The 57,671-nt window shown below is 32.7% G+C and carries 46 protein-coding genes and 1 rRNA gene (2 of these 47 cut by a window edge); 18 read left to right on the top strand and 29 right to left on the bottom strand.

The genetic code is table 11. The annotated features are described in order from the left end of the window. Positions 1-551, top strand: partial view of an Ig-like domain-containing domain gene (locus CELLY_RS05510; protein WP_013620670.1) — the 3' end only. Its footprint begins 1,060 nt before the window's first position; the window shows 551 of its 1,611 coding nt (coding positions 1,061-1,611); the start codon falls outside the window, past its left edge; the stop codon is at positions 549-551. Here the strand turns inward: CELLY_RS05510 and CELLY_RS05505 are convergent. After that, positions 541-1,317, bottom strand: coding sequence for a nitrilase family protein (locus tag CELLY_RS05505; RefSeq protein WP_013620669.1), 777 nt, complete (start codon positions 1,315-1,317; stop codon positions 541-543). The genes CELLY_RS05510 and CELLY_RS05505 overlap by 11 nt on opposite strands. 142 nt (positions 1,318-1,459) lie before the next feature. Between CELLY_RS05505 and CELLY_RS05500 the strand changes: the two genes are divergently transcribed. From CELLY_RS05500 to CELLY_RS05490, 3 genes are all read left to right on the top strand, one after another. Beyond that, entirely contained in the window at positions 1,460-2,065 is a 606-nt protein-coding gene (locus CELLY_RS05500; protein WP_013620668.1) for a DinB family protein, read from the top strand. Positions 2,066-2,259: 194 nt separating this feature from the next. Next, entirely contained in the window at positions 2,260-4,458 is a 2,199-nt protein-coding gene (locus tag CELLY_RS16640; protein ID WP_013620667.1) for a PAS domain-containing sensor histidine kinase, read from the top strand. Between the two features lie 5 nt (positions 4,459-4,463). Further along, complete coding sequence (locus CELLY_RS05490) at positions 4,464-4,868, top strand: response regulator (RefSeq protein WP_013620666.1); 405 nt, start codon at positions 4,464-4,466, stop codon at positions 4,866-4,868. Here the strand turns inward: CELLY_RS05490 and CELLY_RS05485 are convergent. Then, a complete protein-coding gene (locus CELLY_RS05485; RefSeq protein WP_013620665.1) occupies positions 4,865-6,217 on the bottom strand; it encodes a DUF5689 domain-containing protein in 1,353 nt (450 codons plus the stop codon). The genes CELLY_RS05490 and CELLY_RS05485 overlap by 4 nt on opposite strands. Before the next feature lies 1 nt (position 6,218). Next, positions 6,219-8,951 carry a TonB-dependent receptor gene (locus CELLY_RS05480; RefSeq protein ID WP_013620664.1) on the bottom strand — a complete coding sequence of 911 codons (2,733 nt, stop codon included), beginning with the start codon at positions 8,949-8,951 and terminating at the stop codon, positions 6,219-6,221. Positions 8,952-9,016: 65 nt separating this feature from the next. On the opposite strand from CELLY_RS05480, the gene CELLY_RS05475 reads away from it, so the two are divergent. Next, positions 9,017-10,078: an endonuclease/exonuclease/phosphatase family protein gene (locus CELLY_RS05475; RefSeq protein ID WP_013620663.1), complete on the top strand. Its 1,062-nt coding sequence runs from the start codon at positions 9,017-9,019 to the stop codon at positions 10,076-10,078. A 78-nt stretch (positions 10,079-10,156) separates the two neighbouring features. On the opposite strand, the gene CELLY_RS05470 is transcribed toward CELLY_RS05475, so the two are convergent. From CELLY_RS05470 to uvrC, 11 genes are all read right to left on the bottom strand, one after another. Continuing rightward, the gene (locus CELLY_RS05470; protein WP_013620662.1) at positions 10,157-10,594 is read right to left on the bottom strand and encodes a hypothetical protein; all 438 of its coding nucleotides are present in this window, start codon (positions 10,592-10,594) and stop codon (positions 10,157-10,159) included. Between the two features lie 48 nt (positions 10,595-10,642). Next, on the bottom strand, positions 10,643-12,022 hold the full coding sequence (locus CELLY_RS05465; RefSeq protein ID WP_013620661.1) for an endonuclease: 1,380 nt from the start codon (positions 12,020-12,022) through the stop codon (positions 10,643-10,645). A 137-nt stretch (positions 12,023-12,159) separates the two neighbouring features. Continuing rightward, entirely contained in the window at positions 12,160-13,293 is a 1,134-nt protein-coding gene (locus CELLY_RS05460; RefSeq protein ID WP_013620660.1) for a hypothetical protein, read from the bottom strand. A 20-nt stretch (positions 13,294-13,313) separates the two neighbouring features. Beyond that, the gene (locus CELLY_RS05455; protein WP_013620659.1) at positions 13,314-15,845 is read right to left on the bottom strand and encodes a TonB-dependent receptor; all 2,532 of its coding nucleotides are present in this window, start codon (positions 15,843-15,845) and stop codon (positions 13,314-13,316) included. A gap of 174 nt (positions 15,846-16,019) precedes the next feature. Next, positions 16,020-17,666, bottom strand: a complete 1,647-nt coding sequence (gene pgi / locus CELLY_RS05450) for a glucose-6-phosphate isomerase (RefSeq protein WP_013620658.1) — start codon at positions 17,664-17,666, stop codon at positions 16,020-16,022. A 2-nt stretch (positions 17,667-17,668) separates the two neighbouring features. Then, positions 17,669-18,958, bottom strand: a complete 1,290-nt coding sequence (locus CELLY_RS05445) for a peptidoglycan DD-metalloendopeptidase family protein (protein WP_013620657.1) — start codon at positions 18,956-18,958, stop codon at positions 17,669-17,671. Then, on the bottom strand, positions 18,958-19,923 hold the full coding sequence (locus CELLY_RS05440; RefSeq protein ID WP_013620656.1) for a tryptophan 2,3-dioxygenase family protein: 966 nt from the start codon (positions 19,921-19,923) through the stop codon (positions 18,958-18,960). Before CELLY_RS05440 ends, CELLY_RS05445 begins: the two co-directional genes overlap by 1 nt. A gap of 6 nt (positions 19,924-19,929) precedes the next feature. Next, entirely contained in the window at positions 19,930-20,709 is a 780-nt protein-coding gene (locus CELLY_RS05435) for a DUF3108 domain-containing protein (protein WP_013620655.1), read from the bottom strand. 316 nt (positions 20,710-21,025) lie between these two features. Beyond that, entirely contained in the window at positions 21,026-22,168 is a 1,143-nt protein-coding gene (gene hppD / locus CELLY_RS05430; RefSeq protein ID WP_013620654.1) for a 4-hydroxyphenylpyruvate dioxygenase, read from the bottom strand. Between the two features lie 211 nt (positions 22,169-22,379). Further along, positions 22,380-24,641, bottom strand: coding sequence for a patatin-like phospholipase family protein (locus CELLY_RS05425; protein ID WP_013620653.1), 2,262 nt, complete (start codon positions 24,639-24,641; stop codon positions 22,380-22,382). Between the two features lie 8 nt (positions 24,642-24,649). Next, complete coding sequence (gene uvrC / locus CELLY_RS05420) at positions 24,650-26,440, bottom strand: excinuclease ABC subunit UvrC (protein ID WP_013620652.1); 1,791 nt, start codon at positions 26,438-26,440, stop codon at positions 24,650-24,652. A gap of 353 nt (positions 26,441-26,793) precedes the next feature. On the opposite strand from uvrC, the gene CELLY_RS05415 reads away from it, so the two are divergent. Continuing rightward, positions 26,794-27,354, top strand: a complete 561-nt coding sequence (locus CELLY_RS05415) for a 5-formyltetrahydrofolate cyclo-ligase (protein ID WP_038507302.1) — start codon at positions 26,794-26,796, stop codon at positions 27,352-27,354. Here the strand turns inward: CELLY_RS05415 and CELLY_RS05410 are convergent. The 4 genes from CELLY_RS05410 to ileS are packed head-to-tail and all read right to left on the bottom strand — an operon-like array spanning position 27,326 to position 32,446. Beyond that, a complete protein-coding gene (locus CELLY_RS05410; protein ID WP_013620650.1) occupies positions 27,326-27,964 on the bottom strand; it encodes a lipoprotein signal peptidase in 639 nt (212 codons plus the stop codon). The genes CELLY_RS05415 and CELLY_RS05410 overlap by 29 nt on opposite strands. Before the next feature lie 33 nt (positions 27,965-27,997). Next, positions 27,998-28,618: a DUF4097 family beta strand repeat-containing protein gene (locus tag CELLY_RS05405; RefSeq protein WP_013620649.1), complete on the bottom strand. Its 621-nt coding sequence runs from the start codon at positions 28,616-28,618 to the stop codon at positions 27,998-28,000. A gap of 37 nt (positions 28,619-28,655) precedes the next feature. Next, positions 28,656-29,039: a TraR/DksA family transcriptional regulator gene (locus CELLY_RS05400; protein WP_013620648.1), complete on the bottom strand. Its 384-nt coding sequence runs from the start codon at positions 29,037-29,039 to the stop codon at positions 28,656-28,658. Positions 29,040-29,044: 5 nt separating this feature from the next. Further along, positions 29,045-32,446 carry an isoleucine--tRNA ligase gene (gene ileS / locus CELLY_RS05395; RefSeq protein ID WP_013620647.1) on the bottom strand — a complete coding sequence of 1,134 codons (3,402 nt, stop codon included), beginning with the start codon at positions 32,444-32,446 and terminating at the stop codon, positions 29,045-29,047. A gap of 343 nt (positions 32,447-32,789) precedes the next feature. Between ileS and CELLY_RS05390 the strand changes: the two genes are divergently transcribed. Then, a complete protein-coding gene (locus CELLY_RS05390) occupies positions 32,790-33,245 on the top strand; it encodes a hypothetical protein (RefSeq protein WP_013620646.1) in 456 nt (151 codons plus the stop codon). 70 nt (positions 33,246-33,315) lie between these two features. On the opposite strand, the gene CELLY_RS05385 is transcribed toward CELLY_RS05390, so the two are convergent. The 4 genes from CELLY_RS05385 to CELLY_RS05370 form a co-directional block, all read right to left on the bottom strand. Beyond that, complete coding sequence (locus CELLY_RS05385) at positions 33,316-35,745, bottom strand: TonB-dependent receptor (RefSeq protein WP_042256688.1); 2,430 nt, start codon at positions 35,743-35,745, stop codon at positions 33,316-33,318. Further along, on the bottom strand, positions 35,729-36,448 hold the full coding sequence (gene recO / locus CELLY_RS05380; RefSeq protein WP_013620644.1) for a DNA repair protein RecO: 720 nt from the start codon (positions 36,446-36,448) through the stop codon (positions 35,729-35,731). Before recO ends, CELLY_RS05385 begins: the two co-directional genes overlap by 17 nt. A gap of 115 nt (positions 36,449-36,563) precedes the next feature. Further along, a complete protein-coding gene (gdhA, locus tag CELLY_RS05375; RefSeq protein ID WP_013620643.1) occupies positions 36,564-37,907 on the bottom strand; it encodes an NADP-specific glutamate dehydrogenase in 1,344 nt (447 codons plus the stop codon). 105 nt (positions 37,908-38,012) lie between these two features. Then, positions 38,013-39,167, bottom strand: coding sequence for a cystathionine gamma-synthase (locus tag CELLY_RS05370; protein ID WP_013620642.1), 1,155 nt, complete (start codon positions 39,165-39,167; stop codon positions 38,013-38,015). A 73-nt stretch (positions 39,168-39,240) separates the two neighbouring features. Between CELLY_RS05370 and CELLY_RS05365 the strand changes: the two genes are divergently transcribed. Beyond that, positions 39,241-39,990, top strand: coding sequence for a DUF3298 and DUF4163 domain-containing protein (locus CELLY_RS05365; protein WP_013620641.1), 750 nt, complete (start codon positions 39,241-39,243; stop codon positions 39,988-39,990). Between the two features lie 28 nt (positions 39,991-40,018). On the opposite strand, the gene CELLY_RS05360 is transcribed toward CELLY_RS05365, so the two are convergent. Beyond that, positions 40,019-40,480 (bottom strand): DinB family protein, encoded by a 462-nt coding sequence (locus tag CELLY_RS05360; protein ID WP_013620640.1) that lies wholly within the window; start codon positions 40,478-40,480, stop codon positions 40,019-40,021. A 99-nt stretch (positions 40,481-40,579) separates the two neighbouring features. Here CELLY_RS05360 and CELLY_RS05355 point away from each other — a divergent pair, with 99 nt between their 5' ends. Next, on the top strand, positions 40,580-40,933 hold the full coding sequence (locus CELLY_RS05355; RefSeq protein WP_013620639.1) for an arsenate reductase family protein: 354 nt from the start codon (positions 40,580-40,582) through the stop codon (positions 40,931-40,933). Beyond that, complete coding sequence (locus CELLY_RS05350) at positions 40,930-41,829, top strand: DMT family transporter (RefSeq protein WP_013620638.1); 900 nt, start codon at positions 40,930-40,932, stop codon at positions 41,827-41,829. The genes CELLY_RS05355 and CELLY_RS05350 overlap by 4 nt, the downstream gene beginning before the upstream one ends. On the opposite strand, the gene CELLY_RS05345 is transcribed toward CELLY_RS05350, so the two are convergent. Beyond that, positions 41,826-42,305 carry an acyl-CoA thioesterase gene (locus CELLY_RS05345; RefSeq protein ID WP_013620637.1) on the bottom strand — a complete coding sequence of 160 codons (480 nt, stop codon included), beginning with the start codon at positions 42,303-42,305 and terminating at the stop codon, positions 41,826-41,828. The two genes, CELLY_RS05350 and CELLY_RS05345, sit on opposite strands and share 4 nt — an antisense overlap. Positions 42,306-42,437: 132 nt before the next feature. Here CELLY_RS05345 and CELLY_RS05340 point away from each other — a divergent pair, with 132 nt between their 5' ends. The 4 genes from CELLY_RS05340 to CELLY_RS05325 all read left to right on the top strand — a co-directional run bounded on the left by CELLY_RS05340 (position 42,438) and on the right by CELLY_RS05325 (position 46,109). Continuing rightward, positions 42,438-43,412: an NAD(P)H-dependent flavin oxidoreductase gene (locus CELLY_RS05340; RefSeq protein ID WP_013620636.1), complete on the top strand. Its 975-nt coding sequence runs from the start codon at positions 42,438-42,440 to the stop codon at positions 43,410-43,412. Between the two features lie 4 nt (positions 43,413-43,416). Further along, positions 43,417-44,379, top strand: a complete 963-nt coding sequence (locus CELLY_RS05335) for a YheT family hydrolase (RefSeq protein ID WP_013620635.1) — start codon at positions 43,417-43,419, stop codon at positions 44,377-44,379. 41 nt (positions 44,380-44,420) lie between these two features. Further along, positions 44,421-44,903, top strand: coding sequence for a c-type cytochrome (locus tag CELLY_RS05330; protein ID WP_013620634.1), 483 nt, complete (start codon positions 44,421-44,423; stop codon positions 44,901-44,903). A gap of 165 nt (positions 44,904-45,068) precedes the next feature. Further along, entirely contained in the window at positions 45,069-46,109 is a 1,041-nt protein-coding gene (locus CELLY_RS05325) for an aldo/keto reductase (RefSeq protein WP_038507299.1), read from the top strand. A gap of 70 nt (positions 46,110-46,179) precedes the next feature. Here the strand turns inward: CELLY_RS05325 and radA are convergent, their stop codons facing one another. The 5 genes from radA to panC form a co-directional block, all read right to left on the bottom strand. Further along, the gene (gene radA, locus CELLY_RS05320; RefSeq protein WP_013620632.1) at positions 46,180-47,541 is read right to left on the bottom strand and encodes a DNA repair protein RadA; all 1,362 of its coding nucleotides are present in this window, start codon (positions 47,539-47,541) and stop codon (positions 46,180-46,182) included. A gap of 89 nt (positions 47,542-47,630) precedes the next feature. Continuing rightward, positions 47,631-48,764, bottom strand: coding sequence for an alpha/beta hydrolase (locus CELLY_RS05315; protein WP_013620631.1), 1,134 nt, complete (start codon positions 48,762-48,764; stop codon positions 47,631-47,633). Between the two features lie 28 nt (positions 48,765-48,792). Beyond that, positions 48,793-49,758 carry a lysylphosphatidylglycerol synthase transmembrane domain-containing protein gene (locus CELLY_RS05310; protein ID WP_013620630.1) on the bottom strand — a complete coding sequence of 322 codons (966 nt, stop codon included), beginning with the start codon at positions 49,756-49,758 and terminating at the stop codon, positions 48,793-48,795. 5 nt (positions 49,759-49,763) lie between these two features. Then, entirely contained in the window at positions 49,764-50,114 is a 351-nt protein-coding gene (gene panD / locus CELLY_RS05305) for an aspartate 1-decarboxylase (protein WP_013620629.1), read from the bottom strand. Positions 50,115-50,127: 13 nt separating this feature from the next. Next, positions 50,128-50,973: a pantoate--beta-alanine ligase gene (panC, locus tag CELLY_RS05300; RefSeq protein ID WP_013620628.1), complete on the bottom strand. Its 846-nt coding sequence runs from the start codon at positions 50,971-50,973 to the stop codon at positions 50,128-50,130. Between the two features lie 105 nt (positions 50,974-51,078). Here panC and CELLY_RS05295 point away from each other — a divergent pair, with 105 nt between their 5' ends. The 4 genes from CELLY_RS05295 to CELLY_RS05280 form a co-directional block, all read left to right on the top strand. Next, entirely contained in the window at positions 51,079-51,888 is an 810-nt protein-coding gene (locus CELLY_RS05295) for a glycogen/starch synthase (RefSeq protein WP_013620627.1), read from the top strand. 5 nt (positions 51,889-51,893) lie between these two features. Further along, positions 51,894-53,762, top strand: coding sequence for a DUF4270 domain-containing protein (locus CELLY_RS05290; RefSeq protein WP_013620626.1), 1,869 nt, complete (start codon positions 51,894-51,896; stop codon positions 53,760-53,762). Positions 53,763-53,889: 127 nt separating this feature from the next. Continuing rightward, entirely contained in the window at positions 53,890-55,737 is a 1,848-nt protein-coding gene (glmS, locus tag CELLY_RS05285) for a glutamine--fructose-6-phosphate transaminase (isomerizing) (protein WP_013620625.1), read from the top strand. Between the two features lie 771 nt (positions 55,738-56,508). Then, positions 56,509-57,671, top strand: a 16S ribosomal RNA gene (locus CELLY_RS05280) (it continues 357 nt past the right edge of the window).

The raw sequence follows: 57,671 nt of genomic DNA, 5'->3' as shown, positions 1-57,671 counted from the left end.
AATTTTGGGTTGCAGCCAATACACCAATTAAGTCTATAGACACATCAAAAATAAAAATAGTAGATAAAGATACATTACCTGTTTTTGTGCCAATTAGTTTAGATACTATAAAAAATAGGTTAGATTTTGATATGGTTGTGCCATTAGAAAACGAGTACAGTATTACAGTATTACCAGAGGCAATTACAGACTTTTTTAATGCTGTAAATGATACCATACAATACCGAGTTTCTTTTGTAGATCCCACAGAAAATAGCTTACTAACTGTAAACTTGGCTGGTGAGGTAACTTACCCAGTAATTGTACAATTAATAGATGGCTCTGGTAAGCTTGTAAGAGAGCAATTTGCTACAGAGCCAAAACCTTTTGTGTATAAAAATGTTAAGCCAGGAGAATACCAGGTTAGAGTAGTAGAAGATACCAACGGAAACCAAAAGTGGGATACAGGTAATTATTTACAAAAAACATTTCCAGAAAGAGTTAGTTATTCACCTGCATTAAACTTAAGAGCTAACTGGGAAGAAACACTTACGTTTCAAATTACAAGGTAAAAGTATCTCTGTCATCTAAAAACTTTAATTTGTTACGCATATCAATTATGTGTTGTTTGTTAATTGTAGTGTGTAGAATTTCATCATCATTAGAAAAACAAATTTGGTTGCCAAGTACGTCGTAAGCAGCAGAATGTCCAGTGTACTCATATCCAGAGTTGTCTGTACCTACTCTGTTTACACCAATGCAATAGCTCATATTTTCTATAGCTCTAGCTTTAAGCAATGTGTCCCAAGCTGTAACACGCTGTTTTGGCCAATTTGCAACATAAAGTAATATGTCATAATCTTCTGTGTTACGTGCCCATACAGGAAACCTTAAGTCGTAGCAAATTAAGGGGCAAATTTTAAATCCTTTATAATCTACAATTAGCTTTTTGGTACCTGCTTTATACACCTTGTCTTCACCAGCCAGTGTAAAAGTGTGTTTTTTATTGTAGGTTTCATAAGTTCCGTTAGGGTAAACAAAAAATAATCTGTTGTAAAACGTGTTGTTTTCATAAAATAGAATACTACCTGTAATTGCTATTTGTTTGCTTTTTGCAATAGTTTGCATCCAGTTTCTTGTTTTTTCTCCCTCACTTTTAGCAATTTTAGATGGGTTCATTGTAAAACCAGTGGTAAACATTTCGGGTAAAATAACTAGATCTGTTGCAGTGGTTATTGCATTTATTTTGTTTGATAACACATTTCTGTTTTCTTCTGGGTTTTCCCAAACAATAGGTGTTTGTACTAGTGTAATATGCAAAGAGTTGTAAGAGCTCATTATATTATTTTTTTAAACTGATGATGTACTAGCATAAAAGTACTACTTTTAATACAGAAAGTGCATTGGTTTTTGTGCCTATACAGGTAATTTAATCAGACCAAAAACAGCAAACAATGCAGAACTTAAAACAATCAAAAAAATGAAGAAATTAGTTTACGGATTATTGGCATTACTATTATTAGGTTTTGTTCCATCAAAACAAGGGTTAAATAATGCAGATAAAGAGTTAGTAGTAACAGAAATGACTAGGACAAGTAAAAAGTTGTTAAAAACTATTAAAGGATTAAGTAGTGAGCAGTTAAACTTTAAAGCAAGTCCAGAGTCTTGGTCTGTAGCAGAGTGCGTAGAGCATATAGCAATATCAGAGAGCTCTATTTTTAGTGTGGTAGAAAAGGCAGTGCAAGTGCCAGCAGACGCATCTAAAAGAAAAGAAGTTAAATTTACTGATGATGAGGTGATTGGTGTAATGTTAAATAGAAAAAATAAAGCTAAAGCGCCATCTGCAATTGAGCCTAGCGGTAAGTTTGGCAGCCATAAAGAAACTATTAAAGCTTTTGTTGCAAAAAGAAAACAAAATATTAAATATGCTAAAAAAACAAAAGATAACTTAAGAAATCATTACGGAGAAATGTCTTTTGGTACATTAGATGGTGTACAATTAATGGTATTTATTTCTGCTCATTCTGAGAGACATACACTACAGATAAAAGAAATAATGAATAATGAAAATTTCCCTAAAAATTAGTGAATAGTTATAATGTTTTACTGTAAAAGGCTGTGTTTTTAACAAAAGCACAGCCTTTTTTTCTTTTAATTGATTGATATTTACGGTATTTGCAATATTTTTTATCATTTTTGCACTAAAAAATATTTTTTAAATAAAGTTATTTCTTACTTGGTTAGAAATATGCTATATTTAAATTAAAGAGAGGCTAAGCTTTGCAGAAAACACATACAAATATATTTATTGATGACGCACCTATAGAGATAGGTGTTCTAGATGTTAATATGCATTTTGTAAAATGCTCTAAATTTTGGTTGCGTAAAATAGGAAAGACAGAAAAAGAAATTATTGGTAAGTCTTATTATGAAGTTTTTCCTGACACAACAGATGATATAAAAAAAATACACGAGTATTGTTTAAAAGGCAGCTATATTAGTTTTGAAGGAGAAAAGGTTGTAGATAAAACCGGAAAAGTACAATGGTTTAATTACAAAATTAACTCTTGGGAAAATGAGAAAGACAAAGTAGGAGGGCTAATTATAGTAAGAGAAGATATTTCTCATAAGCGAAACGAAGATGAATACCGTTTAAAAGCACAAGAAGTAGCAAACGTAGGTGGTTGGGAGGTAAACCTAATAAGTAATGAGGTGTACTGGACCAGCATTACAAAAAAAATACACGGTTTAGATGATGATTATGTGCCTAATTTAGAAACCGGAATTAACTTTTATAAAGAAGGATACCATAGAGAAAAAATAGTTTCTTTAATAAGCGAGGCTATTAGTAACGGAACTCCTTGGGATGAAGAGTTGATAATAATTACGGTTAACGGAGAAGAAAAATGGGTTAGGGCTATTGGTAGAGCAGAGTATATAAATGGCAAAGCTGTAAAATTAACCGGATCTTTTCAAGATATAGATGAAAGAAAGAGAGCAGAATTAGTGCACTCTGAAGTTCAAAAAAGATTAAATATTGCCACTAAAACAGCAAATATTGGTGTTTGGGACTATGATTTAGCTAAGCAAGAACTTAGTTGCGATAATGAAACTTTAATTTTATACGGAGCGGAAACATCTACACAAAAAAATTTACACAAGGCCTGGAAAAGTATACTTGTAGAAGAAGATAGAGATAGGGTAATAAATGAAATGCATTATGCCATACAGAATAAAGATGAGTTTAATACCGAGTTTAGAATAAAACAGAGAAACGGGAGTATAAAGTACATAAAATCTATTGGGCAATTACACAAAGACCAAAATACTGGTGCTGTAAAAATGATAGGGGCTAATTGGGATATTACAGAATACAGACATGCAGTTTTAAAATTAGACAAAAGAAAAGAGTCTTTTGCTGGAGTTTTTAACAACTCTTCTGTAGGTATGGCTTTAATTGGCTTAGATGGTAAATGGCTAAAAATAAATAAAAGTCTTTGTAATAGTTTGGGGTATACTAAAGCAGAGTTAATGAATTTAACTTTTCAAGATGTCACCCATCCAGATGATTATTTAAAAGATCTAAATTTTTTAGATCAATTAATTGCAGGGGAAATTGATAATTACCAAATAGAAAAAAGATATTTTCATAAAAAAGGACATACCGTTTATGTAATTTTATCGGTAACAAAGGTAACAAAAATAGATGGAAGCTTATCTCACTTTATATCACAGGTGGTAGATATTACATCTCGTAAGGAAGCAGAAAACAAAGTAAAATCAGTATTAAAAATTACTGCAGACCAAAACGAGAGTTTAACTAACTTTGCACATATAGTATCTCATAATTTAAGGTCTCATTCTACAAACCTATCAATGCTTACGGGATTTTTAATTAATGAGACAGACCCAGAAGAAAGGGCTAATTTAATTAATATGTTAAATGAGTCTTCTGATAGTTTAGATGAGACTATTACGCATTTAAACGAGGTGGTTAGTGTTAAATTAAATGTGCTTGGTAAGTTAGAGGGTGTAAGTATTTTAGAAACTTTTGATTCTGTTAGGAAAAGTATAATAGCCCACCTAAAAGAAAATGATGTTATCTTAAACATACAAATACCTAAAGAGTTTGTAGTTAGTGCTGTGCCTGCATACTTAGAGAGTATTTTATTAAATTTACTTACAAATAGTATTAAATATAGTTCCCCAAAACGCAGATTGGTAATAGATGTAAAAACCAAAAGGGAAAGAGATAAAGTTGTACTTACTTTCTCTGATAATGGTTTAGGCATTGATATGAAAAGGCATAGGCACAAAATTTTTGGAATGTATAAAACATTTCATAAGCATAAAAACTCCAAAGGTATTGGGCTTTTTATTACCAAGAGTCAAATAGAGGCTATGAACGGAAAGATAGAAGTTGAAAGCTCTGTAGACATAGGTACAACATTTACACTATATTTTAATTGTTTTAAATAATTTGTATGAATAAAATTTTTAGCGCTTGCATAATAGATGATGATCCAATCTTTGTTTATGGCACTAAACGTATAATGAAAGAAGTAGGTTTTTCTGAGGAAATTGAAGTTTTTGAAAACGGTTTGGATGCTATTGAAGAATTAACTCAAAAATCTATAGTTGAAAAAAAATTACCAAGATTAATATTTTTAGATCTTAATATGCCAATAATGAATGGCTGGGAGTTTTTAGATGATTTTGTAAAAATACCAGAGGCTATTAGAAAAGATGTTGTTATTTACATAGTTAGTTCATCTATAGACCCAAGAGATATAGAGAGGGTTAAGACCTATGATATTGTTACAGATTATATTTTAAAGCCAGTTACGCCAAAAGATTTAAAAAATATGTTAGATGATTTGAGTGCCTAACGCACTTTAGGAGAAAAATCATCTGGTGCATTTTGCGGTGTATTTGTAGTGTTACTGCTACCGGTGTCATTAAAAATTAACCACTGGTTAAACATATATGTGCTAGAGCCCATACTTATAGTTTCTTTACGTTGGGCTTTGCCATCTTCAAACTCATGATTGGTATTAGTACCATCTTCGCCAATAACACCAAAAATATCTATAGTAGTGCCAAATGGATCTTTTAGCACTAAGTTATCATCACCATTAGAGTCTGCAACACTATTTTTTCCTATGCTTATGTCTGGTTCAAAGCCATAAACAGTAATAAATTCATCCTTATTAGGAGAAATTACAAGCGTGCTTTTTGCATTAATACTATAGCCAGTTAGGTCTAAGCTAGAGCTAATATCTGTACTTGCGTTGGTGTACCTATTAATTTTCCAATTGTTTAAGTCTAAAGATTCGTTGCTAGAGTTGTATAACTCTATAAACCTTGCGCCAGTGTTATTGTTAGGGTCTGCTATTTCTGAGAAAAAAATAGCAGTAGAGGTAAATTCGGTTACAATAGGAGGACATCTGTTGTTGTTAAAGCTTAAATCTGCAATTGTTCTAATTTTTAGTTTTAATTCGTTTTTATCTTCAATTAAAACAGCTGTAATATTTCCGTTTTTATTAGGCAGTACATTAGTTGCAAAATCTGCATAACCACTGTTAACAAGTTTTATTTGGTTTCCTAGGCAATCTTTAAGTACTCGTTCTGTTTCTTCTTTTTCGTTTGCAAACGTTTTACTTAGTTCTTCCTCAATAAACTCCAAGTTATCTAGTTCTACCACAGTATTAATCATACTAAAAGATAAATCTTCTATAGTGGTTTTTGTAGCTTTAGCAGTTTGGTTGGTGCATATTGCATACATATGTTCTTGCACTTGTAAACTTGGTAGCCGGCCAACAGACTGGTTCCCAAAAGAAGTAAAAACACCACCAATTACAAAAGCATTATTTTTTTTAGCTATGTATAGCCCTTTTAGTTTTATAGCTACTTTTTCTCCTAGTTTATATTGTAAATAATAATCTCTTAAATCTACTAGGAAAGAAATAGCGATTGTAGGTTCTATGGCTTTGTCTTGAATATGTATTGTTCCAAAAAAATTATTTTCTATGTCTGATGATACAATGTAGCCTTCTATAATTATGTCTTCTTGCACTTGTGTAATATCTCCCTCAGTAATAGTGTTTAAGTTAATTAAGCTTAAGTTGTATACCAGCTCTGAACATTTGGTTTTTGAAATGTCAAAATCCTTGTCCTTAACACAGCTTATTATTAAAAAAAATGAGATACTTATTGTTAGGTGTTTTTTTAAAATCATATTAAAAGCTAATTGCTAAATTTAAAAAGTATGTACGCCCATAGCCATACCAGTATTTAGTGCCAAATGATGGGGAGGTGCTTAAATTGTCTTGTTTCATTTGCCCATAGTTTCCGTTTCTACTCTGTTCATAACCACCAGTTTTAAAAACGGTATCAAAAACATTATTAACACTAGCAAATACACTAACATATTTGCCATTTATAATCCAAGATTTTCCGCCAACAATGTTTAGTAAGTAAAAATCTTTCATTTTATTTTGAGCAAGTAATTTGTTTACGTTCTCTGGGGTAGCGTCTGTAAAGGGTTCATTGGTGTCTGGGTTTAAGTAAAAACTACGGGTTCTGGTAATGGTAGATATATTAGCGTAGTTATTACCTAAAAAGTTAGCAGAGCCACTTATCCACCAGTATTTAGGGTCTCTATACTCTAAGCCTATTGCAATTGCTTTTTGTGGCCCTTGAGCAAGCTTGTAATTTTTAATGTTGCTTTCTCCTAAGTTGCTATACCCTTCTAAGTTTATTGCATTTTCATCATTGTTAGTGGTGTCAAAATTTATAGCAACATTAGGGTTGTTATTGTAGGTGTAGTCTGCTATTGCTGCTACGCCTGTAACTTTAACGGCAGAAGATAGCTCATATTCCAAGCCAATTTCAATACCCTTGTGTTTTTTGTCTATTCCTGTAACTACCTCCTGTACAAAGTCAGACCCAATTCCAGATTCTACAAAAAAGAAATTAACATCAGTTTTGTCATTAAACAGAGAGTAAAATGCAGAAACACGACCAGTTAGTTTTGGCAAGCGTATAAAGTAATTTACATCTCCTGTTCTAATTGTTTGGTTTTTAATATTGTTAACAACTGCATTGTTTTCTCTTGGGTTAATAAAGGTATTTTGTATTGTTGGAGGTTTTTTTATGAGTGCAAATTTGCCATTAACCCAATGTCTCCCGTTTATTTTATAGGTAAAAGATCCTTTAAAATTTAGTGCATTAAAATTTACTTTATTGCTTTTTCCTATTGATGTTTCTGGGTAGCGTTCATTTTTAAATAAACCATTTCTTTGGTAACTAATTGTATTTGTGTTTATAGCTAATGATGCATACCACTTTTTATACGTAGCTTTTATTTGTGCAAATGCATTTAAATTACTTGCGGTTAAGTTGTAGTTATAGCTAAAAATTTGATTGTTTGTTTTGTTGTTATTTCCATTAACATCATTGCTAGTATTAGAGAATGTGTCAATATCCAAATGGTATTCTGCTCCTAATAAATCATCAATAATAGCATAATTTTTAGCGCTGAGGTTTTTGTATAATATGCCAGAATCTATAGTGAAATGCTTGTTAAGTGTAATATTTGCCGTAGAGTTAAAAGTTATAGTTTTATCATCTACAACATCATTATATAAAACATAAGATGCCTTAGCATCTTCATAAGTGTTATTTGCGTTATAAATATTACCCCAGTTTATTTGAGAGTTTTTAATAAACGATTGTCTTGCTGTTTCTGCACTTTCAAAATTAGCGCCAATTGGACTATTTATATAAAAACTAGGAAGATAACGGTAGTATGTAGCATCTGGGTTTGGAGCATTGTAGTAGCCTAGCCTACTTTTTTTATGTGGGCCAAATTTGTAACTAACCCCTGTATTTATAGTGGTGTTTGTAGTTGTGTAAATATGATTAAACATTAAAATAGGTTGTGTAATTTTACGTTCTCTAGAATTTCTAATTTTGTTGTTTTGTAGTCCCCAATACGGATTATATTTTCTTCCTTTTAGTAAAAAGACTTCTTCTGTTACTGCAGAAGACCGGCCTCTACGGTTAGTTGCAGCTATTGCTGTTGCTAATAATGTGTTTTTTGAATTTAACTTGTATTCTAAGGCGCCAAATACTGAATAAGCATCATATAATGTTCCATTTAAATATCCCTGTTTTGCCCATCTTCTAGAGGCAGATATGCTGTAGGTTATCCCTTTTTTGTTTGTTGATGATGTGTGGGTAGTCATTACGCGTCCTGTATAAGTTCTGTTTGCTGCAGAAAATGAAACTCTTGTTCCAGGTCTCATTTTAGACGGTTGTGTATTAATATTTGTTGTTCCTAAAATACCGCCAAAACTATACTTTGCAGGTTGTAGTCCATAAGTAAATTCTTGGTTTCTTGTGACATCATTTAATCCTCCCCAGTTATTCCATTGAGGTCTTCCATCGCTAATATTATTCATAGCAATACCATTTATTAATACTTTGCTATATTTAGAATCGTATCCTCTAACTCTAAAAAAAGCCTGTCCAAAATCAAAGGCAGCTCTTGATAAAAACACGTCTCTGGTTGCTTGTAATAAGCCCGATGTAATTGTACTGGTTTCTTCTTCAGATAGGGCCGCATCTGTTAAGGTTATTAAGTTGTCTACTTTCTCAACGGTAATATCTTTCTGTAAATAAATAGTACCCAAATCTATATTGTCGTTTGTAATTGTTATTGGTAGCTTTACTGTGCTGTAATCTTTAACCGTAATTTTTATTATGTAGTTGCCTTTGTTAACAGGGATTTTAAAAGCATTATTTATAATACTTGTGGTAGAGTTTGTATTTTGTATGTCTACTGTGCCAGCTAATTGTAATGATTTTTTTTGTGGGTCTTCTACTGTTGCTTTAATGGTATATTTACCTTGAGCAGCTACTGTATTTACTGCAAATAATAAAGATAAAATATTGATAAACAATCGCATAACTCTGTGAAAATAGAGTTTTTTAAGGAAATTTCTTTATTTTTATGTGAAAAATTGTTAATCAAATGAATATCACTAGTAAATGTATAGGTTTTTTCTTGATAATTTATTTATGTACTAAAATAACTTTAATAGCTCAGTCTAAGCAACGTTATCAAATTAGAACTATTGCTTTTTACAATTTGGAAAATTTATTTGACACAATTAACAATCCTAATACTTTTGATGATGATCGTACACCATTAGGAAAAGATAAGTGGACTAGCGATAAGTATATGGCAAAACTTAAAAATATGTCTACTACATTGGCTAAAATTGGTAGTAGTGTTACTAATTCTTCACCAGATATAATTGGTGTTTGTGAGGTGGAAAATGATACAGTTTTAACAGATTTAATTCAGCAACCAGCATTAATAAATAAGGGGTATGGGGTTATACATTATAACTCTCCTGATGAAAGAGGTATAGACGTTGCCTTATTATATAAAAAACAAGCATTTATACCAACATCTTTTAAAAGTCATAGACTACTTTTATTTAAAGATAGTAATTATAGAGATTACACTAGAGACCAATTAATTGTTGGTGGATTATTAGATAATGAGGAGATTTACTTTATTGTAAATCACTGGCCATCTAGAAGTGGAGGTGAGGCGCGGAGCAGACCTAATAGAATAGCAGCTGCTATTCTTAATAAAAGAATTATAGACTCTGTTAAGCGGGTGAATATAAATGCTAAAATTATTAGTATGGGCGACTTTAATGATGACCCAACTAACAAGAGTTTTAAAAAGGTGCTACAAACTGAAGGTAGATTAAAAAAGGTTTCAGATAGTATATTGTTTAATCCTATGGATGAACTATATAGAAAAGGCGAGGGTTCTTTAGCCTATAGGGATAAGTGGAATGTTTTTGATCAAATATTTTTTACAGGAAATTTGGTAAATAAACAAAAGGATAGCTACTCTTTCTGGAAAGCGTGTATATATAATGCCCCATATTTAATAACTAGTAAGGGTAGGTACAAAGGTTACCCTAAAAGAACATATTCTGGAGGTAGTTATACTGGAGGTTACAGTGATCATTTTCCGGTGTACATTTATTTAATTAGAAAAGAGGATAATTAATTTGTCTGCTTTTAGGTATAAAAAAACCAAGTGAATTGTATCACTTGGTTTTTTAGTATTTTGTTTTTTGTATCTATTTTAGAACCATTGTCCCCAAGGAATTCTACTTAAAAGGCATAGTAATCCTAAGCCATAAAAAATGGCTATTAATTTAAATTTTTTAGCACTCTCCATTACTTTTTTATGTTTAGACCAGCCAATTGTAATAAACACTATTGCAATTATGTTTATAAATGGATGCTCTACGGCTAATAAACGAGCCGCAGAACTTAATCCGCCCATTCCGTTAGTTGTAATTGCTTCTAGTCCGTTAGGAGAAACAAAAAATAGAATTAGGCCAATAAGTAACTGTAAATGCGATAATATTAGTGCAAATAATGACACTCTAAAGTCTTTACTTAAGTTAAAATCTCTTTTAGATGTTAACCCAGAAATAGCATTTATAACAGCTAAAATTAAGATAGCTAAAACTATAAAAGCAAAGTAAGAATGTAAGTTTAAAATTGTAGTATACATAGTAAATTGTTTAACTATAAAAGTAATAAAAAATAAGGTTTTTTGGGCTTATTCCCATTTATTTTCTGCTTCGTTACCACCCCAAACTATTGTTGCTAAATAAGGGTTGTCTATAAATGGATTTCTGTTGCCCTGTGCTTCTTCAATTACGTTGTTACGTTGTATTTCAAAACTAGATACGGGGTCAGCTGCATTCCATTCTAAAAATAAATCCATTGTTCCTACTTGCGTAATATCTTCATTGTACCTAATATTTAGGTAAAGTACCATACGTGCAACATCTCCTCTCCAGTCGTCTCCAGGATACCATTTGTTGCTATCTATTAATTTGTACTCGCCAGATCCATTTGTATACGCAAAATTACTTCTGTCTTCATTTACTATAGCATCACAAGAACGTAAATGGTGTAAATCTGAAACGGCGATATTAGAACCTAATTTAGACTGAGGGAAAATATGTTCTGTATTAAATGTTTGTGGTGAATGACTATTAGAGCCAGACTGATATTCTCTGTGGTCTCTACTTTCACCGGAATACATTAAAATTACGTTGTCTGCTATAGTTTCATCTTCGTCTGCATTATACAAATAATTGTGTCTTTGCCCGTAAGATAAAATAGTTGTGTGTTTGTTAGTTGTGTGCTCTTTTAAAGCGTTTAAAGTAACTTCTGCATTGTTAGAAAAAGCAACGTTAGAATAATATTCTTGTAATTCTGCTGGTATATTAAAACTTAGTTTTTCGGCAATTGTAATAGTAATTGTTGCTGTTGAGCAAGTAGCATCAGGCTTATCATTATCACAAATGGTATATGTAAAAGAATCATTACTAGTAAAGTTGCTTTGTGGTGTATAAACAATTTCTCCGTTGCTGTTAAGCTCTACAGTTCCACTAGATCCACTACCATCTACAGATGTTAATATGGCATCATCAATAATAGTGTCATTATCTAAAGCAGTTGTAATTGTGGTAGCTGTATTTTCTACAGTTGCGTAGGCATCATCTATAGCTACAGGGTCTCCTTCATCTACAATAGAAACGGTTACTGTAGCTGTAGAACAGTTGGGAGTTTCTTCAGTATCACATATTGTGTATGTAAATGTATCTACGCCTATAAAATCTGCTTTAGGGGTATAAGTATATGTGCCATCTCTATTTTCAATAATTGTGGCGCCACCGGTGCTGGTAGCGTCAAAGGAAGTTATTGTGGCTCCAATTCTAGAATCATTTTCTAAAAGTGAACTTATAATTAACTCTTCATTTTCTATACCTGTTACTTCATCATCTACTGCAATTGGTTTGTTTACAGGAGTTGGTTCTGGGTCTGGTTGTTCTGTGCCTCCATCAGAGCTACTGCATCCTAATGTAATTGCAGATAAAAGTATAGTGTAAGTGTATTTTTTTATGTTTAAAATAGATTTCGTCATCATCTTGTCTTTACTAAAAATTGATACTTTAAAAGTATGCAGCTAATTTAAGCCTTTGTTTTTTTGCGTTAAACTTTTTCTATAAAAAAACCTCTATCTAAATGTATAGATAGAGGTAAATTTTTTAAAATGTTAGCCTATTATTGTAGAACGTATGCTCCACCTTCTAAAATAACATTCATAATCCAAACTTCGTTAGATCCAGAGTATACACTGTAAGTTACAGAGAATTTTTGACCTTCTTCAGAATTAGGGAAATTAGCAAGCAAAATTGTATTTATTTTAGCTAATCTAGATTCAACTGTAGCTTCAGCTTTACCTTCTCTAACATCAAAGTTATTGTATTGCCCATTACCTACTGAGGCATAATCTGCAGCAGTTAAAGTGTACTTAATTGTATTGTCAGGAACCCAAGTAATACCGTTGTGTGCAAACTGAATAGTTTCTGTAGCAACATTATTGTATTTAGACCAGTTAGCACCATCAAATATAAAATTGCTAGTGTAAGTAACAGTTCCTCTAATGTCGTTACCATTTGCATCTTCTCCTACTTTAGTGTAAAGCTCATAAGTTGCAACTACAATATCACCAGCTTCTTTAGCATCAAATTTAAAACGCTCAGGTAAAGTAACAGGTATTTTTAAAGCAGCTTCATCATGGCTAGAAAAATTAGGGTAGCTTTCTCCCATTTCATTATATTCTGCAGGTGTAAAACCAGCATATCTAGTCCAAGCTCCGTTTTCAAATAAGAAACCATCTGTAAGCTCAGTAGTAGTGCCTGCGTAGTACTCATAACGTAAAGAAACAAAATCACCTTCTTCAGCAGCAGGGTATTCAGCAGCTAAGAAATCAAATACATGATCTTCATCAGAAAAATTACCGTAAGTTTCTCCTGTTATAGCATTATGCTCTTCTGCAGTTAAAACTCTAATTTCTGCTTCATAAGTTGGTATTCTATTGTACCAATCAAAAGTTATTAAAGCAGAAGAAACTTCTTCAACTTCTTTATCGTTGTTATAGGTAACTCCTAAAAATGGGTAAGTTTCTGTTAAGTAATTAGGAATTAATGCTTTTGCATCATCTACAGAACTAAAGTTAGCAAAGTCAAACTCAAAGAAATCTTTGTAATCGTCCTCGGTAAATGTATATTCAAGGTTTCCTATCTCAGAATCTATAGCATTTAAAACATCTAACTCTTTGTTAATGTCTTCCATTGGGTCGCAAGAGGTTAAGAATAACCCAATTGCGATAAGTGAATATATAATTTTTTTCATCTTAAAATATGCTTTTTTAATTAAAATCTAATTTTTGTGCTTATGCTAAAAGTTCTTCCAAAACCATAGAAAACACTAGCAGTTAATGCATCGTGGTCACCACCATCTTGTGCATCTGCAATGTATCTTGTGTCAAATACGTTGTTCATTCTTAATGTAACAGTAGTATCAAACTCACCTAATTTAAATCCGTGTCTTAAACCAGCATCAAATAAACCGTAATCAGGCACTTTCCAAGCTTCTGGAGTAGACGCATCTCCACGGTCACTAGGATCGTAGTTAGCATATAAGTTATCATAGTAGTTGTAATCTACAATAAGGTTGGTTTTTGGCATAACTTCATAGTTAAGTCCTAAAGCCATTGTAGTTTGTGCAGCATCACCAACACGTAAATCTTTAATGTAGATATCTACTGTGTTAACTAAGTTTTGATCTTCATCAAAAATTTCTACATCTGTAACATTGTTTTGCCATCTCCAGTCACCAAAAGAAGCCATACCTGTTATAGTTAACTCGTCTGTAGCTCTATATGTAAAATCTAATTCTATACCTTGGTGTAGTGCATTTACTCCTAAAATGTTAGCAGTACCTAATGTTCCATCAGGGTTGTTAAATGTAGCTGTTTCTGTTCTATCATTCCAAGTAGTTCTGTAAATGTTAAGGTTTGCAGCTAATTTTTCACTACGGTAACCGTATCCTATTTCAGCACTAAATATTTTTTGGTTTTCTGCATCTGGGTTTTGGTTTTCGTTGTCAAATCCAACAAATACACCACCAAAGTTTGCAGCTTTTTCAAAGTAACCAATGTTAGCAAAAACATTATGGTTGTCATCTATATTGTAGTTAGCACCACCTTTTACACTATAACCTAAAAAGTTATATCTATCAGTTTTTTGATCAGGATCAGAATCTAAATAGTTAAAGTAATCTATTCTTTGGTATGATGTATTAGATATTGCAGTAGATAAAAATGCAGAAAGTTTGTCTTGAGAGTACTCTGCTTGTGCAAAGAAACCTTGCCAACCTACATTACCAACATTATGATACTGACGCTTGTCACCTACTTGTAACCTAGCATTAGGGTTGTTTTCATTGTCATTATCTAAAGCATAGCTACCACCTAATAAATCTGTAACTTCAGAATAGTGATCACCAGTGTAATCTCTTAAATCAATACCTACTAATAAATCTAAGTTTTCAGTTAAAGAGTTTTTGTAAGTAGATAAGAATCCAAACCACTCGTGGTTGTTTATAGAAGCTCTTAAATAAGCATCAGAACCAAAACCTTGACGGCCATTTTCACGGTTAATTTCTACGATGTTGTCTAAGTCTACTGGTTGATCAAAACCACCTAATCTAGTGTTAAATAAGTCTGTGTTACCAGCAGTACCACCACCACCACCTTTACCCCAAGAGGCGTATAAAGCAGAAGATAAGATTGATTTGTCATTAATATTCCAATAGTGGTTTAATGAAGTTTGAGATTTGTGGTAGAAGTTGTCTTCTATATGAGTAACTTGACCGTTTTTGTAACCCCAATCTGGGTTAAATCTAATACCACTTTCAGCATTTCTGTAAGTGTCAATAGAACTTCTGTTTTGACGTTGACCATGTGTTTGTGGAGCACCAAAAGAAGTTAAAGATAATTTGTGGTTATCATTAATCTGCTTTGAGATGTTTACAAAATAGTTAAAACCATTAAATTGCGTACCGTCTACATAACCTTCACCAGTTGTTTTAGATGCAGATACTGTAGCAGCAAATCCGTTATCCATTAAACCAGTAGATAAAGTAGCACCGTATTTTTGATATCCATCATTACCAACACCACCAATAATACTTCCACCTTTTTCTACGTCTGTAGTTTTAGATAAGATGTTTATTGTACCACCAATAGAAGGTACAGCTACTTTAGAAGCACCTAAACCTCTTTGTACTTGCATAGAAGAAGTAACATCTGATAAACCAGCCCAGTTACTCCAGTATACTCTACCGTTTTCCATATCATTAACAGGTACACCGTTAATCATTACAGCAACGTTTTCAGAGTCAAAACCTCTAAGGTTAATTCTACCATCACCAAAACCACCACCAGACTTAGTAGCGTATACACCAGGTGTAGATTTTAATACTTCAGGAAATTCTTGTGTTCCTAATTTTAGTTCAATGTCAGCAGCTTTAATTGTAGAAACAGCAACCGGAGTTTTTCTGTCTACAGCTACAGAAGCTACAATAACAACTTCTTCTAAAGCCTCTGCATCTGGCATTAATGTAATGTTACCTACATTTCCAACTGCATTAAAGCTTACTTCTTTAGTGATGTATCCAATATAAGATACCACTAATACACCAGAGTTGCTAGGTGCTTCAATGCTAAAGTTACCGTCAAAATCGGCAGCCATACCATTTGTAGTTCCTTTTACAACTACACTTGCTCCTGGTAGAGGTCCTCCTAAATCACCATCCAATATTTTACCAGTGATGGTTCCTTGAGAAAATGCGAATGCCGTACATAATAACATAGCGACAAAAACGAAGTACTTTTTTTTCATTTTTCTTTTGTTCTTTAGTTTTTTATTAACGGCACAAAAGTGTATAATTTCTACTACTTGTACGTTAACAGAATGTTAAATCAGTTAACGCAAAAATAACATAAATTTAAGTTAAAATGGCGTTGATAAACAAGAAGTTATCAACGCCATTTTAATAATTTTAGTAGGTAGTTTCTATTTTTTGTAACCCTCTAGAATTTGTAGTGTAGATGGGTCATGAGTTTCATTTTTGTCAGAATTTATATCTTTTAAAACTGTACTGGCTAATTGTTTTCCTAATTCTACACCCCATTGGTCATAGCTAAAAATATTCCAAATAATGCCTTGAACAAATATTTTATGTTCATAAAGAGCTATTAATTTTCCTAAGCTTTTTGGCGTTAATTTGTTTATTAGTAATGTAGTTGTTGGCTTATTGCCTTCAAAAACCTTAAAAGGGAGTAGGTCTTCTATTTCTTTATCAGAAAGTCCTTTTTCTTGTAATTCTGCAAGTACTTCTTCTTTTGTTTTTCCGTTTAAAAGAGCTTCGGTTTGTGCTATAAAATTAGCCATTAGTTTGTCTTGATGATCTTGATCTCCAAACAAAGACTCTTTAAAGCCTATAAACTCTGCAGGAATAACTTTAGTTCCTTGATGAATTAATTGAAAAAATGCGTGCTGAGAGTTGGTTCCTGGTTCTCCCCAAATAATAGTTCCTGTTTGGTATGTTACAGGGTCTCCATTGCGGTCTACACTTTTTCCGTTGCTTTCCATTATTCCTTGTTGTAAATAAGCAGAAAATCTACTTAGGTACTGCGAGTAAGGAATTATAGCTTCGGTTTCTGCATTGTAAAAATTGTTATACCATATAGTTAGTAGGGCAGATACAACCGGTATGTTTTCTGAAAAATCTGTATTTCTAAAGTGCTCATCCATTTCGTTAGCACCCATTAATAGGTTGTTAAAATTGGTAAAACCTACAGATAAAGCAATGCTTAAACCTACGGCGCTCCATAAAGAAAAACGTCCGCCAACCCAATCCCACATAGGAAATACATTGTTTGCATCTATGCCAAATTCTGCTATTTTAGTTGCATTGGTAGATACGGCAGCAAAATGTAGTGCAATATCACTTTCTTTGGTTTTAAATTCAGGGTTTAAAAACCATTTTTTTATAGTGGTAGCGTTACTAAGTGTTTCTTGTGTTGTAAAAGTTTTAGAAACTACCACAAATAATGTAGTTTCTGGGTTTAGTTCTTTTAGTATTTGGTGTACGTGGTCACCATCTACATTGCTTACAAAATGCATTTTTAAATGATTTTTGTAAAACTTTAAAGATTCTACAACCATTGCTGGTCCTAGATCAGACCCTCCAATACCAATATTTACTACATCTGTAAAAGCTTTACCTGTGTAGCCTTTGCTTTTACCAGATATTATACTTTCTGTGTAATTTTTAATTTTTTCTTTAACAGCATAAATTTCAGGTATTACGTTTTTACCATCAACTAAAACTGTGTCAGATTCTTTTGCTCGTAAGGCAGTGTGTAAAACAGCTCTTCCTTCGGTTTGGTTTATAGGTTCTCCTTTAAAGTAGTTTTCTATGGCTCCTTTAAGGTCTACCTGGTTTGCTAATTCTAATAAATGCTTTACAGTATCTTCTGTAATTCTGTTTTTAGAATAGTCAAACAAAAAATCGTTATCTTTTATGGTTAGTTTTTTAGCACGATTTTCATCATCCTTAAACAAATCTTTAACCTTAAGATTTTTAGTGTTAGTATAGTTTTCTTGTAATTTTTGCCAAGCGGCAGTTTTAGTAGGGTTGGTGTTCTGTAATGCCATTATTATGGATTAATTATGTTTTCTTCTTTATCTTCTTCTTGAGTAATTATTTTTTTAGGAAAAACAATTTTATCTAACTGAGACATTTTTGGTTTAATATATTCCAAATAACCAGTTTTTAAACTGTCGGCAATTGCTTCTGCAGTTGGTAGTTTTTCTCTTAAAGGATCTACTTGTCTTCCATTTTTCCAGAACCTATAACAAACGTGAGGACCACCAGTATTACCTGTCATACCTACCCAACCAATTACATCTCCTTGTAAAACGTAGTCTCCTTTTCTAACGTTTTGGTTTTTCATATGTAAATACTGCGTGCTATATGTACCGTTGTGTTTAATTTTTACAAATTTACCATTGCCACCACGTCTTGTAGATTCTACTACAGTACCATTTGCAGTAGCAATAATTGGTGTTCCTATTGCTGCAGCATAATCTGTACCTTTATGTGGCCTTACCTTGTAGCCATAATATTTAATTCTTCTTTTTAAATTGTAACGAGAAGATATTCTGTAATTAAACTTAATAGGAGCTTTTAAAAATGCTCTTCTTAAGTTGTTTGCTTCTTGGTCATAGTAATCTGCTATTTGTTTTAGAGAGTCTGTTACGTACTCAAAAGCATAAAAAGGTTTGCCATTATGCTCAAAGTAGGCAGCTTCTATTGGTTCAGATCCGGCATAAATACTATCATTAATATAACGTTCTTTATATATAACCTTAAACTTGTCTCCTTTTTGTAGTCTAAAGAAATCTATAGACCAAGCATATATTTCAGATAAATTATTAGTTATATTGTAATCTATGCCTTGTTCTAAAATAGCCTCAGATAAAGATGTGTTTATAATACCAGATGCCTCGCGCTCTACGTAGGTAACTTTTTTCTTTTTCTTATAAACGTTTACAGAGTCTCTTAGGTCTACAACCGTGTAATTAATACGGTCGTTTTCATAAATAAAATATTGTGCAGTTTGTGTAGTGTCTTTAGATTTTAAAATAACATAAGGTTTGCCAACTCTAATACGGCGTACATCAAAACTATCTTTGTATTCTTCAGATATTTTATAAATTTTTGGATAATCTACTTTATTGTTAGTCATTAACTCTCCAAAACTATCGCCGCTTCTAATTGTGTCTTGTAAAACAGTAAAGTTATCTAGGTTAAAACCATACTCCATTGCTACTACAGGTTTTTCTATAGTTTCTACTTCTGGGATGTTGTTATTAGGCTTTACCTTGCTATCCTTGCAAGAGATAAAAATAGAAATTGTTAAAAGTGTAAGAAGAAATTTTTGCATTATTTAGATTTTTCGGGGTTAAAGATATGGTCTATCCATTCTTTTCCCCAATTATTTAACTCTTCTTTTGTATATAAATAAGGGAAAAACACTACTTTTTGAAAACTTGGAGGTAAATATTGTTTCCAATTGGTTCCTCCGGTAGCATCTATAGCTTCTTTATCTTTAGCTAAATATTTGTAAGCAGAGCCCATATGCATTAGTGGCCAATTTACATTTGCATTTATATCTAATGCTTTTAATGCGCTTATTAACTCCTTGTTTTCTTGACTTTTTTTAGGCAAGGCAAGGTATTTGTGATAAATTGTATTGTCTTTTACTTGGTTGGCAATACGTATTAAACGCGGTGTGTACCTGTACTCAAATTGTTTAAGTGTTAGTGTTTTTTCTCCGGTATCTTTGTCTGTAGCTCCGTTTTTCCAGTAAATTTCTTCATAAAGTTCTTCAATACTGTTTTCTGATGAGTACTGTTCTCTTTTTGTTTTATGAACTAAGTTCTCTAAAGGAGCAGCATAAAGTTCTATCATTCTGTATTGTGCAGACTGAAAACCACTAGCTGGCAATAGCGCCATTCTGTATTTTAAAAATTGCTCTCTATCCATACCATTAATCATAATACTAAATGAAGATATAAGAACTTTAAAATAGCTGTTTATTCTATTGGCCTTTTCTATAAAAAAATCAACATCTTGAGATTTGTCATCTACAATTTGCTTTTGCTCATGTAAAATTAACTTAAAGTACAATTCCGTTATTTGATGATACATTATAAAAATTTCCTCATCCGGAAAATGTGTTCTTGGTATTTGTAAACTTAAAAGCGTGTCTAAATGAATATAATCCCAATAGGTAAGGTATTTTTCATAAAGTAACCCATCTAGGTATGAGCTTAAATCTTGTCCAGATCCTTTGTATTTTTCTTCTAATTTTAAAATTTGAGACGCTATCTTTTCTTTATTGTCCATTAAATGTTAGTCCATTATTATTTTAAACTGATGCTTTAATCCGGCATAACCATCTAGGTCTGCCTTTATAGAGCCAACAGCTAGGTCTGCTTTTATTCTAATAGGAATTCTATTGTCATCATTAGAAACCCATAGTGATAAGCTTTCTTGTTCTTTAAAAACACGACCAGACTCTACGTAGGGTCTAAATTTATGACATTCTACTTTACCGTATTTAGTTTTTAAAGTTTCTTTTCCTAAATATTTAAGTTTAAACTTAAAAATACCATCATCATCATAAAGTAAATTTAAAACAACAAATTCCCCTTTTTTTAAATCTTCTGGTTTATAGTTGTTTCTAAGATAGTAAAAAGCAGATATTAAGTCTTGTATTTTATGATCTATAGAAAAGTCTAACTTTCTATCTTTTTTATGATCGTTTAGAGTAGCTTTTTTGTTTTTATAATCAAAATCTATATCTAAATCTAAGGTGTAGCTACCTTCACTTACTTTTCTAACAAATTTATAGGGTTTGCCATTATTTTTGTCAAAATAGCTCTCGTAAGTATCATCTACTTTAAAAAATACACGTGCTAAACCTGTGGTTCTTCCTTTGCCAACAACGTGGTAAACAGATTTGTTGTCTATTTTGTCATTTTTAACTTGTAGTGTGGCGTAACTAGCATTAAAAATTCCGTAATGAATTCTAAAGCGTAGCCATTCTCCTGCTTTAAACGCACTGTGCGTATTTTGGGAGTTAGCAGAAAAAGTTGCTAGTAATAAAAGGGTTATGTATACTTTTTTCATATCGTTATGATGTAAAATTACTAAAATTGAAAATACAATTAAATGTCTTTACAATTATTTAAACAATTTTTGTTCCAAAGTATTGCATAAAAAAAAGCCCAGTCTTAAAACTGGGCTTTTCCTAAATAACCAACCAAACTTTAAATTATGAAAAACCAATACTTAAAGTTAATAAGGGAACCACCCCTTATGCCGTCAAAAGTACTACATTAATTCAGAGTAATAATTGGTTTTAACTTACTTTAACTAAAGTGTTAACACTACTTTAGCTTTTAAATGCAAAAATTACTGCATTCATAATAATATAGCGGTTTTGTTAAAGGGTTCCTCTAGATTCTTGCTCTCTTTCTATGGCTTCAAATAGCGCTTTAAAGTTTCCTTTACCAAAAGACTTTGCGCCTTTTCTTTGTATAATTTCTATAAACATTGTTGGTCTGTCTAAAATAGGCTTCGTAAATATTTGTAATAAGTAGCCTTCATCATCTTTATCTATTAAAATGCCTAGTTCTTTTAAAGGTGCTAAGTCCTCATCAATTTCACCAACTCTGTCTAAAACATCTTCGTAATAAGAGCTAGGAACAGTTAAAAATTCTACGCCACGATCTCTTAATGCAGTTACAGTTTCTATAATGTTATCTGTAGCTAATGCCATATGTTGTACACCTGCTCCGTTATAAAAATCTATGTACTCTTCAATCTGAGATTTTTTTCTTCCTTCCGCAGGTTCGTTAATTGGAAATTTAATACGGCCATTACCGTTACTCATAACCTTACTCATTAGAGCAGTGTATTCTGTAGATATGTCTTTATCATCAAAAGAAACAAGCTGTGCAAACCCCATTACTTTAGCATAAAACTCACACCATTTGTTCATCTCATTCCACCCTACATTACCTACCATATGATCTATGTATTTTAAGCCGGTATCTGCAGGCTTATAATGTGGGTTCCAAGCTTTATAACCTGGTAAAAATATACCTTTGTAATTGCTTCTTTCTACAAAAACGTGTACAGTTTCACCATAAGTATGTATTCCAGAGAAAACAACTTCTCCGTTTTCATCTTCTTCTTTTTTTGGTTCAAAATAACTTTCTGCACCTCTGCTAGTTGTTTCTTTATAACTTTTTGTAGCATCATCTACCCAAAGGGCAACTGTTTTTACGCCATCTCCATGAGCGTCAATATGCCTGTTTATATCTCCTCCAGAATTTAAAGGAGAGGTTAGTACTAACCTAATTTTACCTTGTTCTATTACGTAAGATACACGGTCTTTTAAACCAGTTTCTAGGCCAGCGTATGCTAGTGGCTGAAAACCCCATGCAGACATATAATAATGTGCTGCTTGTTTTGCATTACCTACATAAAGTTCTACATAGTCTGTTCCTAATAATGGTAAAAAGTCTTCTGCTTCTAAATTTTCTTTTGGTAATTTAAGCGATGTATTGTCTAATGTTGACATAATATTTTGTTTTAAAGTTTATATAATTTGATATGATAAAATTTTCATCTTTTAGCAGAAAGATGAAATACAGGTTTAAAACATTTGCTTCACCACATTGCCCTAAGATGGGCGGTAATATCAATTCTAAATAATAACATAAAACAGTTTTGTTCTTACAAATATCGTAAAAATAGATGAACCTTAGGTTTGCTTATAGTTAATTGGTAAATTAAAACCAGTAACCTATGCTAAAAAATAGTCTTCCTTTGTTTTTTTCTGGAGACCAAGAGTATATTGTTTGTATTGGTCCTAAAAAGGATTCAAATCCGTAACCAACACCATAACCAGTATAATCTGGCAGTTTAAACCACTCTGCGGTTCTAAAAATATCATCATCTATGTTGGCAAAATTTGCGGCTAATAATAAATGATTTTTGGGGCTAAACTCATAATCTAACCTAGTAAGTCCTTTTATATAACTATTACCAGTTAAACTAATAAAATCATACCCTAAAAAGGAAACGTAGCCGTCTCCTAAATTGTTTCCGTAACCACCCATAATAAAGTCTAAAGATCTAACATTAGAATTTCCTAGTTTAAATCCACCACCAGCTTCTATGTTTAAAGATAAATTATTGGCAATAGGAAAAGCGGTACCAACAGTGCCTTGTGCAATAGAAAACTCTTTAAAGTTATTGTTGTAGTCTGATGAAAACATGTAAAAATGTAAGTCGCCATTAAAATATACTCCCTTGCTTGGGAAATATTTATCATTGTAGGTGTCTAGTTTTAACTTGGCAAATGTGCTATAGTAGTTACTTTTTTCAAAAATGGTTCTAAAGTCTTCGTTGTTTTCAGTATCATCTTGCTGTAGCGTTCGCGAAGTGTATTTTAAAAACCTATGTTCTGCACCTAAACTAAAGGCAAATTCTTCGTTCCAAACGGTTTGTATATACGCCTGGTTTGTGAGGTTAGTAGCGTTTATGTTAATGTTGTTAATACCCGTGTCTGGAACAACAAAATTAGATTTGATAATGTTGTAATCTATTTCGTAATTGTAGTCATTAAAAGTAGAATTTAGTCCAAAACTCCAGTAAAAACCTTTATCTAGGTAGTATTGCATTTTGTACCTAATATTATCTCCTAGAATAAAATCAAAAGAGCCAACATCATCTTGTAAAAAAATATTTTTTTTAGTGAGGTTTATAATGGCTGCACTTTTATAAATATCATCATAATGAGCACCCATTTTAATAAACATTTTATTTTTATTTTCTTTTATTTTTAATTTTAAAACAAGTTCATCTTCCTCTGAGTCTAAAGATGGTCTGGTGTCTAATGTATAGCGTATTGTTTTAAAATTATTAGTGGCAGCTAAGTTGTTAATGCCTTGCTGTAGTTTGTTAAAAGATATTTGTTTGTCTAAATCTAACCTTAGTTTACCTTTAATGTAAGCTCTTGTGTAGTCTTCATTGCCAGAAATAATTAGTCTGTTTATGGTAATAGAGTCGTGTGGTTTTATACACTGTTTTTGTTCTGTTACAATACCACGTTGTTTGGCAATGTTTTTAAGATCATTTATTTTTTTTTGGGCAGCAGCTTCTCCAGATGCTATAATTTCTGATCCAAGGTCAAAATCTATAACAGAATATTTTTCTATTGATGGTTTTATAAGCACATCTGTTAATTTAGCTTTACTTTTCATATCATTAACAGTTCTGTAATTGTTAATTTGTAGTAAAACCTCTGTGCCAGAGCTAAGCTTCTCTCGGTCTGCTAAACCATCTTGTACGTCTATACCAATAACAATATTTGCGCCTAATTTTTTTAATTTTTTAATAGGATAATTGTTTACTACTCCACCATCTATTAATATTTTATTGTCTATTTCAGCAGGCTCAAATAAAGAGGGGAAGGTGCCACTTGCCATAATAGCTTCAGGTAAATATCCTTTGTTTAATAAAATTTCTTGCCCAGTTTCTACATCTGTTGCTATGCAAAAAAAAGGAATTGGCAGCTGGTTAAAATCTTTAGTGTCTTTAACGTGGTACAGTAGCTTAACAAGTAAGTTGTAAATGTTTTGTCCGCTAGATATTGCGGAAGGAAACGAAACTTTAAAATTGTTAAAAGGCAAACTTAAAGCGTAGCGTTCTGCGTCTTCTTTATCATAAAAAGTTTTTGCTCCTCTTGGCAGGTTATCTTGTATAAGTAAAGATACATCTACACTTTTAAAAATAGAATCTAGTTCATTTGCAGAATAACCAGATGCGTACAAGGCGCCAATAATAGCACCCATACTTGTTCCTCCAATGTAGTCTATTTTAACACCAGCTTCTTCAATAACTTTTAGGGCGCCAATATGTGCCAACCCCTTAGCGCCACCACCACTAAGTACTAAGCCAACTTTTACACTGTCTTTAGGTGCTTTTATTTGAGCTAAAGCTGTGCAGCTAATTAAAAGTAGCGTTACAATAACTATTGTTTTCTTCATTTTTTTATTTAATGAAAGGTGTTATATATTTTTTGAGCTTTAGACATCCCTACAACTTCGGCAAGTTTCTCTATACTGGCTTCTTTAATTCTTTTTACAGATTTAAACGATTTTAAAAGATCTGTAGCGGTTTTTTCTCCAACGCCTTCAATTCCTTCTAACTCAGAATTTATAGCAGCATTACTGCGTTTTTTTCTGTGAAAAGTGATGCCAAATCTATGTGCTTCATTACGTAGTTGTTGTACTATTTTTAAGCTTTCAGATTTTTTATCTAAATATAACGGAATTGAATCTCCTGGGAAATAAATTTCTTCTAATCTTTTTGCAATGCCTATAATTGCTATTTTTCCTCTTAATTCTAAGGCATCTAAACTTTTAAGAGCAGAAGATAGTTGTCCTTTACCGCCATCAATAACAATTAGTTGTGGTAAAGGCTGTTCTTCCTCTAATAATCTTTTATAACGTCTAAAAACAACCTCTTCCATAGAGGCAAAATCATCTGGCCCTACAACAGTTTTTATGTTGTAATGGCGATACTCTTTTTTTGCAGGTTTACCATTTTTAAATACAACACAGGCTGCAACCGGGTTTGTGCCTTGTATGTTGGAGTTGTCAAAACACTCTATGTGTCTTGGTTCTTCAGACAAACGTAAATCTTTTTTCATTTGCGCCATTATACGGTTTGTGTGCCTGTCCGGATCTGTAACTTTTAATTGTTTAAAACGCTCCATTCTAAAATACTTTGCGTTTCTTTCAGACAACTCTAGAATTCTTTTTTTATCGCCAAGTTTGGGTATTGTAACTTTTAAATTGCGGTCTACAGTTACAGGAAAAGGCAGGTATAATTCTCTAGAGTGCGACTTAAAACGTTGTCTAATTTCTATAATTCCTAATTGAAGAAGTTCTTCATCAGTTTCATTCAGCTTTTTCTTTAGTTCTAGTGTGTGAGATCTAATAATTGCTCCGTGAGACAATTGTAAAAAATTAATGTAAGCGTAGCTCTCATCAGATATAATTGAAAAAACATCTACATTATTAATCTTAGGATTTACAATAGTAGTTTTTGCTTGATAGTTTTCTAAAACCTCAATTTTCTCTTTAAAATCTTGTGCTTCTTCAAATCTCATTTCCGAAGCTAAAAATTTCATTTGAGTTTTAAAATAATGTAAAGACGATTTAAAGTTGCCTTTTAAAATGTCTTTAATTTCTACAATTTGTCTTTGGTATTCTTCTGTAGTTTGGTAACCTTCACAAGGGCCTTTGCAATTACCTAAATGATACTCTAGGCAAACTTTGTATTTGTGTGCGTTAATTTTTTCTGCAGACAAATCATAATTGCAAGTGCGTAACGGGTATACACTTTTAATTAAGTCCAGTAAAACCCTAACGGTTTTCATATTTGTGTAAGGTCCAAAATATTCAGACCCATCTTTAATTAAGTTTCTTGTGTAAAATACACGCGGAAAACGCTCATTTTTTATGCAAATCCAAGGGTATGTTTTATCATCTTTTAGTAAAACGTTATACCTAGGTTTGTACTTTTTTATTAAGTTGTTTTCTAGTAATAGCGCATCAGACTCTGTGTCTACTACAATATGTTTAATATATACTATTTTTTTTACAAGAACCTTAGTTTTGCCATTATCATGTGTTTTGTTAAAGTAAGAGCTTACTCTTTTTTTTAAGTTTTTAGCCTTACCTACATATAATATTTTCTCTTCTTTATCGTAAAATTGATACACTCCTGGACTATTAGGTAATGTACTTAATTGTAATTTTATGGATATTTCTTGCGGCATAGAGTAAAAATAATCTCTTTTTTTGATTGTGCTGGTTTTAGCTTAGTCTTTTTACTTGTACTAACGCTTTTTTAACAATTAAATATAGATTTTACTGTATGTTGTAAAAGTTTTATATATTGAGGTACTTCTCCTGTAAAAAGTAGTATTATCTTTATTAACTATACTTTTAATCGATAAAAATGCACTCTTAATCGATTTTTGTAAAAAAAAATGATTACATTGTAATCCTAAAATTTTGAAAAGCATGGAGTTATACGTTGTAGCTATGGGTGCTTATTTATTAATGATGATTTTTTTGGTAATTTACGAAGCTATATCATCTAATGAATAAAAACGCTATTAAAGAACCAATGGTAAAAAAAGAATTACGCGCAAAGTACGTTTTACTTAGGGAAAAAATGAGTGCTGATGCCGCAGACAATTACAGCGTAGAAATTGCAAACCAACTGCTAAAAATGCCTATTTGGGATTTTAATTATTATCACATTTTTTTATCTATAGAAGAAAAAAAGGAAATAGATACAAGTACTATTTTAACAATATTACAAGGTAAAGATAAACACGTTATTTTACCTAAAATGAATGCAGATAATACACTTACCAATTTTTTGCTTACAGATAATACGGTTATAAAAAAGAATAATTTTAATGTACCTGAACCTGTAGATGGTATAGAAATATTACCTAATAAAATTGATGTTGTTTTTGTACCTCTCTTAGCTTTTGATAAAAAAGGAAATAGAATAGGGTATGGTAAGGGTTTTTATGATGCCTTTTTAAAAGATTGTAAGCCTAACGTATTAAAAATTGGACTGTCTTTTTTTGAAGCAGAAGAGCAAATAACAGATGTGTATGAAAGTGATATACCGTTAAATTATTGTGTTACTCCTCAGCAGATTTATCAGTTTTAGAGCCAAATGCTTTTTTGTTAAAAACCAATAATATACCAACGCCAGTACTAATTGCTGTATCTGCTACATTAAATACGGGTTCAAAAAAGCTAAACGTATTGCCGCCAATTACAGGTATCCAAGATGGTAAAACAGCATTTTGTACAATTGGAAAATAAAGCATATCTACAACTTTACCATGAAAAAGACTGCTATATGGATCGTCTGAAAATAAAGTAGCTACTTTGCCATAGCTTTCGTCAAAAATAGCGCCATAAAAAACAGAGTCTATAATATTACCAAGTGCACCAGCAAATATTAATGATACTGCAAAAATTAAAACTTTTGGTGCGTGCTTTTTTATAGTGTCAAAAAGCCAATAGCCAATACCTGCAACAGCAAATAGTCTAAAAACGGTTAGTATTAATTTTCCTGTGCTGTCTGCAATAGGGAAAATATCACTTAATTTGGCACCCCAAGCAGCGCCTTCATTTTCTATAAATAGAATTTTAAACCAACTAAATACTTCTACAGATTGCTGGTACGTAAAAGTAGTTTTTACGTATATTTTACTTATTTGGTCTACTAATAAAATTAGTATTACTATTAATGCAGATTTTTTTAAACTCATTCTTTACAAGATAGATTTTGCAAAAATAGACAATTATTTGGTTTTACTGATGTGTATATCTCCAGTAATAGAAGATAAGTTAAAATTTGTGTTGCCTTTAGCAAGTTTGTCTTGGTGTATTTTACCATATTTTGTTGCTGCTTTTACAACTGCATTATTGCTTTTAACTAATATATTGCCGCTCTGTGTAGTAGCGGTTATAGTTTCTGTTATATTTTGCAATGCACAATAACCATCTAATAAGGTAATGTTTAAATTTTTGTAATTACCAGATGCTATAATGTTTGAGCTTTTACCATACAATTTTACATTTTTGTACTGTGGTACAATAATGTGTAGTGATATAGATATCACTTTGTGTGCGCTAAGTTTGTCATTAGGGTTGCTAAATGTAGGGCTAAAACCAGTAGTAATAAAAATGCTAGCGGCTTCCTCTTTAATTTCTAAAACTAAGTCTTTTTTATATTCTCCTTCTATATTGGCAGACACAATAACATCTTCATTTTTACCTGTTTCTAAAGTAACTTGGTAGCAATTTTCAGTATCAATATTAATTAAAGAGATATGATCATTTAAAACTGTTTTTTCTACAACTTTTTGAGCATTTAAAAAACCGAAAGAAATTAGTAATAAAATGTATAAAGTAGTTTTCATATAATGTATTAAAAAACGCCCTAAAAGGGCGTTTTTTTTATTTTTGCATATTTTTAGCTTCAATGCTAAGTGTAGCGTGTGGTACTAATTTTAATCGTTCTTTATTAATTAGTTTTCCGGTTACTCTGCATACACCGTATGTTTTGTTTTCAATACGTAACAAGGCGTTTTTTAAATCGCGAATAAATTTTTCTTGACGAATTGCTAATTGCGTATTTGCTTCTTTGCTCATTGTTTGTGAGCCTTCTTCAAATGCTTTAAATGTTGGCGATGTATCATCTGTACCATTGTTGCCATCATTCATATAAGAACTTTTTAAAAGCTCTAAGTGCTCTTTAGCTTTATTTATTTTTTCAGTAATTAAAACTCTAAATTCTTCTAAGTCTTTGTCACCGTATCTCACGTTTAAATCTTGCGCCATAGTTTTTAATGTTTTTGGATAAACAATTTTGTATTTACTTCATCAAAAGCAATTGTTGTGCCATTGTCCAGTTTTTCCTCAAAATTAAGTTCCGCTGTTAATGTTTCAGTTTTAATATATGTTATGTTGTCTGCAACAGCATTTTCTACATAACCATCTTTTAATATTTTAATATCAATTTTGTCAGTTACTTCAAAACCAGATTCTTTTCTTAAATTCTGAATTCTATTTACTAGTTCTCTAGCAATACCTTCTTTTCTAAGATCTTCACTAATTGTAACATCTAAAGCAACAGTTAAACTGCCTGAACTAGCAACTAACCAGCCTTCTATGTCTTGAGACAAAATCTCTACATCTTGTAACTGTAAATTAATACTTTTATTCTCAATAACAATAATTATTTCGCCATTTTGCTCAATTTTTTGGATGTCATCTTGATCTAAATCACCTACTGCTTTGGCAATCAGCTTCATATCTTTTCCGTACTTAGGACCTAAAACTTTAAAATTTGGTTTTATTTGCTTTACCAATATGCCAGAAGCATCATCTAAAAGTTCAATTTCCTTTACGTTTACCTCAGATTTTATCAAATCGGCAACAGCTTCTATCTCGTGTTTTTGTTTTTCGTCTAGTATAGGAACCATTATTCTTTGTAATGGTTGACGTACTTTTATTTTTTCTTTTTGACGAATAGACAATACTAATGATGATATGGTCTGCGCTTTTTCCATTTTACTTTCTAGCTCTTTATTTACAAGGGCTTGATTGTATTTTGGAAAGTCTGCCAAATGTACACTTTCAGCTTTTTCTTTAGTGGTTGCTTGGGTTAAATCTTTGTAAAGTCTGTCCATAAAGAACGGAGCTATAGGTGATGCTAGTCTAGCAACAGTTTCTAAACAAGTGTATAATGTTTGGTATGCAGATATTTTGTCTTGTTGGTAATCTCCTTTCCAAAAACGTCTTCTACATAAACGAACATACCAGTTACTTAGGTTTTCTTGCACAAAGTTAGATATTAGCCTTGCTGCTTTGGTAGGCTCATAATCTGCATAGGCTTGGTCTACCTTATTTATTAAGGTATGTAACTCTGATAAAATCCATTGGTCTATTTCTGGACGCTCGTTTAAAGCAACATCTTTTTCAGAGTAACTAAACTTATCTATGTTAGCATACAAAGCAAAGAAAGAGTAGGTATTGTATAATGTACCAAAGAATTTTCTTTTTACTTCTGCTATACCTTCTAAATCAAACTTTAAGTTGTCCCAAGGGTTTGCGTTAGAAATCATATACCAACGTGTGGCATCTGGTCCAAACTGGTTCATAGTTTCAAACGGATCTACAGCATTGCCTAAACGTTTAGACATTTTTTTACCGTCTTTATCTAAAACCAAACCGTTAGATACTACATTTTTATATGCAACAGAATCAAAAACCATTGTAGATATTGCGTGCAGTGTATAAAACCAACCACGTGTTTGGTCTACACCTTCTGCAATAAAATCTGCAGGATATGCTTTGTTTTCATCTATTAGTTCTTTGTTTTCAAAAGGGTAGTGCCATTGTGCGTAAGGCATAGAGCCACTGTCAAACCAAACGTCAATTAGGTCACTTTCTCTTTTCATTGGCTTTCCGCTAGCAGAAACCAATGTTATTTGGTCTACAATGTTTTTATGAAGATCTATTTTGTCATAGTTTTCTTCAGACATATCACCAACAACAAAGTCTTCAAAAATATCTTTTTCTAGAACGCCAGCAGCAACCGCTTTTGCCATTTCTTCTTTTAGTTCCTGTACAGAACCAATTATTATTTCTTCTTTACCATCTTCTGTTCTCCAAATTGGTAATGGAATACCCCAGTAACGAGATCTAGATAGGTTCCAATCATTTGCATTAGCCAACCAGTTGCCAAAACGGCCTTCTCCAGTAGATTTCGGTTTCCAGTTTATAGTTTCATTAAGGCTAAACATTTTTTCTTTAACGTCTGTAACCTTTATAAACCAAGAGTCTAATGGGTAGTATAATATAGGTTTATCTGTACGCCAACAGTTAGGGTAACTGTGCACGTATTTTTCAACTTTAAAAGCTCTGTTTTCTTCTTTTAATTTTATAGCAATTTCTACATCTATAGAACGTTCAGGAGCTTCGCCATCTGCGTAATATTCATTTTTAACATATTTGCCTCCAAATTCTTTTAGTTCTTTTCTAAACTTACCTTGTAAATCTACTAAAGGAACAGGGTTGTCATTTTCATCTAATACCAACATTGGTGGTATTTCTGGAGTTGCTTGTTTAGCAACCATAGCATCGTCTGCACCAAAAGTTGGTGAGGTATGTACAATACCAGTACCATCTTCTGTTGTAACAAAGTCGCCAGAAATAACTCTAAATGCATTTTCTGCATTTTGGTAAGGTAGTACGTAGTCTATAAGCTGCTCATAAGTAGCATTAACTAAATCTGTACCTTTTACCTCTGCTATAATTTGGTAAGGTATTTTTTTGTCTGTTGAGCTGTAGCTTTTTAAATCTTCGCTACTTTCTGCTACAATAAACTTACCGCTAAATTGTTTCCCTACTAAGCTTTTTGCAAGTATAACTTTAATAGGCTCAAAAGTATATTGATTAAAAGTCTGTACTAAAACATAATCTATTTTAGGACCAACTGTTAAAGCAGTGTTAGATGGTAATGTCCAAGGAGTTGTTGTCCAGGCAATAAAATAAACGTCTCCGTCTACATTTTTAAAAGCCTCTGGCAAGGTTTCTTTATGAGCCTTAAACTGTGCAGTTACCGTAGTATCTGTAACATCTTGGTAGGTACCTGGTTGGTTTAGCTCATGAGAGCTAAGTCCTGTGCCGGCCTTAGGGGAATATGGTTGTATTGTGTAGCCTTTGTAAATTAGGTCTTTGCTATAAATTTGTTTTAGCAACCACCAAACAGACTCCATATATTTAGACTTGTAAGTAATGTAAGGGTCGTTCATATCTACCCAATAACCAACTTGTTCAGTCATTTTGTTCCAAACATCTGTGTAGCGCATTACAGCTTTTTTACAAGCGGCATTGTACTCTTCTACAGATATTTTTTTGCCAATATCTTCTTTGGTAATTCCTAGTTCTTTTTCTACTCCAAGTTCTATAGGTAGGCCGTGTGTATCCCAGCCAGCTTTACGCTTAACTTGGTAACCTTTCATTGTTTTATAACGAGGAAAAATATCCTTAATGGTACGTGCCATAACGTGGTGAATACCTGGCATACCATTTGCAGATGGTGGGCCTTCAAAAAATACATATCCTTCTCCGCCTTCTCTATTGGTAACACTTTTTTCAAAAATGTTATTCTCTTTCCAATATTCTAGTATGTTTTCTGCTACCTTAGGTAAATCTAATCCTTTATATTCCTCAAACTTCATATTAAGTGCTTCTGGTACTACATTTTAAGTTTGCAAAACTAATGAATTTTGTGTAAAAAACACTTTTTCAAAAGCAAAAGAGGCCCCTTTTTAATTCTTTCTTTTTTTTTACTGATATTTTGGTGTGTAAAAAATTGTGCGTGAGTAAAACAGATGCTTTTTGTAAGTGAAGTAATTATTTTTTTAACGTTTATAAAACATTATTTTTAAGCTATTTGCTGATATTTTTATGTTTTTGTTAACATAATTGCCAAAGTTTTTTTAGGTTTGTACATCTAAATTATGTTTTCTAACGTAAATTAGGTATAACATATATTATAACAAACAATAAAAACTAAAAAGAATGAAAAAATTAATCTTAGGTTCTGCATTAATGTTAGCTTTTAGCGTATCATTTGTATCTTGTAAAGAAGCTACTGACAAAGCTAAAGAAGCTGCAGAAACAGTAGAAGATAATGCTAAAGAAGCTGCAGACAAAGTTGCTGATGAAACTAGTAAAGCTGCTGAAGAGGTAAAAGAAACTGCTACAGAAATGGTAGACGGTATTCCAAGTTTTGATGACGCTGCAGTAGCAGAATACGTTAAAACATATGACGAATACGTTAGTGAATATAAAGAAGCTGCTGAAAGTAAAGATATGACTGCTTTTGCTGCTTTAGGAACAAAAGGACAAGAATTAGCTACTAAATCTCAAGAGGTTATGAAAAACCTTTCTGCTGATGATGCTAAAAAGTTAACTGAGTATTTGACGGCTAAGTCTAAAGAATTGCAAGAATATGCAACTAAAATGACTAACTAAGATATATTTTTAAATATACTTTAAAAGCTCGATTATTAATTTAATCGGGCTTTTTTTATGTCAAAGCTTTTTAAAATTGATAACTAATAGATGAAATTAGGTTTGTGCCTGGCGCAACAATACCAGACGAGTATGTTCTGTAGCGTTGGTTGGTTATGTTCTCCCAGCCTAACGTAGCTTTTATGTTATTTGTAATTTGATAACTGGCATTAAAGTTTATTGTTTGCCAATTTGGACTGTAAGGATTGCCGTTTTTGTCTGAAGCATATATATAATCTTTACTCTTTTCAGAGTCAGATAAGTCGTTATAAGATACCTCACCATTAAAGTTGAAAAATAAATCGGTTTTTAATTTATCGTTTTTCCATATCAAATGCACATCTCCAAAAGTTGGTGCTACGTGTCTTCCTGGAGACTCTGTGCCATCTTCCTCTTCTTCAATACCTTTTGTAAATGTTAAGTTAGAGCTTAATGATAGATGTTCTGTAAAATAAGCGTCTACACCAAACTCAACACCATGAACATAAGCTTTTGCTGCATTTTGTATTGCTTGTACGTTGCTTAATTCTCCGTGGTATTCTATTTCTGTTTCACCGTTAAAAGTAAAATCTCTGCGTACTAAAGCATCTACTAAATAGGTGTAAAAACCAGTAGCGTTTACAATTACTTTGTCATTAAAATTCTTTTGTATACCTAAGTCTACATTATAAGCATATTCCGCTTCTAAATCTGGGTTGGGTACAACTACAGAGCCCGGTTCAGAATCAAATATTTTACCAACATCATCTATATTAGGAGCTCTAAAGCCCGTAGAACCATTAAAGGTTATTTGTAAGTTTTCTTTAGGAAACCAGCTTAAACCAATACTACCTGTTAAAGCCCCTGTATTTAAATTGGCATCATCAAAAGGAAAAGGATAAAAAGTTTTATCAAATTCAGCATTAATCCAAACGTGGCTATAGCGTAAGCCAGACAGTAAGGTTAGGTTTGGCTGTGCTTTATACTCAGAGTTTATATAACCAGCAGTTGTTTGCCAAGTAGCGCCATCTGGGTACCTAGATGCAGCATTTGTAACTTGGTTATTTTCAATATTTGTTTCAAAACCATTAGAGTTTACTTTGTTAAATACATACTCTACACCATAATACAAGCGTAAATCCCCAATACGTTTATTTTCTAAATCTATATTTGTAGATAGTGCATGTACGTTTTCTTTTGTGCTACTTAACGTAGTAGATCCAAAATTTCTGTCATTTCTACTTTCGCCAAAATGTTGGTAAGCTGTGTTAATTTTTAGCCTATCATAAAACCTTCCTTTGCCTTGGTGCTGCAAGCCTATTTTTGCCATAAACCACTCTTGGGGCCCGTAATACCATTCTGCAGAGCGTAAACCATCACCGTCACTAGTTGGTCTAATTAAGCGGTCATACCTCCCGTAGTCCGATGTTTCTGAAAAATAAAGACCAAGGTCATAATTCCAATTGTCATTAGGTTTAAAAGCAATTTTTTGCATTGCATTTATTTGGTTGTAGCCAGACCCAACTTGTTTGTTAGGGGAGCTATTTTCTACCAATTGGTCTACTCCATTTATTGTGGTAACATAGTTGTTTCTTACATAGGAATCTGGACCGTTGTTACCCATTTTTAAATCATCAAAATTGGTGTAACTAATACTGGTTAAAAAAGCCCAATTTTGTTTGCCGTAATTAACATCTGCATGTATTGTGTTTTCTGTATTTGCGGATGAAAACCTGTAAGTAGCATTGCCAGTAATAAAAGCCTCTTCAGTTTTTGAATGTTTTGGTTTTTTGGTGTAAAAATTTAAAACACCACCAATGGCATCACTACCGTAAATAACAGAGCCAGGTCCAAAAATGACCTCTGTATTTTGTATAGAAAACGGATCTATAGAAATTACATTTTGTAAATTTCCTCCTCTAAAAATAGCGTTATTCATACGTACGCCGTCAACAGAAATTAGTAATCTGTTTGTAGCAAAACCTCTAATCATTGGGCTGCCACCACCAAGCTGACTTTTTTGTACAAATATTTTTCCGCTGTTTTGTAGAACATCTGCGGCAGTTTGTGGGTTTGTAAATGATATAGCCTTAGTGGTAATAGAGGCAACCTTTTGCGGAATATCTTTTTTTTGTTGTTCCCATTTAGAAACCGACATAACAACACCATCTAACTCCTCTGCGGTTAACACCATATAAATAGTTTTGCCTCTTTTAAGTAGTAAATTTTTTGTTGTTTTTTTAGTTTGATAACCAATATGTTTTAAAATTATCTTTTCATTTTTGCTGAAAATTGATAGATCTACACTGCCATTTTTAGCAGTTAAAGCTGTTTTTGTTTTATCAATATTAAAAATAGCAACATCTGGTATTGGTTCTTGAGTATCTTGGTCTACAATAACAACTTCCTGAGCAAAAGCACCAGTAAAAATTAATAAAAAAAGTATAAATAAAGCAGTACGCATACTAACGAAAAATTTCATTTAAAATAACAAGAGACTTTGGTTTTCTAAATCCTTGTAAGTGTAATTCAAAATATAAAATAAGCGATTTTAACAACTCTTGTCTGTCAGTTTTGTTCATTTTGATTGTATGTATTGCATCAAAATTTATGCCTAAGAAGGTTTTAAAGTAATTTAAATTTGTGCCTTGTATAACTGGGTTTAAAGAGGGTTTGTTGGTAAAGCCTCCTTCAAGCAAATCAAAATATAAAAAACTATTGTTTTTGCTGTCAGGATAAAAGCCTAAATATTTGGTAATGCTCAGCAAAAAATGAAGGTGAAAATTTGCTATTTGTGATTCTGTGTCTAGCCATTGTAAAGCAGCCTCTATGTAATTAAAAAGGTTTTCGTTAGGCTCTTCTTCTAGCAAGCTGTTGCTTAACATTTCTGCTAAAAACTGAGTCATTGCATTTTTAGCAATATTACTGTGTAGTGTTTGGTAGTGGTAACTTGTTTTGGCTTCTCTAACACTTTCTAAAGTACCCTTGTTTTTATGTACTGCAATAAGCTCTAATTGTGTTAGCGGCTGAAAGTATGCTGCTTTTACCTTTCCTTTTTTAGAAGATAAAACTCCTTTTAATAAATAAGACTTTAGACCGTCTGATAATGTATATGCTTTAACAATTAAACTATTGTCGCCATATTTAAGCGCTGAAAGTACAATAGCTTTTGTGGTTACTTGCATTAGTTGTTTTTAGGTATTGTAAATATAGTGATTTGAAGAATTATTATTTTTAGATTGAAAATAAAAAAGCTCCATCAAGAAAACTTAATGGAGCTTTTAAAATATATGTTATGTTTTAAATAACGCCTTGAGCTAACATAGCGTCTGCAACCTTAACAAAACCAGCAATATTTGCTCCTTTTACATAGTTACAGTAACCATCTTTGTCCTTACCGTATTCAATACATGAATTATGAATATCCTCCATAATTGTTTTTAATCTTTGGTCTACCTCTTCTCTTGTCCAGCTAATACGTAAAGAGTTTTGAGACATTTCTAAACCAGAAGTAGCAACACCACCTGCATTAGAAGCTTTTCCTGGAGCAAATAATATTTTTGCTTCATGAAATTCATGAATAGCTTCTGGAGTAGAAGGCATATTTGCACCTTCTGCAACACAAATACATCCGTTTTTAACTAAAGCTTTAGCGGCTTCGCCATCTAATTCATTTTGTGTAGCACACGGTAAAGCAATATCACAAGCAACATCCCATGGAGTTTCTCCTTTGTGGAAAGTAGCAGAAGTATATTTATTTACATACTCAGAAATACGTCCTCTTTTGTTGTTTTTAAGATCCATTACAAAAGCAAGTTTCTCTGCGTCTATACCATCTTTATCTAAGATGTAACCTTGAGAATCTGATAATGTTAAAACTTTAGCACCTAATTGTAATGCTTTTTCTGCTGCAAACTGTGCAACATTACCGGAACCAGATATTACTACATTTTTACCTGCAAAATCTTGTCCTTGAGTTTTAAGCATACTTTCTGCAAAATAAACAGTACCGTAACCTGTAGCTTCTGGTCTAATTAAAGAACCACCCCAAGAACGACCTTTACCTGTTAAAACACCAGTAAACTCATTTCTTATTTTTTTATACATTCCAAAAAGGAAACCTATTTCTCTTCCTCCAACACCAATGTCACCAGCTGGTACATCTGTATTTGGTCCAATATGGCGGCAAAGCTCTGTCATAAATGCATGGCAAAAACGCATAACTTCGTCATCAGACTTTCCTTTAGGGTCAAAATCAGATCCTCCTTTACCACCACCCATAGGTAATGTAGTTAAGCTATTTTTAAATACTTGCTCAAAAGCTAAGAATTTAAGAATACTTGCGTTTACACTTGGGTGAAAACGTAAACCACCTTTGTAAGGTCCTATAGCAGAGTTCATTTGTACTCTATAGCCTCTATTTACATGGATGTTTCCATTGTCATCTACCCATGATACTCTAAAAGAAATTAATCTTTCAGGTTCTACCATACGCAAAAGTATGTTTTTGCCATTGTAAATATCATGATCAGCAATATAGGGGATTACTGTCTCGGCAACTTCTTGTACCGCTTGGATAAATTCTGGTTCGTGACCGTTACGGGTCTTAACCTCATCCATAAATGCATTTATTTTTGCTTCCATATAGAAACCTTTATAATTGTTAAATTATTGAATTAAAATTATAACGGCAAAATTATACTATTTATATAATTTACACCGTGTTTTTTTAAAAATTTGATAAAAATATTATCCAATGGCCTGTTCAAGGTCTTCTATTAGGTCGTTTTCATCTTCAATACCTATACTAAGTCGTATTAAAGCATCTACAATTCCACTTTTTTCTCTTTCTTCTTTAGGTATGCTTGCATGTGTCATACTTGCCGGGTGACCTGCTAAACTCTCTACTCCACCTAAGCTTTCTGCTAAGGTAAAAACTTGTAGCTTTTTAATTATTTCAATGGCATCATTATAATTAGCTCCTTTAGGAATAAAAGATAGCATACCACCAAAATCTTTCATTTGGTTTTTAGCAATTTCATAATTTGGGCTCGACTCAAAACCTGGCCAAAAAACTTTTTCCACCTTTGGGTGGTTTTTTAGGTAATAGGCAATAGCTTTTCCGTTTTCACAATGGCGTTGCATTCTAACATGTAATGTTTTTATACCTCTTAAAACTAAAAAACTATCCATTGGGCCACAAATTGCACCGCTGGCTTTTTGTATAAAGTATAATTTTTCTGCTAATTCTTTGTCGTTTACAATTAATGCACCCATAACAACATCACTGTGTCCGCCTAAATATTTTGTGGCAGAATGCATAACAATATCTGCGCCTAAATCTAAAGGAGTTTGTAAATAAGGAGTGGCAAATGTATTGTCTACAGCCAGTGGTATACTGTGTTTTTTAGCTATTTTACTTGCCGCAACAATGTCAATAATATTCATCATTGGGTTTGTTGGTGTTTCTACCCAAATAAGTTTTGTGTTATTGGTAACGTAGTTTTCTATATTATTTACATTGGCCATATCAACAAAATGAAATGTAATGCCAAATTTCTCATAAACTTGTTTAAATAAGCGGTAACTGCCACCATACAAATCACTAGTAGAAATAACTTCGTCTCCAGGGCTTAAAAGTTTTATAACCGCATCTATAGCAGCAATACCACTTCCAAAAGCAATACCGTAGTTGCCATTTTCTATACTGGCTAAAGATTTTTCTAAGGCAGTTCTGGTAGGATTAGCACTTCTAGAGTACTCATATCCATTATGTTTACCCGGGGCGGTTTGCGCGTAAGTAGATGTTTGGTAAATAGGAGGCATAACAGCTCCGTATGCTTTATCTGGCTCCTGACCTCCGTGAATGGTTTTGCTGTTAAATTTTAAATTATTTTTGCCCACACTTCTTTATTTATAACACAAATGTATCGTTATCTTTGTAGAATACAATGCGCTTGCACAATCTTATTTAACTATGAATAATAAATTTTTCTTATACTTTTTTATAATTGTTTTAATTGGCTGTAATAATAAAAAAGAAATTTCTTTTGAAACCTTAAAAATTAGTACAGAAAAAGAAGTTAATAAGCCGCTAGTTGTAATTAATGTTCCTAAGGCAATAAAAAAATCAAAAGTTAGTGAAACAATTAATAAAACTATAAAAGATAAAATAATATCACTTTTAATTTTTGATGATGAAGTGGTTGTTGATAATATAGATGATGCCATATCTTCTTTAAACGACGAGTTTTTAAGTGTAAAAGAAAAATTACCAGGGGATGCTACAAGGTGGGAGGCAACTATAAATGGTAAAGTTATTTATGAAACAGATAAAATAATTACTATAGATTTAGAAACATATGAGTTTACAGGTGGGGCTCACGGTTATGAATCTAGTATTTTATTAAATTTTGATGTTGTAAAAGGAGAGCTAATACAAAATGAAGAATTGTTTTCTAGCAAAGAAGAATTTTACAATATAGCAGAGTCTACTTTTAGATTGCAAGAAAAAATTCCGGCAAATGTACCTATTAACGATACAGGATTTATGTTTGAAGAAGAGGTGTTTACCTTGCCAAATAATATAGGTTACACAAAAAAAGGATTAAAGTTGTTATATAATACTTATGAAGTTGGGTCTTATGCAGATGGCCAAATAGAAGTTTTGTTACCGTATGCAGAAATAAATAAAATGCTAGTTGTAAAAGGAGAAAAACAAGAGTAACCTTAGTTAAAGATTACTCTTTTGTTTGTTAGGCAGCAATGTTTCTTTTTAATGCAAGTATAGCGCCTATATGTATGCCTTCATGTAGAGCATTAAATTTCATAGCTTCTACAACGTTGCTTAAAGTAATGTTTAAACTTGTAGTGTAAGCAGTGTAGCTTTTAAAATTGCCAGCTTTATAATCTTTTTCAGTTTGCTTTAATGTGCTAAACAAAAGATCTTTAATTTGTGTTATTTCTTCATCTGTAGCTGTGCCATCTGGAAAAGTACCTTTTTTGTATTTTTCCACCATTTCATCAGAAACCAGCATAGGCATACCGCTAAATTTGTAAACAAGTAGTTGTTGTGTAACTACAACATGCGCAATGTTCCACCAAATATTATTATTAAAGTTTTTAGGAATTTCTAATAATAAATCTTTAGGGGTTTCATCTAAAATTTTTAATAGTATTTTTCTAATTTGCTTAGAGTTGTCAAGTAAATATTCCACAATTATGTTTTTTGATAAAAATAGTACAATTCAACCAAATTGGGTTTCTTTGTACTTAGTTTTTTGTTTCTAAATAATATTCTAAATCGTTTAATAAAAATGAAGAAAATATATCATTTAAGTACCTGTGATACTTGTAAAAGAATTTTAAAAGAATTACAACCTCTAGATGGTTTTGTACTGCAGGATATTAAAACCGAGGAAATAACTGAAGAACAGTTAAAAGAAATGTATGCTTTAACGGGTAGTTATGAGGCTTTATTTAGTAAAAGAGCAAGGTTGTATAAAGAAAAAGGTCTTGCGCAAAAAGAGCTGCAAGAAGAAGATTATAAAAACTTAATATTAGAACATTATACTTTTTTAAAACGACCAGTTATTATAGTAAATAATGCTGTTTTTGTTGGTAATAGTAAAAAAGTTGTAGCGGCAGCAAAAGAAAAAATACACAGTTGAGTAAAAGAACATTAGCCATATTAGCTTGTTTAGGGGCCACTACAATTTATGGATTAAACCATACCATTGCCAAGGGGGTTATGCCAACTTATATTAAACCTTTTGGATTTATTATGGTGCGCTTACTTGGTGCCTCTTTTTTGTTTTGGATGTGTTCTTTTTTTATTCCTAAGCAAAAAATAGAACGTAAAGATTGGGGACGACTTTTTGTTTGCGCCTTAACTGGTATGGGAATAAATATGCTTACTTTTTTTAAGGGACTGGAATTATCTACACCAATTAATAGTGCTGTTTTAATAACTATAGTCCCAATATTAGTAGTTGTAATGTCTGCTATTTTTATTAAGGAGAATGTTACAATGCAAAAAGGCCTGGGTATAGTGTTAGGACTTGTGGGTGCTTTGTTTTTAATTCTTTATGGAGCAGAGTTAAGGCAAGATGCGCCTAATATTCCGTTAGGTAATATTTTATTTGTGGTTAATGCTGTGAGCTTTGGAACTTATTTAATTTTAATAAAAAAACTGCTAGAAAAGTACCATATGTTTACACTGTTAAAGTGGCTTTTTACAATAGGTTTGGTATTGTGCTTTCCTGTAACAATAGCAGAGTTTAATCAAATACAATGGGGTACAATACCAGCAAGCGGTATTGGCTCCATTGTATTTGTTATAATTGGCACTACATTTTTAACTTATTTGTTTAATGTATTTGGGTTGTCTCAGTTAAAAGCATCTACGGTTAGTGCTTTTTCTTATGCGCAACCATTAATAGGTATATTGTTTGCTGTTGCTACAGGTAAAGATAGCTTAACACTGGTTAAAGTTGTAGGTACGCTTTTGGTTATTGTGGGCTTGTATTTAGCAACTAAAAAGCCAAGGCCAAAGCAACTAACCTAAATAACTAAATCTTTTGGTTGTTTAGCGTGCTTACGGGTGTCTTCTTTGGTAAGTGTTTTAAAATCTTTAGACTTTTCTACTTTAGAGAAAGCTGTTAAAAACTCTTCAGGCAAGCCGGTTAAACTTCTTGTTTGTAGATTTATCCATGCTCCTAAAATTTCGCAATGTGCAAAGTTTCTTCCTTTAGAGTCAAAAAAATTATGGTGAAATTTAAAAAATTTACCGTCTTCACTTAATCCCATTAATTCTAAAGATACTTTTACAGGTTTGCCAAAAAATGCTTCTTTAAAATAATAAATGTGTTCGTAAAAAACTACAGGTCCAATTTTATGGTCTGCCATAGTCTTTTGGTTAAAGCCTAGTTCCATTAAAAAGCCCATTCTAGTTTGGCTCATAAAATTAACGTAAGCAGAATTGGCTAAATGCCAGTTAGCATCAATATCACTCCATCTAATTTCAAACTCTTTTAAGTACATATTTTTTAGAATTAATTGTTATGCATGCATAATAAATGATAAAAATACTATAGTTTTGAGAAACTTAAACATATTACTTTATAAAAAGTAGTTAAATTTCTAAATTTATAGTATTAACTAAAAACCATATTCATGAGAACAGTAGCCCCATTTGTAAAAGATCTTTCTTTACCGGTTATAGCCGCACCAATGTTTTTAATTTCAGGACCAAAGTTGGTTATAGAATGTTGTAAAAACGGAATAGTAGGTACTTTTCCTGCTTTAAACCAAAGAACAAGTGAGGGTTTTGAAGAATGGTTAATTCAAATTAAAGAAGAGTTAAAAGCTTTTGAAGAAGAAACAGGTAAAAAAGCTGCTCCGTTTGGGGTTAATTTAATTGTACACCAAACTAACCCAAGGCTAGAGGCAGATCTTATGTTATGTATAAAACATAAAGTGCCATTAATTATTACATCATTAGGTGCTGTGTCACAGGTTGTAGATGCAGTACATAGTTATGGAGGTCTTGTTTTTCATGATGTTATTAAAAAGCGTCACGCAGAAAAAGCTGCAGAAGCTGGGGTAGATGGTTTAATAGTTGTTGCTGCTGGTGCAGGTGGTCATGCAGGTACATTAAATCCTATGCCTTTGGTTGCAGAGATTAAAAAGTTCTTTACTAAAACGGTTATATTATCTGGTTGTATTAGTACAGGAAGAGATATAGCTTCTGCAAGGCAAATGGGTGCAGATGTTGCTTATATGGGGACTCGTTTTATAAATACTGTAGAAAGTAAGGCCACAGAAGATTATAAGAAAATGATAATTGATGCTGGCGCTAGTGATGTTGTTTATACAGCATCTATATCTGGTGTACATGCCAACTTTTTAGGTGCAAGTTTAAAAGCCGCTGGTATTACAGAAGAAGATTTAAAAAAGGATACTAAAATAGATTTTGGTAAAGAGATGGATACCGAAGCTAAAGCATGGAAAACAATTTGGTCTGCTGGGCAAGGTGTAACTAACATTAGCAATGCTGTTCCTGTAACCGAATTGGTTGCTACCTTAAAAACTGAATTTGTAGAGGCTATTGAAGAGCAAAAGAAATTATTAGAAGTATACCCTAAATAATATAATGCCAATATTACAACCAGCTTACAATCCTCCTCTGCTTTTTAAAAGTGGGCATTTTTCAACATTATACACAGGCTTGTTTAGGTCTGTAAAAATGCCAATGCAAAAAAGAGAACGCATACAATTATATGATGGTGATTTTTTAGATTTAGATTGGAGTTTTACATCTACAAAAACGGCTAAAGTTGCTATAGTTGTACACGGTTTAGAGGGTAACGCACAAAGACCATACATTTTAGGAGCAACAAGAGAGCTTTTGCTATGTAATTATAATGTGTGTGCGGTAAATTTAAGAGGTTGTAGTGGAGAAACTAATGTGTTATTTAGGTCTTACCACTCTGGCGCTACAGAAGATTTAGGTGCCGTTGTGCAGCATATTTTAGGTTTAAAAACATATTCTAAAATAGTATTGCAAGGTTTTAGTTTAGGAGGTAATTTAATTTTAAAATATTTAGGAGAGAATAGACAAAGACCACCAGAAATTAAAGCTGGCATAGGTGTTTCTGTTCCCTGTAGCTTGGCTAGTTCTTTAGAAGAATTGCTAAAGCCAAAAAATATGCTGTATGCTGCTAATTTTAAAAAACGTTTGCTTGAAAAGTTGCGAATAAAACATGAGCAATATCCAGATAAAATTGATGCATCAGAAATAAATAGAATTAAAACTTTAAAAGATTTTGATGATGTATACACTAGTAAAGCAAATGGTTTTTTAAATGCTTTAGATTATTATACTAAGGCAAGTTGCTTGCAGTTTTTGTCAGAAATAGATGTGCCTACAATAATTTTAAATGCAAAAAATGATTCTTTTTTAGGGGAAGCTTGTTACCCTATTAAAGAAGCAGAGCAAAATAGCAATTTGTATTTAGAAATGCCGTTGTACGGAGGACATGTAGGGTTCTATGGCGACAATAATGTTACGTATGCAGAAAAAAGGGCAGTTAAATTTTTAGAAGAGCAGGTTTAAATAAGAGTATTGCTTATATTAGTGCTTTAAAACTTAAACACATGAAAAAATTACTTTTAATCTTAGTTGCAGGCGTATTTATGGCGAGTTGTGGCGACAAAAAAGAGGATAAAAAATCCGATGGTTTTGAAATGAACAGAACCAAAAAAGAAGATAAATCAGCAGCAAAACAAGAGGGTGTTCCTGTAGATATGGACAACAAAGGTGTTGGCCCTATAAAATCTTTAGACTTAGGTGCAGAAATAGATAAAGAAATGGCAGCAACAGGGGAGTCTATTTTTAGCTCTAAATGTGTGGCATGCCACGCAACAGATATGCGTTTAATTGGTCCTGCTGTAAAAGGTGTTTTGGATAGAAGAAGCCCAGAATGGGTTATGAATATGATTTTAAATCCTGATGGGATGTTAAAAGAAGATCCAATAGCTAAAGCGTTATTTAAAGAGTATAATAATGCTTTAATGACCAACCAAGGATTAACAGAAGATGAAGCAAGAGCTATAACTGAGTATTTCAGGACGTTATAAAAAAATCTTACTTAACTTTTTAAAAGCAGCGTTTGTCTTAACTTAGATAAACGCTGTTTTTTTATTGTAAAATCTAAGATAAATGCCAATATATATGTTTGATTAGAGTATTTATTTCCATAGCTTTGGTTAAGAACATGAAGAATTTTTACCATATTAATGACTATGAAATACACAAAATTACCACATACTAATTTGGAGGTAAGTGAAATCTGCTTAGGCACAATGACTTGGGGCAGACAAAATAATATTGATGAGGCATTTGAACAAATGAATTATGCTTTAGAACAAGGAGTTAATTTTTTTGATACTGCAGAATTGTACCCTGTACCGGCAAAGGCAGAGTTGTATGCAGAGACAGAGAAAATTATTGGTAAGTGGTTTAAAGAAACTGGTAACAGAGACAAAGTAGTATTAGCTTCTAAAATTGCAGGTAAAGCAGATTTTACCAAGCATATAAGAACAACTGGTTTCCAAAAAGAAGGGTTAATTTCTGCAGTAGAAAACAGTTTAAAACGCTTACAAACAGATGTTATAGATTTGTATCAATTGCATTGGCCAGAACGGCAAACAAATTACTTTGGGCAAAGAGGTTATGAGCATAAAATAAATGACTTTTGGGAAGATAATATTCACCAAGTATTAGATACTTTAGGCGATTTAGTAAATGACGGAAAAATTAAGCATATTGGTTTGTCTAATGAAACCCCTTGGGGAACTATGCGTTTTTTAGAGGAAAGTAAAGTGCACAGAAGATTGCCGCGCATGTCTACTATACAAAACCCTTATAGTTTGCTTAATAGAACTTTTGAAGTTGGTTTAGCAGAAATATCAATGAGGGAAGATGTTGCTTTAATACCGTATTCTCCATTAGGTTTTGGTGTGTTAAGTGGTAAATACCTTGGAGGTTTGCAACCGGCAAATGCAAGGGTAACTCTTTTTCCTAATTACAACAGATATAGTGGAGAAAATGCACAGAAGGCAACACAAATGTATTGTGATTTAGCCCGTGAGCACAGCTTGTCTTTACCGCAAATGGCATTGGCATACGTAAACTCTAGACCGTTTGTAAAAAGTACAATTATAGGAGCTACAAATTTAAAGCAACTAGAGGAAAATATTGGAAGCGTAAATGTAAAATTAACAGATGAGGTTTTAGAAGGTATAGAGGCTATACATAAGCAAATACCCAACCCAGCTCCTTAATATTTAATAGACAAGTAAAATAGAAAAGAGGCTGTACATATTGTGCAGCCTCTTTTTTGTTTGCAGTTGTTTAATTAAACAAACTTCTTACTACATCTTCAATTTTTGAGACCAAGTGTACTTTTATAACTGTATTTTTTAAGGTGATTTTATTGTTTTTGGATACAAATATGGCTGTAAATCCAAGTTTTTCTGCCTCGGATATACGTTGGTCTACGCGTTGTATGGGCCTAATTTCTCCTGCTAAACCAACTTCAGCGGCAAAACATACACCTTTAGGAATTGCAATGTCTGAGTTGCTAGACAAAATTGCTGCAATTACAGCTAGGTCAATAGCAGGGTCATCTACAGAAATACCTCCAGTTATATTTAAGAAGACATCTTTTGCACCAAGCATAAAACCAGCACGTTTTTCTAAAACGGCTAATAACATGTTAAGTCTTTTTGCATTAAAACCTGTTGTAGACCTTTGTGGTGTTCCGTACACAGCAGTACTAACAAGGGCTTGTATTTCTATCATTAAAGGGCGCATACCTTCTATAGAGGCAGAAATAGCTGTTCCGCTTAGGCCTTCGTCATTTTTAGAAATTAAAATCTCTGAAGGATTGTTTACTTCGCGTAAACCGCTACCCAACATCTCATAAATTCCTAATTCTGCTGTAGAGCCAAACCTGTTTTTTAATGCACGTAAAATTCTGTATACATAATTTCGGTCCCCCTCAAATTGTAAAACAGTATCTACCATGTGTTCTAAAATTTTTGGTCCGGCTATAGTGCCATCTTTTGTAATATGACCAATTAAAATAACGGGAGTATTTGTTTCTTTTGCAAACTTTATAAGTTCTGCAGTACATTCTCTAATCTGTGATATGCTACCTGCGGCAGACTCTATGTAGTCTGAGTGGAGTGTTTGTATAGAATCTATAACTAAAATATCTGGTTCTATAGCTTCAACCTGTTTAAAAATATTTTGTGTTTTGGTTTCTGTAAGTATAAAACACGTATCATTATTTGTGGTAATACGGTCTGCCCTCATTTTTATTTGTTTCTGACTTTCTTCTCCAGATACATATAATGTTTTATAAGGTAATTTAAGTGAAATTTGTAGTAATAGTGTACTTTTTCCTATTCCGGGCTCTCCCCCCAAAAGTGTTAATGAGCCAGGAACCAAGCCGCCACCTAAAACCCTGTTAAACTCAAGGTCATAGGTATTTAGGCGTAATTCTTTTTCTGTACTAATTTCTTTAACACGTAAAGGTTTAGTTGCAACTTTAGGGGTGTTACTAGGTGTTTTCCAACTGCTTTTTTCTTCTTTTTGTATAACTTCTTCAACAATAGTGTTCCACTCTTTACAAGCGCCACATTGTCCCGCCCATTTAGCATATTGTGTGCCACAATTTTGACAAAAAAAAGCTGTTTTTGTTTTAGCCATTACCTAATTTATTGGTTTTAGCCAAAGGTACTATAAAGTTTATAATTTTATTTTTTAAGTTTAAAAATAGTGCTTTTGTGCGCTTGTTTTTAGTAGCCAAAATCGGCTTTTAAAGCATCAATTTTTTCTAAAGCCATATCTTTGGTTAAAAAGTCTATTTCATCCATTCCAAAGGCTTTTTCAAAAGTACGTAGTGCTTTTTTTGGTTCTCCAATCTCTTCAAAGTACTCTCCTTCAAAATAAAAACCTAGCATAGTATCTGGAAATTCTTTTTTACACAAATCAGATAATTCTTTTAAAGATTCTGGGTCCTCTTTCTTTTTACTTGCAGAATAAATAGCCATAACATCATTAAGATCTACTCTTTTTGTAAAACCAAATGTTTCTTTAATAATGTTGTATTTGGTTTCTAAATATGCATAAGCAGGCTCTTCTGATGTTAAAATTTTAGTTTTATATTCTTTAGGGCTAATTGGTTTAAATATTTCAAAAATATCATCAAAAGCTTTTCCTAAACCATATGTAGCTATAGAGGTGTGGTCTGTATCGTACACATCAAAATAATATTTAAAAGTTTCCTTTTCTATAGTTTTTAAAGATGTGTTAAGTTCTGCTAGCTCTTTAGCGTTTCTATTTTTTTCTACAATTAAATGATAAAAAATTTGTTTGTCTATTACTCCAATTCTATTGGCAACTCTAGATTCCATTTCTGGTGCTAAAGTTGGTGATATACTTATGTATGAGCTAAAAAGTGGATTTTCTTTAAATAGATAAAAGTTTTCAAAGTTAGCTGTAATGTCATAGCCTACAATCATTTTAAAAGGTGAAATGTTATAGGTGCTTTCTATATTGGGAACAACTTCCATCCCTAAAAATTCAAAAAAAGCTTTTCCTTCTTCAGTAGGTAAGCCATTGTCTTCGCTAAAAGAACAATCTTTAAAACGTGCTTGCTGTGCTTGTTGATGAATACCTACCACTATTGCAGGTGGCATACCATGAAATCTGCTGTAAAATTTAGCTTTGGCTACAACGTCATCAAATAAATACTCTGCGTCTAAAACAACAATTAGTGTATGTTGGTCTTCTTCATTGTATTCTTCAGGAATGTAATAACTAATGTCTCTTTTTTGTTGAAGCTTAAAAGATTCAAAAATTTCTGTTTTTACTTGTGCAAATGCGTTTAACCCTATAAATAGGGCAAAGGTTAAGGTAATTTTTTTCATTTTTGGGTTTGTTCTTTAGTCTAAAAAACTATTTGGTTCTTTTTAATAACGGCAATAGTAGAAAAGATATTGCCCCAAAAACAACAACTAATAAAGTTTGTGAAATCCACATAATCCAACCAAAAGCATCACCAGAAACACTGCTAATGCCAAATATAGCTAAAGCGCTGCTTACTACAATTGGGTAAAGCCCTATGCCACCATTAGTTGCGGTCATAGCAAAGGCTCCAAAAATAAAAGCAACTAAAAGCTGACTAACAGATAGGTCTATGGTTTCTGGTACTGTAAATTTTATAACCCAAAACATACCAATGTAAACACTCCATATAAATAGTGTGTGAAAAATAAAAGGCCATTTATTTTTCATTTTAAAAATACTGGTAACACCTTGTAGAAGACCAGTTACAAAGTCTTTAATTTTTACTAAAAACGGATGTGTAGATTTTTTTATAAAATAAAAGAAAGCAAGAGCGCCAATGGTGGCAACACCAAGCAGTACAAGTATTTTTGTGATATTAAAACCTTTAGATTTAAAAAAGTCAATAATAATATCGGTCTGTAAAAAAAAAGTAATAACAATAATTAAAAGTAACATAATAAGGTCTATAACCCGCTCTGTTACAATAGTTCCAAAACCTTTTTCAAAAGGAACATCCTCATACGTTGTTAATGCCGTTGCGCGTAATATTTCTCCGGATCTAGGAATGCCTAAATTGGCAAAGTATGAGGTTAGTATAATAAGTATGTTATTAATTATTTTAGGTTTGTAGCCAAGTGGCTCTAAAAGATAGTTCCATCTAATAGCTCTAGAAACGTGGCTTAAAACACCCATTAATAATGAGATGCTAACCCAAAATAAATCGGCCTCCTTTATGTAATAAATTATTTGTTTTCTGTCTTCTTCTGAAGTAGAATTGTATGAATACCATACTAAAAACAGCCCAAAAGCAATTGGTAAAACTGTTTTTAATGTTTTTTTTAAGGAGGCGGTCAAGTATGTTAGTTTAATAAATTATTTTCTTCATTAGGGAATACTAAAGAAGGGTTAAATTTTTTAGCCTCTTCAATATCCATACGTGCATAGGTAATTAAAATAAGTATATCGCCAGCGGCAACTTTACGTGCAGCAGCTCCATTAAGTGTAATTTCTCCACTTTTTCTAGGTCCTGGTATTGCGTACGTTTCTAATCGTTCTCCATTATTGTTGTTAACAATTTGCACTTTTTCTCCTCTAATAATATTAGCGGCATCCATTAAATCTTCATCAATAGTAATGCTACCAATATAGTTTAAGTCTGCACCGGTAACTTTTACACGGTGAATTTTAGATTTTACTACTTCTATCTGCATAATACAAAGGTAATTAATTTAAAGCTATATTGTCTATAAGTCTTATGTCATTAGCATAAACGGCAATAAAGGCTCTATATTTTTTATTTTTAGATTTTCTTTTTATTGTTTGTAAATTATCTGCATTAGTAATGGTAAAATATTCTAAGTCTAGTAGTTTATTTTTATCAAATTGTGCAGTAACCCACTTACTTACTTCTAAAGCACTTTTTGTGCCAAATTTTATTTTAGCTTCTTTTAATGTCTTGTAAATAAAGGCAGCTTCATTACGTAATTCTGCAGAAAGGCGTGCGTTTCTAGAGCTCATTGCTAGTCCGCTTTCTTCTCTTACTATAGGGCAACCAATTATGTTTACTGGTATTTTTTTAATGTCAACTAGTTTTTTTATAATTTGTAGTTGTTGGTAATCTTTTTCTCCAAAATAGGCATTGTCTGGTTTGCCAATATTTAATAATTTTTCAACAATTGTACCTACTCCGTCAAAATGACCGTCTCTAAACTCTCCTTCCATAACTTTTTCTAGTCCGCCAAAGTTATAGCTGTCAGATTTTATGTTACTGTTGTAGATTTCGGAAGCAGAAGGTGCAAAAACAATAATTTTGTCTGAAGCTTCTTTTAAAAGAGTAATATCTTCTTGTAAAGTTTGAGGGTATTTTTCTAAATCCTCAGCGTTATTAAATTGCGTTGGATTCACAAAAATGCTCACAATTACGTAATTATTCTCGTTTAAAGCCTTTTTAACTAAAGAAATGTGTCCGCTGTGTAAAGCACCCATTGTTGGCACCATACCCACAGTTTCTTCTTTAGATACGGTAGAAAAATGATTTTTTAACTCTTCTATTTTATGAAAAATATGCATAAATTTAATTTAAAACGACAGCAAACTTACTATAATTACCGTTAATCTCTATAATTTTTGTAATTTTGCATCCTACGCTTTTTTGATAAATAAAAATCAGCTTCTATGAATGGTAAAAAGATATTGTTTGTATCTTCAGAATTAATGCCCTATCTCCCAGAGAATCAAGTTTCCCAAATGTCTTATGAAACACCACGTATGGTGAACAGTAAAGGCGGGCAAATAAGAATATTTATGCCACGTTATGGCAATATTAATGAAAGAAGGCATCAGTTGCACGAAGTAATTCGTTTGTCTGGTATGAATTTGGTAATTAACGATATGGATATGCCGTTAATTATAAAAGTGGCTTCAATCCCTAAAGAACGTATTCAAGTTTATTTTATAGACAATGAAGAATACTTTAAAAGAAAAGCAACTTTTACAGATGAAAACGGAACTTTGTTTCCAGATAATGATGAAAGAGCTATCTTTTTTGCAAAAGGTGTTGTAGAAACAGTTAAAAAATTAAATTGGTCTCCAGATATTATTCACGTGCATGGTTGGATGGCCTCTTTGGTACCTTTGTACTTAAAAGAATTTTATGCAGATGAGCCATTGTTTGCAGAAAGTAAAATTGTAACATCTGTTTACAATAAAGGTTTTGATGAGGAATTAGACAAAGACATTGTTAAAAAAATTGGCTTTGATCAGATTGCTGAAGATAAAGTTGGGGTTTTAGCAGCGCCTAACTATAATAATTTGTTAAAAGTAGCTGTAGATTATTCAGATGCTGTTATTTTAGCCTCAGAGGAAGTGCCAGAAGAACTTACAGAGTATGTTACTGGTCTTGAAAAACCTGTGTTGTCATACGTGCCTCTTCAGGAATTTGAAGAAGCGTATACCAACTTTTACAACAATGAAGTTTTAAAATAAGTTACATGAATTTTTACAAGAAATTTGTTTATTCTGCATTTGCAGGGTTGTTTGTGGTGTCTGCATTTGTATCGTGTGAAGACGAGTTAGATACAATTGGAGGAGAAGTAATCTCTGGTGAACCTTTTACAGCTAAAAAAGCTGTGTATGATGTGTTTGCGTATAATAAAAAGGTGAAAGCTGTACAGACAAATGGCTTACCAATTTATCAGTTAGGTACTTATAATGATCCTGTTTACGGAAAAACAACTGCTTATGTAAATTCACAACTAAGACTTGCTGGAGGAGTTGGCAATCCTATTTTTGGACTTTATAGCCAGTCTAGTGAAGATGAGTCAGATACAGATGATAGTGTAACAACAATTGAGGAAAATGAAACAGTAACTGGTGTTACTTTATTCATTCCTTTTTTAACAAAGTCAGATTCATTAAGAGATACAGATGGTGATGGTGTTGATAATGAGTTTGATGATGAGCCAGAAGATCCTTCTAATGATACAGATGGTGATGGACTTACTAATGCAGAGGAAGTTGCTTTAGGTACAAACCCTCAAGATGCAGATACAGATAAAGATGGCATTAATGATGGTGATGAAGAGGATATAATTGAAGGGGCTTACGCAAGACAGTATGAGGTAGATAGTATTTACGGTAACGTAAGTGTTCCTTTTAACTTTAAGGTAGAGCGCTCTACGTACTTTCTTAGAGATGTTGATCCAACTCAGAACTTTGAGGAAAGACAGATTTATTATTCGGATTTTGAGTTTTCTCCAACCTTTATTGGTGAAACACTTTATGACGGAGAAGCAAATTTTACAGATACTGAAACGGTAATTTATTATGAAATAGATGATCCTGATACAGATGAGGATGAAAAAGGAACTGTAAAAAGAAGACTAGCTCCAGGTATAGTTGTGGATTTAGAAGATGTTATGCCGTTTTTTCAAGAAAATATCTTAGATAAAGAAGGCCAAACAGAACTGTTGAGTCAAACTAACTTTCAAGAGTTTATTAGGGGTTTGTATTTTACGGCTTCTGGTGGAGATGGTGATCTTATGATGCTTTTAAATTTTACTGCGGCTAAAATATATGTAGATTATGTTTATGATAAAGTAGATACTAATGATACCGCAGATGATACTTCTGATGATACTATTGTTGAAGAAGAATCTGTTTATATATTAGATATTAATGCGGCTTCAGGAAACACTGTTAATTCGTTTGTAAATGATGAGTATCCAGTAGATATTGCTAATAAAATGGATACAGGAGAAAATGCAGATCGTATATACTTAAAAGGCGGCGCTGGTTCTTTTGCAGAACTTAAATTGTTTGATGAAGAAAATGGTAGAGATGCTATAACTGAAATTAAAAATAATAATTGGATTATCAATGAGGCAAATCTTGTGTTTTATATAGATAGGGAAACTTTAGATGCGGCAGGTGTTACAGGAGATGCTGTAGCAGAACCGCCAAGGTTATATCTGTATAATGCAGAAGATAATACATCAATTTATACGTATCCATTAAGTGGTACAGATGTAGAAAACGGACCATTAAGTCTTCAGACGTTAACTGGTTATGATGGTATTATTGAGACTTCTAGTGATGGCAAAGGAGTTAAGTATACTATTAGAATAACAGAATATATTAATAATCTTGTTGTTCGTGATGCAGAGAATATTACATTGGGGTTGTCTTTAACCTCAGATATAAGATTTAGTGCTAACGCACAGGCAATGTTAGAAGATGGTGAAGGAGAAATCCCATTACTATCTGTTGTTAGTCCTCTAGGAACTGTTCTTTATGGTAGTAATATAGACGATGAGGATAAAAAGCTTAAACTAGAAGTTTTTTATACAGAGACTAATTAAAAACTCTGTCTACTTATACCTTTTGTAGTATTTTTAGGTTATTATAACTGTTAAGTGCTTTTTATTTTTGCATTTATATTTAGATTTGCCATAAACATTAACTATAATAATTAATAACTAATACATTATGTGTGGAATTGTAGGGTATATAGGTCACAGAGAGGCTTATCCCATTATTATAAAAGGATTAGAACGTTTAGAGTATAGAGGATATGATAGTGCAGGAGTTGCATTATTTGATGGAGATAAAATAAATTTAGCTAAAACTAAAGGTAAAGTATCTGATTTAAAAAAGAAGTCAGAGGATACAATATCTACTAAAGGTTCAATCGGTATTGGTCACACTAGGTGGGCAACTCACGGTGTTCCTAATGATGTTAACTCGCATCCACATTATTCTAATTCTGGTGAGTTGGTAATTATTCACAACGGAATTATAGAAAACTACGAGTCTATAAAAACAGAATTAATCAAAAGAGGGTATACTTTTGAATCAGATACTGATACAGAGGTTTTAATCAATCTTATAGAGGAAGTTCAGAAAAAAGAAAATGTAAAGTTAGGTAAAGCAGTTCAGTTAGCCTTAAATGAGGTTGTTGGTGCTTACGCTATAGCTGTTTTTGATATTAAAAAACCAGATGAAATTGTAGTGGCTAAATTAGGTAGTCCGCTAGCAATTGGTATGGGAGATAATGAATTCTTTGTGGCTTCAGATGCATCTCCTTTTATTGAGTTTACAAATAATGCTGTTTATCTAGAAGATGAAGAAATGGCTATTATTAGACTTGGTAAAGAAATTAAGTTAAGAAAAATTAAGAATGATGCTGTTGCATATCCAAATATTTTGGAATTGCAAATGAATTTAGAGGAGATAGAAAAAGGTGGTTATGATCACTTTATGTTAAAGGAGATTTATGAACAGCCAAGAGCTATTTTAGATACTTACAGAGGTAGATTGTTAGCAGATCAAAAGCTAATAAAAATGGCAGGAATAGATGAGCATTTAGATAAGTTTGTAAATGCAAATCGTATAATTATTGTTGCTTGTGGTACATCATGGCATGCAGGTTTGGTAGCGGAGTATATTTTTGAAGATTTAGCACGTATTCCTGTAGAGGTTGAATATGCGTCTGAGTTTAGGTATAGAAATCCGGTTATTACAGATAAAGATGTTTTAATAGCAATTTCCCAGTCTGGTGAAACTGCAGATACTTTGGCTGCTATTAAGTTGGCTAAAGAAAACGGAGCATTTGTATTTGGTGTTTGTAATGTAGTTGGTTCTTCTATTGCAAGAGAAACTAATGCTGGTGCTTATACTCATGCAGGCCCAGAAATTGGAGTTGCTTCAACAAAAGCGTTTACTACTCAAATAACAGTTTTAAGTTTAATTGCTTTAAAATTGGCTCAAGAAAAAGGAAGCTTAACAGATGAGCAATTTACAAGTTTCTTAACTGAGTTAGAGTATATTCCAACTAAAGTAGAAGTTGCTCTACAATCTAATGATGCAATAGAGAAAATAGCGGAGGTGTATAAAGATTCTCCTAACTGTTTATATTTGGGTAGAGGTTATAATTTCCCTGTTGCTTTAGAGGGAGCTTTAAAGTTAAAAGAAATTAGTTATATCCATGCAGAGGGGTATCCGGCTGCTGAGATGAAACACGGACCTATTGCTTTAATTGATGAATCTATGCCAGTAATTGTAATTGCAACTAATAAGGGGCATTATGAAAAAGTGGTGAGTAATATTCAAGAAATTAAATCAAGAAAGGGTAAAATCATTGCAGTTGTTACTGAAGGAGATGTTCAAGTTAAGGAATTGGCAGACCATGTAATTGAGGTTCCAGAAACTTTAGAGGCTCTTACGCCGTTATTAACAACTATTCCTTTACAGTTGTTATCGTATCATATCGCATTAATGAGAGGTTGTAATGTAGATCAGCCTCGTAATTTAGCAAAGTCTGTTACAGTAGAGTAATCTAAAATTATAATTTATATAAAAGCTTAGGGTGTAAACTCTAAGCTTTTTTTGTTTTGGATACAGGCTTTGTGGTTTTTAGGAGAAATTAATTCTGATTTATGTTAATGTAAACGTAAATTCTTTAACCTTACAATCGCCTTTGTGGCGGTAAAGTAATATTGTTTTAGGCTAGTTTTTAATAATAAGCTTAGGCTTGGTAAAAAATAGGTTAAAAGTGTGTTGTTTTAAGTGTCTGAAAAATAGGGCTCTAAAGCATAAAATAAAAATACTTTAAAAAAAGAATCAAAAAAGCCTTGTGGTGTTTAAAAATGGGAGTATATTTGCAGCCGCTAACGGAGAAACAAGCAGTTGTAAAGTTAGCAAAGTTCATTGATTCAGTTGTAAAATTAGTATAATATAAAGGTTGAAAAATAAGTAACTAAAAGCTTGTTTTGTAGCAATTAAAAATACTATTTTTGCATTCCCAATTTGCTAGGGTTGTTAAAGCGAAACTAATAGTAAAATAAATTAAATTTTTATTTTGTCAGTTTAAAAAAACGTTTTACATTTGCAACCGCTTTCAGAGAGGGTAAAGTGATAAGAAATTTTGGAATGATTTGTTATTAAAAATCAACTAGTTCGAGTCTAGTATTTCTACAAGAATTAAAAGTTCATTTGACATATTGAAGAGACAGCAAAATAATGCTACTTGTAGTATTATTGGATTAAAAAAAAGAGAATGAGTTTAGTTTAGGACGATTTTAGGTTGTTAAGAATATTTACAAAACAACGATGAAGAGTTTGATCCTGGCTCAGGATGAACGCTAGCGGCAGGCTTAACACATGCAAGTCGAGGGGTAGCAGAGGAGCTTGCTCTTGCTGACGACCGGCGCACGGGTGCGTAACGCGTATACAATCTGCCTTACACTAAGGGATAGCCCAGAGAAATTTGGATTAACACCTTATAGTTTATTTTTATGGCATCATTTAAATAATAAAGTTTACGGTGTAAGATGAGTATGCGTCCCATTAGTTTGTTGGTAAGGTAACGGCTTACCAAGACTACGATGGGTAGGGGCCCTGAGAGGGGGATCCCCCACACTGGTACTGAGACACGGACCAGACTCCTACGGGAGGCAGCAGTGAGGAATATTGGACAATGGAGGAGACTCTGATCCAGCCATGCCGCGTGCAGGAAGACGGTCCTATGGATTGTAAACTGCTTTTATACAGGAAGAATAAGGACTACGTGTAGTCTGGTGACGGTACTGTAAGAATAAGGACCGGCTAACTCCGTGCCAGCAGCCGCGGTAATACGGAGGGTTCGAGCGTTATCCGGAATTATTGGGTTTAAAGGGTCCGTAGGCGGGCTGTTAAGTCAGGGGTGAAAGTTTGCAGCTCAACTGTAGAATTGCCTTTGATACTGATGGTCTTGAATTATTGTGAAGTGGTTAGAATATGTAGTGTAGCGGTGAAATGCATAGATATTACATAGAATACCGATTGCGAAGGCAGATCACTAACAATTGATTGACGCTGATGGACGAAAGCGTGGGTAGCGAACAGGATTAGATACCCTGGTAGTCCACGCCGTAAACGATGGATACTAGCTGTTTGGATTTCGATCTGAGCGGCCAAGCGAAAGTGATAAGTATCCCACCTGGGGAGTACGTTCGCAAGAATGAAACTCAAAGGAATTGACGGGGGCCCGCACAAGCGGTGGAGCATGTGGTTTAATTCGATGATACGCGAGGAACCTTACCAGGGCTTAAATGTAGATTGACAGGTTTAGAGATGGACTTTCCTTCGGGCAATTTACAAGGTGCTGCATGGTTGTCGTCAGCTCGTGCCGTGAGGTGTCAGGTTAAGTCCTATAACGAGCGCAACCCCTGTTGTTAGTTACCAGCACATTATGGTGGGGACTCTAGCAAGACTGCCGGTGCAAACCGTGA

The sequence above is a fragment of the Cellulophaga lytica DSM 7489 genome, from assembly GCF_000190595.1.
Classification (GTDB): Bacteria; Bacteroidota; Bacteroidia; order Flavobacteriales; family Flavobacteriaceae; genus Cellulophaga; species Cellulophaga lytica.
This window is presented reverse-complemented; position numbering and strand designations above follow the sequence as displayed.

Excerpts from the sequence above, each read along its gene's own strand:
- CELLY_RS05425 (WP_013620653.1), bottom strand. The coding sequence starts at position 24,641 with ATGAAGAAAACAATAGTTATTGTAACGCTACTTTTAATTAGCTGCACA.
- CELLY_RS05500 (WP_013620668.1), top strand. The coding sequence starts at position 1,460 with ATGAAGAAATTAGTTTACGGATTATTGGCATTACTATTATTAGGTTTT.
- CELLY_RS05490 (WP_013620666.1), top strand. The coding sequence starts at position 4,464 with ATGAATAAAATTTTTAGCGCTTGCATAATAGATGATGATCCAATCTTT.
- CELLY_RS05405 (WP_013620649.1), bottom strand. The coding sequence starts at position 28,618 with ATGAAAACTACTTTATACATTTTATTACTAATTTCTTTCGGTTTTTTA.
- CELLY_RS05325 (WP_038507299.1), top strand. The coding sequence starts at position 45,069 with ATGAAATACACAAAATTACCACATACTAATTTGGAGGTAAGTGAAATC.
- glmS (WP_013620625.1), top strand. The coding sequence starts at position 53,890 with ATGTGTGGAATTGTAGGGTATATAGGTCACAGAGAGGCTTATCCCATT.
- CELLY_RS05355 (WP_013620639.1), top strand. The coding sequence starts at position 40,580 with ATGAAGAAAATATATCATTTAAGTACCTGTGATACTTGTAAAAGAATT.
- CELLY_RS05330 (WP_013620634.1), top strand. The coding sequence starts at position 44,421 with ATGAAAAAATTACTTTTAATCTTAGTTGCAGGCGTATTTATGGCGAGT.
- CELLY_RS05295 (WP_013620627.1), top strand. The coding sequence starts at position 51,079 with ATGAATGGTAAAAAGATATTGTTTGTATCTTCAGAATTAATGCCCTAT.
- CELLY_RS05385 (WP_042256688.1), bottom strand. The coding sequence starts at position 35,745 with ATGAAATTTTTCGTTAGTATGCGTACTGCTTTATTTATACTTTTTTTA.
- CELLY_RS05335 (WP_013620635.1), top strand. The coding sequence starts at position 43,417 with ATGCCAATATTACAACCAGCTTACAATCCTCCTCTGCTTTTTAAAAGT.
- CELLY_RS05470 (WP_013620662.1), bottom strand. The coding sequence starts at position 10,594 with ATGTATACTACAATTTTAAACTTACATTCTTACTTTGCTTTTATAGTT.
- ileS (WP_013620647.1), bottom strand. The coding sequence starts at position 32,446 with ATGAAGTTTGAGGAATATAAAGGATTAGATTTACCTAAGGTAGCAGAA.
- radA (WP_013620632.1), bottom strand. The coding sequence starts at position 47,541 with ATGGCTAAAACAAAAACAGCTTTTTTTTGTCAAAATTGTGGCACACAA.
- CELLY_RS05485 (WP_013620665.1), bottom strand. The coding sequence starts at position 6,217 with ATGATTTTAAAAAAACACCTAACAATAAGTATCTCATTTTTTTTAATA.
- CELLY_RS05410 (WP_013620650.1), bottom strand. The coding sequence starts at position 27,964 with ATGAGTTTAAAAAAATCTGCATTAATAGTAATACTAATTTTATTAGTA.
- gdhA (WP_013620643.1), bottom strand. The coding sequence starts at position 37,907 with ATGGAAGCAAAAATAAATGCATTTATGGATGAGGTTAAGACCCGTAAC.
- CELLY_RS05460 (WP_013620660.1), bottom strand. The coding sequence starts at position 13,293 with ATGAAAAAAATTATATATTCACTTATCGCAATTGGGTTATTCTTAACC.
- CELLY_RS05455 (WP_013620659.1), bottom strand. The coding sequence starts at position 15,845 with ATGAAAAAAAAGTACTTCGTTTTTGTCGCTATGTTATTATGTACGGCA.
- CELLY_RS05440 (WP_013620656.1), bottom strand. The coding sequence starts at position 19,923 with ATGGACAATAAAGAAAAGATAGCGTCTCAAATTTTAAAATTAGAAGAA.
- CELLY_RS05400 (WP_013620648.1), bottom strand. The coding sequence starts at position 29,039 with ATGGCGCAAGATTTAAACGTGAGATACGGTGACAAAGACTTAGAAGAA.
- CELLY_RS05445 (WP_013620657.1), bottom strand. The coding sequence starts at position 18,958 with ATGCAAAAATTTCTTCTTACACTTTTAACAATTTCTATTTTTATCTCT.
- CELLY_RS05290 (WP_013620626.1), top strand. The coding sequence starts at position 51,894 with ATGAATTTTTACAAGAAATTTGTTTATTCTGCATTTGCAGGGTTGTTT.
- CELLY_RS05480 (WP_013620664.1), bottom strand. The coding sequence starts at position 8,951 with ATGCGATTGTTTATCAATATTTTATCTTTATTATTTGCAGTAAATACA.
- CELLY_RS05365 (WP_013620641.1), top strand. The coding sequence starts at position 39,241 with ATGAATAATAAATTTTTCTTATACTTTTTTATAATTGTTTTAATTGGC.
- CELLY_RS05475 (WP_013620663.1), top strand. The coding sequence starts at position 9,017 with ATGAATATCACTAGTAAATGTATAGGTTTTTTCTTGATAATTTATTTA.
- CELLY_RS05465 (WP_013620661.1), bottom strand. The coding sequence starts at position 12,022 with ATGATGACGAAATCTATTTTAAACATAAAAAAATACACTTACACTATA.
- uvrC (WP_013620652.1), bottom strand. The coding sequence starts at position 26,440 with ATGCCGCAAGAAATATCCATAAAATTACAATTAAGTACATTACCTAAT.
- hppD (WP_013620654.1), bottom strand. The coding sequence starts at position 22,168 with ATGTCAACATTAGACAATACATCGCTTAAATTACCAAAAGAAAATTTA.
- recO (WP_013620644.1), bottom strand. The coding sequence starts at position 36,448 with ATGCAAGTAACCACAAAAGCTATTGTACTTTCAGCGCTTAAATATGGC.
- CELLY_RS05505 (WP_013620669.1), bottom strand. The coding sequence starts at position 1,317 with ATGAGCTCTTACAACTCTTTGCATATTACACTAGTACAAACACCTATT.
- CELLY_RS05435 (WP_013620655.1), bottom strand. The coding sequence starts at position 20,709 with ATGAAAAAAGTATACATAACCCTTTTATTACTAGCAACTTTTTCTGCT.
- CELLY_RS05415 (WP_038507302.1), top strand. The coding sequence starts at position 26,794 with ATGGTAAAAAAAGAATTACGCGCAAAGTACGTTTTACTTAGGGAAAAA.
- CELLY_RS05340 (WP_013620636.1), top strand. The coding sequence starts at position 42,438 with ATGAGAACAGTAGCCCCATTTGTAAAAGATCTTTCTTTACCGGTTATA.
- CELLY_RS05315 (WP_013620631.1), bottom strand. The coding sequence starts at position 48,764 with ATGAAAAAAATTACCTTAACCTTTGCCCTATTTATAGGGTTAAACGCA.
- CELLY_RS05390 (WP_013620646.1), top strand. The coding sequence starts at position 32,790 with ATGAAAAAATTAATCTTAGGTTCTGCATTAATGTTAGCTTTTAGCGTA.
- CELLY_RS05345 (WP_013620637.1), bottom strand. The coding sequence starts at position 42,305 with ATGTACTTAAAAGAGTTTGAAATTAGATGGAGTGATATTGATGCTAAC.
- pgi (WP_013620658.1), bottom strand. The coding sequence starts at position 17,666 with ATGGCATTACAGAACACCAACCCTACTAAAACTGCCGCTTGGCAAAAA.
- panC (WP_013620628.1), bottom strand. The coding sequence starts at position 50,973 with ATGCATATTTTTCATAAAATAGAAGAGTTAAAAAATCATTTTTCTACC.
- panD (WP_013620629.1), bottom strand. The coding sequence starts at position 50,114 with ATGCAGATAGAAGTAGTAAAATCTAAAATTCACCGTGTAAAAGTTACC.